Source organism: Phenylobacterium sp. RIFCSPHIGHO2_01_FULL_69_31 (genome assembly GCF_001824475.1).
Lineage (GTDB): Bacteria > Pseudomonadota > Alphaproteobacteria > Caulobacterales > Caulobacteraceae > Phenylobacterium.
The window spans coordinates 1-44936 of the sequence record NZ_MHXN01000046.1 but is presented as its reverse complement, the minus strand read 5'-3'; the positions used below and the strand labels follow the sequence as shown (position 1 = coordinate 44936).

The 44936-nt window shown below is 70.0% G+C and carries 42 protein-coding genes; 22 read left to right on the top strand and 20 right to left on the bottom strand.

Annotated features, from left to right (window positions below; translation table 11 throughout):
• Positions 1-84 precede the first annotated feature (84 nt).
• Positions 85-792 (bottom strand): response regulator transcription factor, encoded by a 708-nt coding sequence (locus A2790_RS23420; RefSeq protein WP_293397237.1) that lies wholly within the window; start codon positions 790-792, stop codon positions 85-87.
• Entirely contained in the window at positions 789-1280 is a 492-nt protein-coding gene (locus A2790_RS23415) for a MarR family transcriptional regulator (RefSeq protein ID WP_293397234.1), read from the bottom strand. Before A2790_RS23415 ends, A2790_RS23420 begins: the two co-directional genes overlap by 4 nt.
• Positions 1281-1372: 92 nt before the next feature.
• Here A2790_RS23415 and A2790_RS23410 point away from each other — a divergent pair, with 92 nt between their 5' ends.
• Positions 1373-2260, top strand: a complete 888-nt coding sequence (locus A2790_RS23410) for a branched-chain amino acid aminotransferase (RefSeq protein ID WP_293397231.1) — start codon at positions 1373-1375, stop codon at positions 2258-2260.
• A 46-nt stretch (positions 2261-2306) separates the two neighbouring features.
• Here A2790_RS23410 and A2790_RS23405 read toward each other — a convergent pair whose 3' ends face one another.
• Positions 2307-4520 (bottom strand): TonB-dependent receptor, encoded by a 2214-nt coding sequence (locus A2790_RS23405; protein ID WP_293397228.1) that lies wholly within the window; start codon positions 4518-4520, stop codon positions 2307-2309.
• 255 nt (positions 4521-4775) lie between these two features.
• Here A2790_RS23405 and A2790_RS23400 point away from each other — a divergent pair, with 255 nt between their 5' ends.
• A complete protein-coding gene (locus A2790_RS23400) occupies positions 4776-6326 on the top strand; it encodes a N,N-dimethylformamidase beta subunit family domain-containing protein (RefSeq protein ID WP_293397225.1) in 1551 nt (516 codons plus the stop codon).
• A 16-nt stretch (positions 6327-6342) separates the two neighbouring features.
• Here the strand turns inward: A2790_RS23400 and A2790_RS23395 are convergent, their stop codons facing one another.
• Positions 6343-7620 (bottom strand): aminotransferase class III-fold pyridoxal phosphate-dependent enzyme, encoded by a 1278-nt coding sequence (locus A2790_RS23395; protein WP_293397222.1) that lies wholly within the window; start codon positions 7618-7620, stop codon positions 6343-6345.
• 77 nt (positions 7621-7697) lie between these two features.
• Here A2790_RS23395 and A2790_RS23390 point away from each other — a divergent pair, with 77 nt between their 5' ends.
• From A2790_RS23390 to A2790_RS23380, 3 genes are read left to right on the top strand one after another with little or no spacing between them, the layout of a single operon-like run.
• The gene (locus tag A2790_RS23390) at positions 7698-8642 is read left to right on the top strand and encodes a PfkB family carbohydrate kinase (protein ID WP_293397219.1); all 945 of its coding nucleotides are present in this window, start codon (positions 7698-7700) and stop codon (positions 8640-8642) included.
• Positions 8642-9292, top strand: a complete 651-nt coding sequence (locus A2790_RS23385; RefSeq protein WP_293397216.1) for a class II aldolase/adducin family protein — start codon at positions 8642-8644, stop codon at positions 9290-9292. Before A2790_RS23390 ends, A2790_RS23385 begins: the two co-directional genes overlap by 1 nt.
• Positions 9289-10440 carry an MFS transporter gene (locus tag A2790_RS23380; protein WP_293397213.1) on the top strand — a complete coding sequence of 384 codons (1152 nt, stop codon included), beginning with the start codon at positions 9289-9291 and terminating at the stop codon, positions 10438-10440. Before A2790_RS23385 ends, A2790_RS23380 begins: the two co-directional genes overlap by 4 nt.
• On the opposite strand, the gene A2790_RS23375 is transcribed toward A2790_RS23380, so the two are convergent.
• Positions 10437-11120: a TetR/AcrR family transcriptional regulator gene (locus tag A2790_RS23375; protein WP_293397210.1), complete on the bottom strand. Its 684-nt coding sequence runs from the start codon at positions 11118-11120 to the stop codon at positions 10437-10439. The genes A2790_RS23380 and A2790_RS23375 overlap by 4 nt on opposite strands.
• Before the next feature lie 273 nt (positions 11121-11393).
• On the opposite strand from A2790_RS23375, the gene gltB reads away from it, so the two are divergent.
• The gene (gene gltB / locus A2790_RS23370) at positions 11394-16040 is read left to right on the top strand and encodes a glutamate synthase large subunit (RefSeq protein ID WP_293397207.1); all 4647 of its coding nucleotides are present in this window, start codon (positions 11394-11396) and stop codon (positions 16038-16040) included.
• A gap of 22 nt (positions 16041-16062) precedes the next feature.
• On the top strand, positions 16063-17514 hold the full coding sequence (locus A2790_RS23365) for a glutamate synthase subunit beta (RefSeq protein ID WP_293397204.1): 1452 nt from the start codon (positions 16063-16065) through the stop codon (positions 17512-17514).
• Here A2790_RS23365 and A2790_RS23360 read toward each other — a convergent pair.
• From A2790_RS23360 to hutI, 5 genes are read right to left on the bottom strand one after another with little or no spacing between them, the layout of a single operon-like run.
• A complete protein-coding gene (locus tag A2790_RS23360) occupies positions 17511-18077 on the bottom strand; it encodes a HutD family protein (protein WP_293397201.1) in 567 nt (188 codons plus the stop codon). The two genes, A2790_RS23365 and A2790_RS23360, sit on opposite strands and share 4 nt — an antisense overlap.
• Positions 18077-19744: a urocanate hydratase gene (hutU, locus tag A2790_RS23355; RefSeq protein ID WP_293397198.1), complete on the bottom strand. Its 1668-nt coding sequence runs from the start codon at positions 19742-19744 to the stop codon at positions 18077-18079. Before hutU ends, A2790_RS23360 begins: the two co-directional genes overlap by 1 nt.
• Positions 19741-20553, bottom strand: coding sequence for an N-formylglutamate deformylase (gene hutG / locus A2790_RS23350; RefSeq protein ID WP_293397195.1), 813 nt, complete (start codon positions 20551-20553; stop codon positions 19741-19743). Before hutG ends, hutU begins: the two co-directional genes overlap by 4 nt.
• On the bottom strand, positions 20550-22091 hold the full coding sequence (gene hutH, locus A2790_RS23345) for a histidine ammonia-lyase (protein WP_293397845.1): 1542 nt from the start codon (positions 22089-22091) through the stop codon (positions 20550-20552). Before hutH ends, hutG begins: the two co-directional genes overlap by 4 nt.
• Positions 22076-23281, bottom strand: coding sequence for an imidazolonepropionase (gene hutI / locus A2790_RS23340; protein WP_293397192.1), 1206 nt, complete (start codon positions 23279-23281; stop codon positions 22076-22078). Before hutI ends, hutH begins: the two co-directional genes overlap by 16 nt.
• 104 nt (positions 23282-23385) lie before the next feature.
• Between hutI and A2790_RS23335 the strand changes: the two genes are divergently transcribed.
• Together A2790_RS23335 and hutC are read left to right on the top strand one after the other, a co-directional pair.
• A complete protein-coding gene (locus tag A2790_RS23335) occupies positions 23386-24744 on the top strand; it encodes a formimidoylglutamate deiminase (RefSeq protein WP_293397189.1) in 1359 nt (452 codons plus the stop codon).
• Positions 24741-25460 carry a histidine utilization repressor gene (gene hutC / locus A2790_RS23330; protein WP_293397186.1) on the top strand — a complete coding sequence of 240 codons (720 nt, stop codon included), beginning with the start codon at positions 24741-24743 and terminating at the stop codon, positions 25458-25460. The genes A2790_RS23335 and hutC overlap by 4 nt, the downstream gene beginning before the upstream one ends.
• On the opposite strand, the gene A2790_RS23325 is transcribed toward hutC, so the two are convergent.
• The gene (locus tag A2790_RS23325) at positions 25457-26461 is read right to left on the bottom strand and encodes a LacI family DNA-binding transcriptional regulator (protein ID WP_293397183.1); all 1005 of its coding nucleotides are present in this window, start codon (positions 26459-26461) and stop codon (positions 25457-25459) included. The genes hutC and A2790_RS23325 overlap by 4 nt on opposite strands.
• A gap of 175 nt (positions 26462-26636) precedes the next feature.
• Here A2790_RS23325 and A2790_RS23320 point away from each other — a divergent pair, with 175 nt between their 5' ends.
• From A2790_RS23320 to A2790_RS23305, 4 genes are read left to right on the top strand one after another with little or no spacing between them, the layout of a single operon-like run.
• Complete coding sequence (locus tag A2790_RS23320; RefSeq protein ID WP_293397180.1) at positions 26637-27854, top strand: MFS transporter; 1218 nt, start codon at positions 26637-26639, stop codon at positions 27852-27854.
• 25 nt (positions 27855-27879) lie between these two features.
• Positions 27880-28809: a sugar phosphate isomerase/epimerase gene (locus A2790_RS23315; protein WP_293397178.1), complete on the top strand. Its 930-nt coding sequence runs from the start codon at positions 27880-27882 to the stop codon at positions 28807-28809.
• Positions 28810-28835: 26 nt separating this feature from the next.
• Positions 28836-29948: a Gfo/Idh/MocA family oxidoreductase gene (locus A2790_RS23310; protein ID WP_293397842.1), complete on the top strand. Its 1113-nt coding sequence runs from the start codon at positions 28836-28838 to the stop codon at positions 29946-29948.
• A gap of 2 nt (positions 29949-29950) precedes the next feature.
• Complete coding sequence (locus A2790_RS23305; protein WP_293397175.1) at positions 29951-31006, top strand: sugar phosphate isomerase/epimerase; 1056 nt, start codon at positions 29951-29953, stop codon at positions 31004-31006.
• Here A2790_RS23305 and A2790_RS23300 read toward each other — a convergent pair whose 3' ends face one another.
• On the bottom strand, positions 31007-31822 hold the full coding sequence (locus tag A2790_RS23300) for a DUF1080 domain-containing protein (RefSeq protein WP_293397172.1): 816 nt from the start codon (positions 31820-31822) through the stop codon (positions 31007-31009).
• Between the two features lie 120 nt (positions 31823-31942).
• On the opposite strand from A2790_RS23300, the gene A2790_RS23295 reads away from it, so the two are divergent.
• Both A2790_RS23295 and A2790_RS23290 read left to right on the top strand, forming a co-directional pair.
• Positions 31943-33667, top strand: coding sequence for a GMC family oxidoreductase (locus A2790_RS23295; protein ID WP_293397169.1), 1725 nt, complete (start codon positions 31943-31945; stop codon positions 33665-33667).
• Between the two features lies 1 nt (position 33668).
• Entirely contained in the window at positions 33669-34199 is a 531-nt protein-coding gene (locus A2790_RS23290; RefSeq protein ID WP_293397166.1) for a gluconate 2-dehydrogenase subunit 3 family protein, read from the top strand.
• On the opposite strand, the gene A2790_RS23285 is transcribed toward A2790_RS23290, so the two are convergent.
• From A2790_RS23285 to A2790_RS23270, 4 genes are all read right to left on the bottom strand, one after another.
• Positions 34196-34873: a DUF1080 domain-containing protein gene (locus A2790_RS23285; protein WP_293397163.1), complete on the bottom strand. Its 678-nt coding sequence runs from the start codon at positions 34871-34873 to the stop codon at positions 34196-34198. The genes A2790_RS23290 and A2790_RS23285 overlap by 4 nt on opposite strands.
• Positions 34870-35490 carry a gluconate 2-dehydrogenase subunit 3 family protein gene (locus A2790_RS23280; RefSeq protein ID WP_293397160.1) on the bottom strand — a complete coding sequence of 207 codons (621 nt, stop codon included), beginning with the start codon at positions 35488-35490 and terminating at the stop codon, positions 34870-34872. Before A2790_RS23280 ends, A2790_RS23285 begins: the two co-directional genes overlap by 4 nt.
• Positions 35487-37190: a GMC family oxidoreductase gene (locus tag A2790_RS23275; RefSeq protein WP_293397157.1), complete on the bottom strand. Its 1704-nt coding sequence runs from the start codon at positions 37188-37190 to the stop codon at positions 35487-35489. Before A2790_RS23275 ends, A2790_RS23280 begins: the two co-directional genes overlap by 4 nt.
• 141 nt (positions 37191-37331) lie before the next feature.
• Positions 37332-38114, bottom strand: coding sequence for a cyclase family protein (locus A2790_RS23270; RefSeq protein ID WP_293397154.1), 783 nt, complete (start codon positions 38112-38114; stop codon positions 37332-37334).
• Between the two features lie 178 nt (positions 38115-38292).
• Here A2790_RS23270 and A2790_RS23265 point away from each other — a divergent pair, with 178 nt between their 5' ends.
• Positions 38293-38952 carry a sugar transferase gene (locus A2790_RS23265; protein WP_293397151.1) on the top strand — a complete coding sequence of 220 codons (660 nt, stop codon included), beginning with the start codon at positions 38293-38295 and terminating at the stop codon, positions 38950-38952.
• On the opposite strand, the gene A2790_RS23260 is transcribed toward A2790_RS23265, so the two are convergent.
• On the bottom strand, positions 38949-39368 hold the full coding sequence (locus A2790_RS23260) for an MAPEG family protein (protein ID WP_293397148.1): 420 nt from the start codon (positions 39366-39368) through the stop codon (positions 38949-38951). The two genes, A2790_RS23265 and A2790_RS23260, sit on opposite strands and share 4 nt — an antisense overlap.
• Before the next feature lie 118 nt (positions 39369-39486).
• On the opposite strand from A2790_RS23260, the gene A2790_RS23255 reads away from it, so the two are divergent.
• The gene (locus tag A2790_RS23255; RefSeq protein WP_293397145.1) at positions 39487-40383 is read left to right on the top strand and encodes a DMT family transporter; all 897 of its coding nucleotides are present in this window, start codon (positions 39487-39489) and stop codon (positions 40381-40383) included.
• On the opposite strand, the gene A2790_RS23250 is transcribed toward A2790_RS23255, so the two are convergent.
• Positions 40380-40889 (bottom strand): TetR family transcriptional regulator, encoded by a 510-nt coding sequence (locus A2790_RS23250; protein WP_293397839.1) that lies wholly within the window; start codon positions 40887-40889, stop codon positions 40380-40382. The genes A2790_RS23255 and A2790_RS23250 overlap by 4 nt on opposite strands.
• Before the next feature lie 129 nt (positions 40890-41018).
• On the opposite strand from A2790_RS23250, the gene A2790_RS23245 reads away from it, so the two are divergent.
• From A2790_RS23245 to A2790_RS23230, 4 genes are read left to right on the top strand one after another with little or no spacing between them, the layout of a single operon-like run.
• A complete protein-coding gene (locus A2790_RS23245) occupies positions 41019-41426 on the top strand; it encodes a YciI family protein (protein WP_293397142.1) in 408 nt (135 codons plus the stop codon).
• A gap of 58 nt (positions 41427-41484) precedes the next feature.
• Positions 41485-42048, top strand: a complete 564-nt coding sequence (locus A2790_RS23240; RefSeq protein ID WP_293397139.1) for a tetratricopeptide repeat protein — start codon at positions 41485-41487, stop codon at positions 42046-42048.
• A 33-nt stretch (positions 42049-42081) separates the two neighbouring features.
• Positions 42082-42429, top strand: a complete 348-nt coding sequence (locus A2790_RS23235; RefSeq protein ID WP_293397136.1) for a hypothetical protein — start codon at positions 42082-42084, stop codon at positions 42427-42429.
• Positions 42429-43268 (top strand): neutral zinc metallopeptidase, encoded by an 840-nt coding sequence (locus tag A2790_RS23230; RefSeq protein WP_293397133.1) that lies wholly within the window; start codon positions 42429-42431, stop codon positions 43266-43268. The genes A2790_RS23235 and A2790_RS23230 overlap by 1 nt, the downstream gene beginning before the upstream one ends.
• Before the next feature lie 82 nt (positions 43269-43350).
• Here A2790_RS23230 and A2790_RS23225 read toward each other — a convergent pair whose 3' ends face one another.
• Together A2790_RS23225 and A2790_RS23220 are read right to left on the bottom strand one after the other, a co-directional pair.
• On the bottom strand, positions 43351-43482 hold the full coding sequence (locus A2790_RS23225) for a hypothetical protein (RefSeq protein ID WP_293397130.1): 132 nt from the start codon (positions 43480-43482) through the stop codon (positions 43351-43353).
• A gap of 102 nt (positions 43483-43584) precedes the next feature.
• Positions 43585-44241, bottom strand: a complete 657-nt coding sequence (locus A2790_RS23220) for a TetR/AcrR family transcriptional regulator (RefSeq protein WP_363081595.1) — start codon at positions 44239-44241, stop codon at positions 43585-43587.
• 123 nt (positions 44242-44364) lie between these two features.
• Here A2790_RS23220 and A2790_RS23215 point away from each other — a divergent pair.
• Positions 44365-44936 (top strand): efflux RND transporter periplasmic adaptor subunit (locus A2790_RS23215; RefSeq protein ID WP_293397127.1); only part of this gene is annotated, 572 nt, incomplete at its 3' end.

Sequence of the window (44936 nt, the reverse complement as noted above, 5' to 3'; positions counted from 1 at the left end):
CGTCTCGCCGCTGTGCGACGAGCCACCTCCCCCCTCCTCTTCGGGACGGGGGAGGAGCGGGAGATGCGGGCGCGAGCTTCCCCATCAGTCGGGCGCCAGGCGATAGCCGACGCCGCGGACGGTCTGGAGGTAGCGGGGCGCCTTCGGGTCGTCCTCGATCTTGCGGCGCAGGCGGGTGACCTGCACGTCCACAGCCCGCCCGGATGGATCCACGGATCCGCGTGCGAGCTCCAGCCGGTCTACCGGCTCATGCGGGGTGCGGGCGAGCTGGCGCAGCAGGGAGACCTCGGCCTCGGTCAGGCGCACGGGCTCGCCGGCGCAGGAGAGCTCGCCGCGATCGGCGTCGAACTGGCAGCGGCCCAGCGACAGCGCGCCGCCCGCGGGCTGGCGGTCGTTGGCGCGGCGCAGGATGGCCTCGATCCGCAGCAACAGCTCTTCGGGTTCGAACGGTTTTCCCAGATAGTCGTCGGCGCCCAGCTTCAGGCCCTCGATCCGGTCGCCCGACTCGGTCTTGGCGGTCAGCATCAGCACCGGCGTGCGCCCCGGCGTGCCCCGCTGCTCGCGCAGCCAGCGGGTCAGGGAAAAGCCGTCCTCGCCGGGCATCATCACGTCGAACACGGCCAGGTCGAAGTCGAGGGTGGCCAGGAGCCGGCGGGCCGGCGCGCCGCCGGCGGCAGCGGTCACGCGGAAGCCGGCGCGGGTCAGGTATTCCTTCAGCAGGTCGCGGATGCGGTCGTCGTCGTCGACGACCAGCAGGTGCCGGGCGCGGGGCGGGGCGTCCGAAAAGCTCATGGGCGTCCTCCGCCGGCGCCGGGGTTGCGCATCCTGCCGCCGGCCATGGCCGCGAGTATGGCGCGCGCGCCGGCCACGCCGTCCAGCCCGCCGATGCGGTAGGCGCGGGTGAGCTGGCTGCGCAGGCGTTCGCTGATGGCGCTCTCGAAGGCTTCCCCGCGGGGCGTCAGGGCGGCGGAGCGGCGGCGGCCGTCCACGTCGCCGGCCTGCTTCTCCACCAGGCCCTTGGCGGCGAGATCGACAAGGATGCGGCTGGCCGCCTGTTTCGACAGGCTGGTGAGGTGGGCCAGTTCCTGCACGCCGACGCCCGGCCGGCGGCGCAGCAGGAAGGCGGCGCGCCAGTGCGACCGGCCCAGGCCCAGGGCCTCGGCCTCCAGCCCCTGGTCAACCGCGGCCCAGAGCGAGGCCTCGGCCAGCAGCAGCAGCTCGAGCCCGGCGTCCAGCTCGTCCTCCCGCAGGATCAGGCGCGGATCGGCCGGCGCGCTCATGCCGCCGTCCCGGCGCACAGGCGGTCCAATTTGTTTGACGCGGGGCGGCCGGAGCGTTTCAAGAGGCGCACTGAAAAGGACGATGTTTCCCCATGGCTCTTGTTCCCTTCGACGACCGCGACGGCTGGATCTGGATGGACGGCGAATTCGTGCAGTGGCGCGACGCGAAGGTGCACGTCCTGACGCACGGCCTGCACTATGCATCGGCCGTGTTCGAGGGTGAGCGGATGTACGGGGGCGAGATCTTCGAGCTGACGGCGCATACGGAGCGGCTGTTCGAGTCCGCGAGGATTCTGGACTTCGAAATCCCGTTCACGGTGGCCCAGATCGACCAGGCCTGCAAGGACACCTGCGCCAAGAACGGCCTGACCGACGCCTATGTGCGGCCGATCGCCTGGCGCGGCTCCGAGATGATCGGCGTCTCGGCCCAGAACACCAAGATCCACGTGGCCATCGCCGTCTGGGAGTGGCCCAGCTACTTCTCGCCGGAGGAGAAGGCCAAGGGCATCCGCATGTGCTGGGCCAAGTACAAGCGCCCGAGCCCGGAGACCGAGCCGGTCCATGCGAAGGCGACCGGGCTCTACATGATCTGCACTATCTCCAAGCACGCCGCGGAGAAGGACGGCTTCACCGACGCCATGATGCTCGACTATCGCGGCTATGTGGCCGAGAGCACGGGCTCGAATGTCTTCTTCATCAAGGACGGCGCGATTCACACGCCCAAGCCCGACTGCTTCCTGAACGGCATCACCCGCCAGACGGTGATCAAGCTGGCCCGGGAGAAGGGCTTCGAGGTCATCGAACGCCACATCAAGCCGGAGGAGCTGTCGGGCTTTACCGAGTGCTTCGTGGTCGGCACGGCCGCGGAAGTGACGCCGGTCTCGCAGATCGGCGAGTACAGCTTCACGCCCGGCAACCTGTCGCTGAGCCTGATGGACGACTACGCCAAGCTGGTCCGCCGCGAGCTGGTCGCCGCCTAACCCTCGCCGCCCCCGACGCCGGTGCGCCGGGGGCGGGTGGGCCGGCTTAGTAACGGTAGCGCAGGAAGACGCCGAGGCTGCGCGGACGGTTCAACGTCAGCAGGTCGACGCCCAGGCTGTCGATGTTCGAGATCGACACCTTGTAGGTCTCGTCGAACAGGTTGCGCGCGAAGACCCCGGCCTCGATCGTCCCGTCGGGCGAGATCCAGGAGCCTTGCGCCCCGGCCACCCACACCGCGTCCTGCGACAGGCGCTCGGCGTTGGAATTGTCGAAGTAGATCTTCGAGGAGTAGGCCGCATCCACCGTCCCGCTCAGGCGGGCGCCCGAGGGCAGGGGGTGGCTGTAGGTGGCCGCCACGTTGAACGTGACCTTCGGCGACTGCGGCAGGCGATTGCCGGTGAAGTCCTGGCCTTCCGAGCTGTACTCGCCATAAGTCGCCTTCAGCAGCGACAGGCCGGCGTCGATCCGGAAGTTCTGGGTGACGCGGGCCGAGGCCTCGATCTCGGCGCCGTATACTTCCGAGCTCGCGGCGTTATCGAGCACCAGCACGGTCAGGCCGTTGCGCAGCGCCTGGGCGAAGACCTGCTGGTCCTGGTAGTCGTAGTAGAAGGCCGACATGTTCAGGCGCAGCCGGCGATCCAGCAGCTCGGACTTCAGGCCGACCTCGAAAGAGTCCAGCTTTTCGTTGTCGTATGGCTCGAGCTCTTCCGGCGTGGTCGCCAGGCCCCCGAAGAAGCCGCCGCTCTTGTAGCCGCGGTTGTAGGTCGCATACACGCTGGCGTCCTCGCTCAGCTCGTAGCGCAGGCCCAGGCGACCCGACCAGGCGGAGAAGGTCTTCTTCTGTTTGGAGGTCAGCAGCACGATCAGGCCGCCCTCGGCCTGGCTCTGGTAGTCGAAGCTCTTCTCGTCGGCGGAATAGCGCAGGCCGACGGTGGCGGTGAGCCGGTCGGTGAAGCTGTAGTCGGCCTGTCCGAACAGGGCGTAGCCCTTGGTCTTCTGGGTATAGGGATAGCTGAACGCCGCGACGCTGTCGGCCAGGCTGAAGCCGTCCGGGAACAGCGGGCGCAGGTCGCGGAGGACGTCCTGGGTGGAGGCGTCCTTGACCGTCTCATCCAAGTAGTAGGCGCCGACCACCCACTTCAGCGGCGAGTTGGCGGCATCGTTCGACTGGATCCGCAGTTCCTGGGTGAACTGGCGCTGGCGGGCCAGGTAGTTGATCTCCAGCATCTGGAAGGGGCTGGAGTCTGTGTTCTCGAAGGCGTTGCGGTGGGCCCAAGACCAGGCGGTCACCGAGACCAGCGAGACCGACCCCAGGTTCCAGGTCATGTTGGCCGAGGCGCCGAACAGGTCGATCTTGTCCTTGCCCTCCTGGTTGGCGTCGAGGGCGCGGTTGTCGCCATCGGTATCGACGTAGCCGAAGAGGTCGCCGCACTGGGCCGTGCCGTAGTAGGCGGGGGCGCAGAAGCCGCCCGGGCCGACCGCCGCGGCCGTCGCCGGGAACAGGGCGCGGTGCTGCGGCTGGGTCGCATCGCCCCGGTTCACGAAGCGGTTCACCTGGAACAGCGCCTCGAAGTCGGACGTAGGTGTATAGAGGGCCGACAGGCGCACCGCCCAGTAGTCGGTGTCGTTCACGTCGTGGCCGGTGACGCGGTTGTAGGTGTAGCCGTCGTCCTTCACGTACTGGGCTGCGGCGCGGACCGCGAGCTTCTCGGCGATGACCGGGCCGCCGACGGCGCCGTTCAGGTTGATGGCGTTGTAGGTCGCGTATTCGGCCGAGGCTTCGGCGGCGAACGACTGCGTCGGGCGCTTGGTGGTGATGTTCACCGCCCCGCCGTTGGTGTTGCGGCCGTACAGGGTCCCCTGCGGCCCGCGCAGCACCTCGATCTGGCCGATGTCGTAGAAGCCGGCCATCTGGGCGAGGGGCGAACCCACATAGACGCCGTCCACATAGACGCCGACGCCGCTGGACGAGTTGGGGTTGAAGTCGCTGAGCCCCACGCCGCGGATGAAGATCTTCGGATTGGCGGCCGCGTCTCCGCTGCTGACGCGCAGGCCGGGCGCGAGGTTGTTCAGGCCGATGACGTTGGTCACGCCGCGTTCCTGCAGCGCCTGCCCCGACAGGGCGGTCACCGAGACCGGAACGTCCTGCAGGTTCTCCGAGCGCTTCTGGGCGGTGACGACGACTTCCTCGATCGTGCCGTCGCCGGAGTCCTGCGCCATCGCGCCGCCGGCCGAGAGGGCGAACGCAGCGCAGCTCACAAACAAAATCGATCTCATATTCATCCCCTCACGTGTCGATCGCGCGACCATTCTTATACGGTAGTAAAAACTATATAACGCAAGATGGCGCGGCTGCGCTGTGGCCTGCCCGCCTCACTTGCCCAAAATCGCGGCGCGTCGCGCGGACGAGGGGCGCCGGACGCCGCACGCGCCATAACCTCGCCCGGCGCTCGACCTTCGCCGGCCGGGACGATAATAAAAGCTACCTTTCCAGATCCGCCGCGAGGACGTCCCATGCTGGCCTGTTACACCGATCGCCTGAGTGTCCGTCCCGGAGAGCGGTTCGCGTTGCACGCCAGCGCCACGAGCAGCCCCTGCCGGCTGCGGATCGCGCGGGTGGGCGCCGAGCGGCGCGAGGTGTTCTCGCGGGATGGCCTGGCTATCGCGGAACAGCCGGTTCCGCCCCACGTGGACCGGGACGGCTGCGGCTGGCCCGCCACCCTGGAGGTGGAGGTCGGCGCCGACTGGAGATCCGGCTACTACGACATCGTCCTGACCGACGCATCCGGCGCCGAGGCGCATCACTTCGTCTGCGTGAAGGCGCCGGCAGGACAGGCCCGCTCCACGGCAGTGCTGGTCCTGGCCACCAACACCTACCATTCCTACAACTGGTGGGGCGGGGCGAACGCCTACTCGAACGTCACCGGCTTGATGAGCGGCACGGTCCCCTTCGCCCAGGCGATGGACGAGGCGATCGGGGTGCTGTCGACCCAGCGGCCCTTCGCACCCCTGATCGTGGCCCCGCCGGAGGGCGCGCCTCGCCTCGTGAACATGCGCAAGCGCGGGTTCGAGGAAAAGCCCTGGGCCAGCGACCACGCCTGGATGGTCGAGCACCGCGCCTCGCCGTACGACGGCTCGGCCGGCTTCCTGCACAAGTGGGAGCACGCGTTCGTCGCCTGGGCCGAGGCCGAGGGCTACGCGCTGGACTACGCGACCGACTACGACCTGGAGGTCGAGCCGGACCTGCTGGCCGGTTACCAGTCGGCCTTCTTCGTCGGGCACAGCGAGTACTGGTCGGGTGGCGAGCGCGACCAGGTGGAGCGGTTCGTCGACGCGGGCGGCCGCATCGCCATCCTGTCCGGCAACACCTGCTTCTGGAAGGTCCGCTGGGAGAACGACGGCAAGACCTACGTCTGCCACAAGTGGAAGGGCTTCGAGGCGGAGGACGTGCCCCCGGAGCAGGCGACGCACCTGTGGTCGCACCGCGCCTTCGCGCGACCCGAGGCCGAACTGACCGGCCTCAGCTTCGTCTTCGCCGGCTATCACCGGCTGGGCATGTGCGTGGCGCGGGGGCAGGGCGGCTTCACGGTCTATGACGACCGGCACTGGGCCCTGGAGGGCTCGGACCTCTTCTATGGCGACGTGATCGGGGGCGACCTGCCGCTGATCGGCTACGAGAGCGACGGCTGCCGCTTCACCTTCGACGACGGCGGCCTGCCCCGCGCCGTGCCCATGCTGGGCGTGCCGGAGAACCTGGAGATCATCGGCTTCGCCCCCTGCGCCTTCGGGGAAGAGGCGGGCCGGGGCTACAACCCGATCATCCCGCCCGAGAAGCTGGACGTCATCGCCGACGTGATCTTCGGCGAGAGCAGCGCCGAGGCCCAAGCCAAGGTGCTGCGGGGCCATGCGGTCCTGGCCAGCTTCAAGCGCGGCGAGGGCGAGGTCTTCAACACCGGCACCACCGAATGGGCGCATGGCCTGGCCGCGCGAGACCCGTTCGTGCAGGTGATCACCCACAACGTCATGCGCCGCTTCGGCGTCAGCCGGCCGGGCGCGCCCGCCTGAGCGGGCGCCTCCGCGCTCAGGCCTCCAGCATCTGGTGCATGAAGGCCAGCTTCGTCGGCGCCTCCAGCGGGCCGGCGGCCTTCAGCAGTTTGAAGGCGTCGTCGGCGGCCTCCAGGCTGAAGTCGATGTTGGCCTCGGTCATGGCGGCGCAGATGAACATGTTGTGCCAGGGGTGGAAGTAGACGCCGCGCTTGATCAGCGCCTGGTTCCAGAAATAGCCCTTCGCCAGGGTCGGGTCGTCGTCGACCATGATCAGCGGCATCTCGGCCGGCCCGGTCTGGCGCAGGGCGAAACCGTGGCGGCCGGCGACCTCGTCCAGGCCCCAACGCAGGCGCTGGCCCAGCGCCTGGGTGCGCTCCAGGTAGTCGGTCTCGCGGATCAGCTTCAGCGTCGCGAGCGAAGCGGCCATGGGCGCCGTGGAGAACCAGTACGAGCCGGTGACGTAGATCGTCCCTGCCGCCATGCGGCAGACGTCGGCGCCCAAGAGGGCCGAGATCGGATGGCCGTTGGCGATCGCCTTGCCCCAGCTGGACAGGTCGGGCTTCACCCCCACCAGCGACCAGCTGCAGTCGCGAGCCAGGCGGAAGCCGGCCCGGACGTCGTCGACGATCAGCAGGGCGCCGCGCTCGTCGCAGAGCTCGCGCGCCCGGCGGGCGTATTCGACGGTCGGCGATTCCTGATCCACGAAGGTGTCGTGCTTGATCGGCGAGGCGAAGATCGCCGCCAGGTCGTCCCCGGCCTCGCGGACGGCGGCCTCCAGGCTCTCGACGTCGTTGTAATCGTAGAAGATCTGATTGGCGCGATCCGAGGGCGTCACGCCCTTCTTCAACGGCGTGCACCAAGGCGCCGCGCCGTGATAGGCGCCGCGCGCCAGGACGATGGTCTTCCGCCCCGTGTGGTTGCGGGCCACCATCATGGCCATGGTCGTGGCGTCCGTCCCGTTCTTGCAGAACATGGCCCAGTCGGCGTGGCTAACCTGAGCGACCATAGCCTCGGCCAGCTCGACCATCGCCTCGCCGGGGCCGGTCATGGTGTCGCCGGCGCGCATCCGCTCAGAGTAGGCGGCGTCGATGACGTCGTTACCGTAGCCGAACAGGTTCGGACCGTACCCGCACATGAAGTCCACGTACCGGTTGCCGTCCACGTCCCAGAGGTAGGCGCCCTCGGCGCGCTGGAAGAACTGGGGATAATCGTCGGGCAGCAGCATCACCGACTGGTGGCCGTACATCCCCATCGGGATGACGGCCTGGGCGCGTTCGGAAAGGACTTTATTCCGGCTGTTCGACCAGGTCATGCTTGCGGCCCCAAAAAGATAGTTTTGACTACCTTATCGTCTCGCAGCTAATAATCAACTCAAGTCGGGAGGACGCCATGGGCACAGGACTGGTCTGCATCGGGCTGACGACCCTGGACGTCGTCGCAAGGCCCATCGACGCCCTGCCGCAGGGCGAGGGCACGACCCTGATCCAGGGGATCGGCATCGCGCCCGCCGGCACCGCGGCCGGCGCCGCCATGGTGGCCGCACGCCTGGGCCTTCCGACCCGGCTCGCGGGTTCGGTGGGCGGCGACCTGACGGGCCGCTTCGTGCGCATGGCGCTGGAAGAAGAGGGCGTCGGCACGGACCTGCTGGAGACGATCCCCGGGATGCCGACCTCCACCACCGTGCTTGCGGTGGATTCGAAGGGGCGGCGGCCAAACTTCCACGCTCTGGGCGCCGGGATGTTCGCGCCGACGGGCGAGGCGGTTCGGGCGGCCGCGGCAAGCGCCGCCTTCCTGCACTACGGCGGGATCGGCGGGCCGAAGCTGGACGGCGGGCCCGGCGCCGCGGTGGTCGAAGCCGCCAAGGCCGGGGGCGCGGTGGTGACCTGCGACCTGATCTCGCCCCAGCCGACCGCCTTGGCGGAGCTGGAGCGCCTCCTGCCCAATGTGGACTACTTCATGCCCAGCGTGGCCGAAGCCTTTGCCCTCTCGGGGGCGACGGACATGGCCGCGGCGGCCGACTTCTTCCTCGCCCGCGGCGCCGGGGCGGTGCTGATGAAGAACGGCGGGAACGGCTCGTACGTCGCGCTAGGGGCCGAGCGGACGCGCCTGGGCGCCTACGACATCACGCCCGTGGACACCACCAGCTGCGGCGACTCGTACTGCGCGGGCTTCATCGTGGGCCTCAGCCGGGGCCTGCCGCCGCTGGAGGCCGCCCGGTTCGCCACCGCGGTCGCCGCGCTGGTGGCGCAAGGGCTGGCCACGCTGGGCCGACTCGAAAGCTATGATGGCGTGCTGAAGGCCATGGGCGAGATGACGCTGAAGGAGCCCGCGTGATGGCGGCCGACGACGAGACCCGCCTGCGGGGCCGGATGGTCGAGGTGATGCGAGCGATGGAGGCGCGCGGCCTCAACCGCGGCACCTCCGGCAACGTGTCCGCGCGACTGGGCGACGGAATGCTGGTCAGCCCCAGCGGTGTGCCGCCCGAGCGGCTGACGCCCGACGCGATGGTTTTTATCGGTGCGGACGACAGCGTGGCGCCGGGACAGCTCAAGCCCTCCAGCGAGTGGCGGATGCACATGCAGATCCTGCGGCGGCGGCCGGACGTAGGCGGGGTGGTCCACTGCCACTCGCGCCATGCGACCATCCTGGCCTGCGCGGGGCGGGAGATCCCGGCGGTCCACTACATGGTCGGGGTCAGCGGCGGGGCCACCGTGCCGGTGGCGCCCTACGCCACCTTCGGTTCGGCCGAGCTGGCCGACGCCGTGGTGGACGCGCTGCAGGGCCGCTACGCCGCGCTGATGGCCAACCACGGCCAGATCACGGTGGCGCCCAGCCTGACCGCGGCGCTGCTGATCGCCGAGGAGATCGAGGAACAGGCGGCGGTCTATTGGGGCTGCCTGGCCATCGGCGGGCCCAACCTGCTGTCGGACGGGCAGATGGACGAGATCCTGACCCGCTTCAAATCCTACGGCCAGACCCGGTGAACGCCCTGCCGACGCGGGCCGGCGTGGCGCTGCAGTACATCGGCGTCGTCGCTCTGCTGATCGCGGGATTGCAGCCGGTGATCCTGGGCGGCCTGGCCGGAGCTGGGCGGCTCACCGTCCCGCAGATCGGGGTGGCCGCGACGGCGGAACTGCTGGCGCTCGGCCTGGCCTGCGGGATCGCCGCGGCGCTCCTGAAGCCGTCGGCGATGCGGATCAAGCTGGCCGCCGCCTGCGTGGGGCACGCCCTGTGCAACCTCGGCAGCCTCTGGGTCTCGGGCGGCGAACTGATCGCGCTGCGCAGCCTGACGGGCGTCTTCGCCGGGATCATGCTGTGGGCCACCATCGGGATGATCGCCCGTTCCACCCACCCGGAGCGGCAGGCCGGCATCTTCGTCACCGTGCAGACGCTGGCCCAGCTCCTGCTGGCCGCGGTCCTGCCGCGGACGGTGATGGTCGAGGGCGGCGTCAACGCTGCGCTGGCCTGCCTGGCCGCCATCTCGCTGACGGCGGCCGTCGCGGCCGTCTGGGCGCCGCCGGCCTTGAGGCCGTTGCCGAAGGCCGAGACCGCGGGCGCCGGTTCGCTGACGCCCCTGGCCTGGGCGGGCCTGGCGGCCGTCTTCCTCTACATGGCCTTCATCGTGGCGATCTGGGTCTATCTGGAGCCCCTGGCGCTGCGGGTCGGGCTGACCGCGGCTGAGGCGCAGGGCGCCGTGGCGGCGGCCCTGGCGATGCAGGTGCTGGGCGGGGCCGCCGCCACCTTCCTGGGCGGACGGCCGTCGCCCCCTGCGGTGCTGATCGGGGCTGGGCTGATCAACCTCGGCCTGCTGGCGGGGCTGGCCGCCTCGCCGACGGCCACGGCCTTCATGGGACTGGTGGCTGCGTTCGGTTTCCTGTGGCTGTTCGTCCTGCCGTTCCACACCGCGCTGCTGATCCGGATCGATCCCACGCGCCATGCGGCCATGCAGCTCGGCGCCGCGCAGCTCCTGGGCAGCAGCGCCGGCCCGCTGGCGGCCTCGCTGCTCGTGGGCGACAGCGACGTGGCCGGCGCCATGCGCCTGGCGGGCATTTGTCTTGTCCTGGCGCTGGGCCTGATCGTGGTCGTCGCGGCCAGGCTTCGCCGTATCGGCAAGGCGCTGCCGGCGGCCTAACGCGCGGCGGCGTGCCGCTCGGCCAGCCGGTTGTAGTAGAGGGCCACCATCCAGCAGACCTCTTCGTTGACCCGGGCCTCGTCCTGCTCCGGCTCCTCCAGCACCATCTCGGTGGCGGCGTACATCAGTTCCGTGGAGAGCCGCGCCGCCCGGAACAGCTCATCCTGCGGGACCGTAGGAAAGCGCTGCCGGAGGTTCTCGCTGATCTGCAGGGCCACCCGGTCCCGGGAGGCGATCCGGATGTCGCGCAGCAGGGGAATCGCCCGCAGTGCGCGCATGATCCAGATTCCGCCGGGCATCTGCCGGGTGATCTCGTTCACCTGCTCCTGCATCCGGCGGTTCTTCTCCACCGCTTCGGCGAGGGAATCGGCCTCCAGGCCGCCGGCTTCCATCCAGGCCAGCACCGCCTCGTCCTGAGCCTCCATGAGCCGCCGGGCCAGCTCGCTGAGGATCGCGTACTTGTTGGGGAAATAGCGATAAAGCGCCGGCGGCGTCAGGCCGGCCCGCTCGCAGACGAGGTTCGTCGTCAGGCGCTCGAACCCGACTTCGGCCAGCAGCTCGCCCGCCGTGGACAGCACCGTCTCGAAGGTGTTCCGCGCCCGGCTCTGCGACGGCTTCAGCTTCGTGCCCAGGGGCACGGCGGCCGGGCCGTCGTCGTCTTTCCGCGCCTGCCTGCCCATGCCGTCCGGACCGTCCCCATTTCGCTGAAGCACACGCTAGCACAGGAACGCGGGTGGTTCGGCGGCCATGTGGGACGCGTAGCCTGCGCCGTGCGGCCTTTCGGCGCGTCTGCTGCAAGCCAAGCCGAGGGAACTGAAAGCACTACGAAAAATTCTGCCCCTTCAAGCGAGGCCTGCCCATCGACAAGGGTTATTCTTGCCGCTTAAAAGCCACGCGGCGCGCGCCCGGCCAGTCGGCGGGGCGGGCGTCGCCATGTGCCTGGGATACTGACGATGACGATGCGCCCGCCGGAGCGGCAAGGACTGTATGACCCACGCAACGAGCACGACGCCTGCGGCGTCGGCTTCGTGGCCAACATCAAGGGCCGCAAGTCGCACGAGGTGGTCCAGGCGGGGCTGCAGATCCTGGTCAACATCGACCATCGCGGCGCCGTGGGCGCCGATCCGCTGGTGGGCGACGGCGCGGGCTGCCTGATCCAGATTCCTGACCGTCTCTACCGGGACTGGGCCAAGGACGCAGGCGTCGACCTGCCGCCGGCCGGTGAATACGCCGTGGCCATGTGCTTCCTGCCCCAGGACGCCCTGGCGCGCTCGGCGGCCATGGAGCAGTTCGAGCACTTCCTGAAAGTCGAGAAGCAGCCCCTCTTGGGCTGGCGCGACGTGCCGGTGGACACCGCGGGCCTGGGCGAGGCGGTGCTGGCCTCCATGCCGATGATCCGCCAGGCCTTCGTCGGACGCGGGCCGAACGTGAAGGACCAGGACGGCCACGAGCGGAAGCTGCTGGCGGTCCGCAAGCAGTTCCAGAACCCGCTGGCCGAACTGGCCGCCAAGCGCGGCATCCCGGCCCTGACCCAGGTTTATCTGCCGTCGTTTTCCACGCGCACGGTGGTCTACAAGGGCCTGCTCCTGGCCCACCAGGTGGGCAGCTTCTACAAGGACCTGCAGGACGAGCGCTGCGAAACCGCGCTGTCGATGGTCCACCAGCGCTTCTCGACCAACACCTTCCCGTCGTGGAAGCTCGCGCACCCCTATCGGTTCATCGCCCACAACGGCGAGATCAACACCGTCCGCGGCAACGTGAACTGGATGAACGCGCGCCGGCGCACGCTGGAGAGCGACCTGCTGGGGCCCGACCTCAACAAGATGTGGCCGCTGATCCCGCACGGTCAGTCGGACACGGCCTGCCTGGACAACGCCCTGGAGTTGCTGGTCGCCGGCGGCATCCCGCTGGTCCAGGCCATGATGATGCTTATCCCGGAGGCCTGGGCCGGCAATCCGCTGATGGATGCCGAGCGGAAGGCCTTCTACGAGTACCACGCCGCGCTGATGGAGCCGTGGGACGGCCCGGCCGCGGTGGCCTTCACCGACGGCCGCCAGATCGGCGCCACTCTGGACCGCAACGGCCTGCGCCCCGCCCGTTTCGTCATCACCGACCAGGACCATGTGATCATGGCGTCTGAGGTCGGTGTCCTGGACGTGCCGGAGGAGCGGATCGTCCGCAAATGGCGCCTCCAGCCTGGCAAGATGCTGCTCATCGACATGGAAGAAGGGCGCATCATCGAGGACGCGGAGATCAAGAAGACGCTCGCCGCCGCCGCGCCCTACCAGGCCTGGCTGGCCGAGACCCAGTTCAAGCTGGAAGAACTGTCGCTGGACGCCGTCGCCGCCGAGCCCGCGCCCAACGATCCCGAGACCCTGCTCGATCGCCAGCAGGCCTTTGGCTACACCCAGGAGGACGTGCAGTTCTTCCTGGAGCCCATGGCCCGGGACGGGGACGATCCCATCGGCTCCATGGGCCACGACACGCCCATCGCCGTGCTCTCGTCGCGCTCGAAGCTGCTCTACGAGTACTTCAAGCAGAACTTCGCCCAGGTCACCAACCCGCCGATCGACCCGATCCGCGAGGAGCTGGTGATGAGCCTGGTCTCGATGATCGGGCCCAGGCCAAACCTGCTGGGCCGGCAGGCCGGCACGCACAAGCGCCTGGAGGTCGCCCAGCCGATCCTCACCGACGAGGACCTGGCCAAGATCCGCGCGGTCAACGAGCTGCTGGACGGCGCCTTCCGCACCGCGACCATCGACATCACCTGGCCGGCCGAAGAAGGCGCGGCGGGGCTGGAGGCGGCGCTGGACCGCGTCTGCCGCGAGGCGACCGAGAACGTGCTCGCCGACATGAACATCCTAATCCTGTCCGATCGGGCAGTGTCGGCCGACCGCATCCCGATCCCGGCGGCCCTGGCTACCGCGGCGGTGCACCACCACCTGATCCGCCAGGGGCTGCGCATGCAGACCGGTCTCGTCATCGAGACCGGCGAAGCGCGCGAGGTTCACCATTTCTGCGTGCTGGCGGGCTATGGCGCCGAGGCAGTGAACCCCTACCTGGCGTTCCAGACCCTTGAACAGATCCGCGTCCGCTCCGAGCTGTCGCTGTCCGCCTACGACGTGCGGAAGAACTACATCAAGGCGGTGGGCAAGGGCATCATGAAGGTGATGTCCAAGATGGGCATCTCCACCTACCAGTCCTACTGCGGCGCCCAGATCTTCGACGCCGTGGGCCTGTCGTCGGCGCTGGTCGACCGCTACTTTACCGGCACCGCCACCACCATCGAGGGCGTGGGCCTGGCCGAGGTGGCCGAAGAAACGGTCCGCCGCCACCGCGACGCCTTCGGCGACAGCCCGATCTACAAGTCGATGCTCGACGTGGGCGGTCAGTACGCTTGGCGCGTGCGCGGCGAGGCGCACGCCTGGACCCCGGAGTCGGTCTCAAAGCTGCAGCACGCCGTGCGCGGCAACCTGCCCGACGAGTACCGGGCCTTCGCCCGCTCGATCAACGAGCAGAGCGAGCGTCTGCTGACCCTCCGCGGCCTGATGCGGTTCAAGCCGGCCGAGACGGCGATCCCGCTGGACGACGTGGAGCCGGCGGCCGAGATCGTGAAGCGCTTCTCCACCGGCGCCATGAGCTTCGGCTCGATCAGCCGCGAGGCGCACACGACCCTGGCCATCGCCATGAACCGCATCGGTGGCCGCTCGAACACGGGCGAGGGCGGCGAGGAGCCGGACCGCTTCGTGCGCCTGCCCAACGGCGATTCCATGCGCTCGGCCATCAAGCAGGTGGCCTCGGGCCGCTTCGGCGTGACGACCGAGTACCTGGTCAACGCCGACGACATCCAGATCAAGATGGCCCAGGGCGCCAAGCCCGGCGAGGGCGGCCAGCTGCCCGGCCACAAGGTGGACCGCAACATCGCCCGGGTCCGGCACTCGACCCCCGGCGTGGGCCTGATCAGCCCGCCGCCGCACCACGATATCTATTCGATCGAGGACCTGGCCCAGCTCATCCACGACCTGAAGAACGTCAACGCCAAGGCCCGCCTCTCGGTGAAGCTGGTCTCGGAAGTGGGCGTCGGCACGGTGGCAGCGGGCGTGGCCAAGGCGCGCGCGGACCACGTGACCATCTCGGGCTTCGAGGGCGGCACGGGCGCCAGCCCCCTGACCTCGCTGACCCACGCCGGGTCGCCCTGGGAGATCGGCCTGGCCGAGACCCAGCAGACCCTGCTGCTGAACGGCCTGCGCACCCGGATCGCGGTGCAGGTGGACGGCGGCCTGCGGACCGGGCGCGACGTGGCCATCGGCGCCCTCCTGGGGGCGGACGAGTTCGGCTTCGCCACAGCGCCGCTGATCGCCGCCGGCTGCATCATGATGCGCAAGTGCCACCTGAACACCTGCCCGGTGGGCGTGGCGACCCAGGACCCGGTGCTGCGCGCGCGCTTCACCGGCCAGCCCGAGCATGTGATCAACTACTTCTTCTTCGTGGCCGAAGAGCTGCGGGAGATCATGGCCGAGATGGGCTTCCGGACGCTCAACGAGATGATCGGCCGGGTGGACCGCCTGGACATGCGTCCGGCCGTCGACAACTGGAAGGCCCAGGGCGTGGACCTCTCGCGTCTGCTGTACGCGGCGCCCGCCGAAGCCGCGAAGGGCCTCTGGAACACCGAGCGCCAGGACCACGGCCTGGACAAGGCTCTGGACCACCGGTTCATCGCCGACAGCCAGGCGGCGCTGGAGCGGGGCGAGCCGGTCCGCGGCGAGTACGCCGTGCGCAATGTGAACCGCACCGTGGGCGCCATGCTTTCGGGCGAGGTTGCCAAGCGCTACGGACACGCGGGCCTGCCGGAAGACACCATCGCCCTGACCCTGCGCGGGACGGCCGGCCAGAGCTTCGGCGCCTTCCTGGCCCGCGGCGTCAGCCTGACCCTGATCGGCGACGCCAACGACTACGTCGGCAAGGGCCTGTCCGGCGGCCGGGTGGTGGTGCGCCAGCCGGCGGAATCGCGCCGCGATCCCACCCGCAACATCGTGGTCGGCAATACCGTGCTCTACGGCGCCATCGCCGGTGAGGCCTATTTCGAGGGCGTTGCCGGCGAGCGGTTCGCCGTGCGCAACTCGGGCGCGGTGGCGGTGGTCGAAGGCGTGGGCGACCACGGCTGCGAATACATGACCGGCGGGGTCGTCGTCGTGCTGGGCGACACCGGCCGCAACTTCGCCGCTGGGATGAGTGGCGGCGTGGCCTATGTGTACGACCCGCTCCGCCGCTTCGATCCGCTCTGCAACAAGGCCATGGTCGACCTCGACGCGGTCGAGCTGGCCCGGGTGGAGGGGGACGACGTCCTGCGGCCGAGCCAGCGGGCGGTGTCGGTGGAGAACGCCGGCATGGGCGACCTGCTGCGCTTCGACGCCGAACGCCTGCGCATCCTGATCGAGCGCCATCACCTGCACACGGGCAGCCGGCGGGCGGCCGAGATCCTGGAGAACTGGGACCGGGCCCTGCCGTCGTTCGTGAAGGTGATGCCGAAGGACTTCCGCCGGGCGCTCACCGACATGGCCAAGGAACGCGACGCGGCCGCCGCCGTCGCCGCCGAATAATCCAGACTGCTAGGGAACGAAGATGGGCAAGCCGACCGGCTTTCTGGAAATCGACCGCCACGACCGCGGCTATGCGCCGGTCGCCGAACGCCTGAAGCACTGGAAGGAGTTCGTGGAACCCCTGCCGCAGGACGAGCTGCGCCAGCAGGCCTCGCGCTGCATGAGCTGCGGGATTCCGTTCTGTCACCAGGGCTGCCCGGTGAACAACCAGATCCCCGACTTCAACGAGCTGGTCTATCGCGACCAGTGGCGGGCGGCGCTGGACAACCTTTTGTCCACCAACAACTTCCCGGAGTTCACCGGCCGGATCTGCCCCGCTCCCTGCGAGGCCTCCTGCACCCTGAACATCCAGGACACCCCGGTCACGATCAAGTCGATCGAGTGCCAGATCATCGACCGCGGCTGGGAGGAGGGCTGGATCCGGCCTGAACCCTCGCCCCGCGGCACGGGCAAGCGGGTCGGCGTCGTGGGCTCCGGCCCCGCGGGCCTGGCCTGCGCCCAGCAGTTGGCCCGCGCCGGCCACGCCACGACGGTGTTCGAGAAGTCGGACCGGGTGGGCGGCCTGCTGCGCTACGGCATCCCCGACTTCAAGATGGAGAAGCACCTCATCGACCGCCGCGTCCGGCAGATGGAGGCCGAGGGGGTCATCTTCCGCACCAGCTTCGACGTGGGCGGCATGGTCTCGGTCCAGCGCCTGCTGGACGACTACGACGTCCTGGTGATGGCGTGCGGCGCCGAGGCGCCGCGCGACCTGCCCGTGCCGGGTCGCGATCTGGCGGGCGTCCATTTCGCCATGGAGTTCCTGGCCCAGCAGAACAAGCGCAACGCGGGCGATCCAGAGTCCATCGCCGCGCCCGACGGCACGATCGACGCCCGGGGCAAGCACGTGATCGTGATCGGCGGCGGCGATACCGGCTCGGACTGCATCGGCACCTCCAACCGCCAGGGCGCCGCCTCGGTGGTCCAGCTCGAGATCATGCCGATGCCGCCGGAGCGCGAGAACAAGACGCTCACCTGGCCGGATTGGCCGCTGAAGCTGCGGACCTCGTCCTCGCACCAGGAAGGCGCCGAGCGCGAGTTCGCCGTGGCCACGCGCCGCTTCATCGGCCAGGACGGCCAGGTCACCGCCATCGAGTGCGTGCGGCTGGAGTGGGTCGCCGGCGCCGACGGGCGGATGCAGATGCGCGAGGTCGCCGGCTCGGAATTCCAGTTGAAGGCGGACCTGGTGTTTCTGGCCATGGGCTTCGTCGGCCCGACGCAGGCCGGCGTCGTGGAGCAGAGCGGCGTCGACCTGGATCCCCGCGGCAATGTGCTGGCCGACACCAACGACTACCGGACCTCGCAGCCGAACATCTTCGCCTGCGGCGACGCCCGGCGCGGCCAGTCCCTGGTGGTCTGGGCGATCCGCGAGGGCCGCCAGTGCGCGCGTGCGGTGGACCAGCACCTGATGGGCGCCTCGGCGCTGCCGCGCTAGCGGAAGACGGCCAGGTAGGCGGTCGCCGGGCGGGCCGCCTCCAGCGTGGCCGTCTCGCCTGGCTCCAGCAGGAGGGCGTCGAAGCGCGCGAGGCTGATAGGCGGGCCGCCGGACACGGCCAGCAGGGGACCGCTGGCGGCGACCACCACCCGCTCCCCCGCGAAGGGGCGGAGCACGAGCGGTTGGTGGATCTCCAGCCGTTCGAGGGCGCCGGTCACATCGCCGCGTCGCGTCATCACGTTCAGATCCAGAACCGGCCCCTCAAGGAGGCGCCCCGTGGCCGCCGCATCGCCGGGAAAGGCGGCCGGCGGGCTGGCGGGCGAGAGGTCGAACGCGCCGCCGCCCGCGACCGAGAGCGCCAGCCGCCCCTCGATCACCGCGAGGATCCGGTCAACCTCGGGAAACAGCGAGAACGGCCCGTCGCTGCGGACCTCGGCCATGCTGACCCGCCAGCGGAAGTCGTCGAAGCCGGCGCCGGGCGGCGAGGCGGCGATCTCGCGCGTCACCCCGCCGCCGTTCTTCCAGGGCGCGGCGACGCGGAGGGCGGCGCGCAGGACCTGCATCAGCCCAGGATCCCGGGCAGGTCGAGATGCTTCTCGCGGGCGACCTTCAGGGCGATGTCGTAGCCGGCGTCCGCGTGGCGCATCACGCCGGTGGCCGGATCGTTCCACAGCACCCGGGCGATCCGCCTGGCCGCCGCCTCGGTGCCGTCGCAGACGATGACCATGCCGGCGTGCTGGGAAAAGCCCATCCCAACGCCCCCGCCGTGGTGCAGCGAGACCCAGGTGGCGCCGGAGGCGGTGTTGAGCAAGGCGTTCAGCAGCGGCCAGTCCGACACCGCGTCGGTGCCGTCGCGCATGGCCTCGGTTTCGCGGTTGGGCGAGGCGACCGAACCGCTGTCCAGGTGGTCGCGGCCGATGACCACCGGCGCCTTCAGCTCGCCCTTCGCCACCATCTCGTTGAAGGCCAGGCCCAGCCGGTCGCGGTCGCCCAGGCCCACCCAGCAGATCCGCGCCGGCAGGCCCTGGAAGCGGATCTTCTTGGCCGCCATGTCCAGCCAGTTGTGTAGGTGGGGATTGTCCGGGATCAGCTCCTTCACCTTGGCGTCGGTCTTCGCGATGTCCTCCGGATCGCCGGACAGGGCCGCCCAGCGGAACGGTCCGATCCCGCGGCAGAAGAGGGGGCGGATGTAGGCCGGCACGAAGCCCGGGAAGTCGAAGGCGTTGGCGACGCCCGCCTCCTTGGCCATCTGGCGAATGTTGTTGCCGTAGTCGACGGTGGGCACGCCCGCCGCCTGAAAGTCGAGCATGGCCTGGACGTGCTCGGCCATAGAGGCCTTGGCGGCCTCCTCGACCTGCTTGGGGTCCTGGGCGCGCATGGCCGCCCAGCGCTCCAGGCTCCACCCCTTGGGCAGGTAGCCATTGATGGGATCGTGGGCGCTGGTCTGGTCGGTGAGCAGGTCGGGCCGGACGCCCCGGGCGAACAGTTCGGGCAGCAGCTCGGCGGCGTTGCCCAGCAGGCCGACGGAGATCGGTGCCTTGTCGCGGCAGGACCGCTCGATGAGCGCCAGGGCCTCGTCGACGTCCTTGGCCTGGCGGTCGAGGTAGCCCGTGCGCAGGCGCATATCGATGCTGGACTGCTGGCACTCGATGGCCAGGCACGAGGCGCCGGCCATCACCGCCGCCAGCGGCTGGGCGCCGCCCATGCCGCCGAGGCCCGCGGTGAGCAGCCAGCGGCCCGAGAGATCGCCGCCGTAGTGCTGGCGGCCCATCTCCACGAAGGTCTCGTAGGTGCCCTGAACGATGCCCTGGGCGCCGATGTAGATCCACGAGCCGGCGGTCATCTGGCCGTACATGGCCAGGCCCTTGCGATCGAGCTCGTTGAAGTGGTCCCAGGTGGCCCAGCGGGGCACCAGGTTCGAATTGGCGATCAGAACCCGCGGCGCATCGGGGTGGGTGCGGAACACGCCCACCGGCTTGCCCGACTGGACCAGCAGGGTCTCGTCGTCCTCCAGCCGGCGCAGGGTCTCGACGATGGCGTCGAAGCTCTCCCAGTCGCGCGCGGCCCGGCCGATGCCGCCATAGACCACCAGCTCCTCCGGCCGCTCGGCCACGTCGGGGTGCAGGTTGTTCATCAGCATGCGCAGCGGCGCCTCGGTGAGCCAGCTCTTGCACGAGCGCTCCGGGCCGGTGGCGGGGCGGATCACGCGGGTCTTGTCGAGGCGGGTCATGCTTTGGCGAAGTCCAGGCAGGCTTGAAGGACGCGGGTGAGGGCGGCGCGCATCGGGGCTGCGCGCTCGGCAGCATATGGCGTGGGCCAGATGGCCGAGGTCAGGAGGCCGGGCGGCTCGTCCATGTAGCCGCGGCAGGCGAGCTCCATCTGGATCGCATGGACGCCTTCGGCGGGCCGGCCGTAGTGGCGGGTCGTCCACCCGCCCTTGAACCGGCCGTCCGTGACGCGGCTGAATTCGCTGGCGTCGCAGGCGGCTTCGACCGCCGTCACCAATGCGGCGTCGCAGCTCGCGCCCGAGTTCGTGCCGATGTTGAAGTTGGGCAGGAGGCCGTCGAACAGCCTGGGGATGGCCGAGCGTATCGAGTGGGCCTCGTACAGCACCACCTTGTCGTGGATCCCACGCAGCCGGTCGAGCTCGGCCTGCAAGGCGGCGTGGTAGGGTTCGAAGTACTCCGCCCTCCGCCGCTCGATCTCGGCCTCGTCCGGACCGTCGCGCCTATACAGCGGCTCTCCGTCGAAGGTCGTGGTGGGGCAGAGGCCGGTCGTGGCCTGGCCCGGGTACAGCGAGGCGCCGGACGGGTCGCGGTTCACGTCGATGACCGTGCGGCTCATTGCTGTGCGGATGGTCGTGGCGCCCATGCCGGGCGCGAAATCGTAGAGCCGGTCGATCCACCAGTCGGCGTCCTTGCGGGCCAGCCACGGCGAGATCAGGCGGGCCGCGACGTTGGTCGGCAGCTCGGTCCCGGTATGCGGGAAGCTGATCACCAGCGGCGCGTCGCCGCGATGGATCTGCAGCCAGTCGGTCATGCCACCTCCGGCAGGGCCAGCCCCGCGGCGGCCGTCACCGCGCCTGAGCGGACCAGGGCGTTGGCGGCTTCCATGTCCGGGTGGAAGTGACGGTCGTCCGTAAGATGGGGCACCTGCGCGCGCAGCAGGGCCCGGACCGCTTCCAGCGCCGGGCTGGAGGCCAGCGGCGCATGGAAGTCGCAGCCCTGGGCGGCCGCCAGTAGCTCGATCCCCACCACGGCGGTGGCGTTGCTGGTCATCGGCAGCAGCCGTGCGGCGCCATGGGCAGCCATGGAAACGTGGTCCTCCTGGTTCGCCGAGGTCGGAATGGAATCCACGCTGGCGGGATAGGCGCGCTGCTTGTTCTCCGAGACCAGGGCCGCGGCGGTCACCTGCGGGATCATGAAGCCCGAGTTCAGGCCGGGCCTGGGTGTGAGGAACGCCGGCAAGCCGCTGAGTGCGGGATCCACCAGCATGGCGATCCGCCGCTCGGCCAGGGAGCCGATCTCGCAGACGGCCAGGGCGATCATGTCGGCGGCGAAGGCCACCGGCTCGGCGTGGAAGTTGCCGCCCGACAGCGCCTCGTCGGTGTCGGCGAAGATCAGCGGGTTGTCCGAGACGCCGTTGGCTTCGTAGCCGAGGGTCGTGGCCGCCTGGCGCAGGACGTCGAGCGCCGCGCCCATCACCTGCGGCTGGCAGCGCAGGCAGTACGGGTCCTGCACCCGCTCGTCGTCCTTCAGGTGCGAGGCGCGGATCGCCGAACCGGACATCAGCGCGCGCAAGGCGTCCCCGGCCTCGATCTGCCCCGGCTGGCGGCGCAGGGCGTGGATGCGGTGGTCGAAGGGCGTGTCCGAGCCCTTGGCCGCCTCGGTCGACAGCGCCCCGGTCACCAGCGCGGTCTGCAGCAGGCGCTCGGCCTCGAACAGGCCGGCCAGGGCGTTGGCCGTCGAGAACTGGGTGCCGTTGAGCAGGGCCAGGCCCTCTTTGGGGCCGAGCGCCAGTGGCGCGAGGCCCGAGGCGCGCAAGGCCATGTCCGCCGGCTGGCGCGCGCCGCCCACCTCGATCTCGCCCACGCCGATCATGGCCGCCGCCATATGCGCCAGCGGCGCGAGGTCGCCGGATGCGCCGACCGATCCTTGCGCGGGGACCACCGGCGTCAGGCCCGCGACGATCATCTTTTCGAGGAGGGCGATGGTGGCCGGCCGCACGCCCGAGGCGCCCTGGGCCAGGCTGGCCAGCTTCAGCGCCATCATCAGCCGCACGATGGCCGTGGGCGACGGCTCGCCCGTGCCGGCGGCGTGGGAGAGGACGATGTTGCGCTGGAGGGTGGCGAGGTCGGCCGCGTCGATCCGCACGCTGGCCAGCTTCCCGAAGCCGGTGTTGATCCCATAGACCGGTTCGCCCTTGGCCAGGATGCGCTGCACCGCCGCCGAGCTCTCGGCGATCGGGCCTGCCGCGGAGGCGGGCAGGCGCACGGACGCGCCGCGATAGATCTCGCGCCAGTCGGCGAGCGGGGTGTCGCCGGGAACCAGCAGGACGTCGTTCAAAGGCCTCTCCAGACGCGAGTATGCAGGGGGTTGAAGCCCATCCGGTAGACGAGCTCGGCAGGGCGCTCGATGTCCCAGATGGCGAGGTCGCAGGCCTTGCCGGCCTCGAGCGTGCCGGTGTCGCGCAGGCGGCCCAGGGCGCGGGCGGCCTCGCGGGTGACGCCGGCCAGGCACTCGTCCACCGTCAGCCGGAACAGGGTCGCGCCCATGTTCATCGTCAGCAGCAGCGAGGTGAGCGGCGAGGTGCCGGGGTTGCAGTCAGTGGCCAGGGCCAACGGCACGCCGGCGGCGCGCAGGGACGCGATGGGCGGCGGCCGGGTCTCGCGGACGAAGTAGTAGGCGCCGGGCAGCAGCGTCGCCACGGTCCCGGCCCGGGCCATGGCCTCGATTCCGGCCTCGTCCAGGTGTTCGAGATGGTCGGCCGACAGCGCGCCGAACTCGGCCGCCAGGGCCGCACCGTGCAGGTTCGAAAGCTGTTCGGCGTGGAGCTTCACCGGCAGGCCGTGCGCCGTGGCGGCGTCGAAGACGCGGCGGGTCTGGGCGGGCGTGAAGCCGATCCCCTCGCAGAAGGCGTCGATGGCGTCCGCAAGGCCCTCCGCGGCGACGGCGGGGATCATCTCCCGGCAGACCAGGTCGATGTAGCCGTCCGGATCGCCCTTGAACTCAGGGGGCAGAGCGTGGGCGCCCAGGAACGTGGCGGTGACCGTGACCGGCCGGACCTCGCCCAGGCGCCGGGCGGCCCGCAGGGACTTCCCCTCGTCGGCCAGCGACAGGCCATAGCCCGACTTGACCTCGACGGTCGTGACGCCCTCGGCGAGCAGGGCGTCCAGGCGGGGCAGGGCCTGGGCGATGAGCTCGTCTTCGGTGGCGGCGCGGGTAGCCGCCATGGTCGAGACGATGCCCCCACCGGCGCGGGCGATCTCTTCGTAGGAGGCGCCGGCCAGGCGCAGCTCGAACTCGTGGGCGCGGTCGCCGCCGAACACCAGATGCGTGTGCGGATCGATCAGGCCAGGCGTGATCCAGCGGCCTTCACAGTCGAGGGTCTGGCGCGCCTCGAACGCGGGCGCGTCGGCCTCCGGCCCGACCCAGGCGATGCGGCCCTCCAGGCTCGCCACCGCCCCGCGCTCGACGACGCCCAGGCCCGGCATAGCCGGGGCGAGGGTGGCGAGGCGGGCGTTCCGCCAGAGCCGGTCGCAGCGCAACGAAGCCTCCCGTCAGATCCGGGCGGCAACCTAGCCTCAGGCCTCATTATTGTATAGACATAATTGGCGCTTGCGAGCGCCCGCGACGCGGCTGAGGAAACGTCATGGCCGACCCTGCGCTCTGGTTCGAACACGCCCTCCTGCCCGACGGCTGGGCCGAACGCGTGCGGATTGAGACCGCCAGCGGCGCGATCTCGGCGATCGCTGCGGGGGCCGACCCGCAGGCCGGCGACGCGCGCGGCGGGATCGCTGCGCCCGGCCTTCCGAATCTGCACAGCCACGCATTCCAGCGCGCCATGGCCGGCCTGACCGAGCTCCGGGGACCGGAGGGCGACAGCTTCTGGACCTGGCGCGAGCTGATGTACCGCTTCGTGGCCGACCTCACGCCGGACGACGTGGAAGCCATCGCCGCCCAGGCCTTCGTCGAGATGCTGGAGAGCGGCTTCACACGGGTAGGCGAGTTCCACTACCTGCACCACGGCCCCGACGGGCGGCCCTATGCCGATATCGGCGAGATGGCCGTCCGGATCGCCGCCGCCGCCGAAACGACCGGTATCGGCCTGACCCTGCTGCCGGTCTTCTACGCCCACTCAGGGTTCGGCGGCGCGCCGCCCGCGCCGGGGCAGAGGCGGTTCGTCAACAGCTTGGAGGGCTACGCGCGCCTGCACGAGGCGTCGCAAGCCGCGGTCGCCGGGCTGCCGGACGCGGTGGTCGGCGTCGCGCCGCACAGCCTGCGCGCGGTCACGGAGCACGAGCTGCGCGCGGTCGCCGCCATCGCCGGCCCCGTCCACATCCACATCGCCGAACAGGTGAAGGAGGTCGACGACTGCCGGGCCTGGAGCGGCGCGCGGCCGGTGGAATGGCTGCAGGACCGGTTCGCGGTCGACGATCGCTGGTGCCTGGTCCATGCCACCCACGTCACCGAGGGAGAGCGCTGCAGGATGGCGAGCCGGGGCGCCGTGGCCGGCCTGTGCCCGATCACCGAAGCCAACCTGGGCGATGGCGTCTTCCCGGCGGCCCGCTACCTGGCGGAGGGCGGGGCCTTCGGCGTCGGCTCCGATTCCAACGTCCGGATAGACGCGGCCGAGGAACTGCGTCTCCTGGAATACGGCCAGCGCCTGACCCGGAGGGCGCGTAACGTCCTGGCCGGCCGGGAGGGGGAGTCCACCGGCGGACGGCTCTACCGCGGCGCGCTCGTCGGCGGCGGACAGGCGGTGGGGGTTCCGCAGGCGCCGGGCCTGGCGGTGGGTGCCACCTCCGACATCGTGAGCTTCCCGACGGGCCACGAAGCCTTCGCTGCGCGATCGGGCGATGCGTGGCTCGACAGCCGGATCTTCGCGGGCGGCCCCGTCGAGCACGTCTGGCGGCGCGGCGTGCGGGTTGTCGAGGATGGCCGCCACGTCGCCCGCGAACCCGTCGCCGCGCGCTACCGGGCGGCGCTGGCCGGGCTGCTGGGCCGATGAGCGAGGCCAGCCTGCACCGGCGCATCCGCGCCGAGATCTCCGAGCGCATCCTGTCCGGCGCCTGGCCGCCGGGCCACCGGGTGCCGGCCGAGCATGAGCTGATGGCCGAATACGGCTGCTCGCGGATGACCGTGAACAAGGCCCTGGCGCCCCTGGCGGAACAGGGGCTGATCGTGCGCCGCCGCAAGGCCGGCTCGTTCGTCGCCCGGCCGCGGATCCATTCGGTCGTCCTCGACATCCCCGATATCGCCGCCGAGGTCAGCACCCGGGGCGAGCCCTATGGCTATGAGCTGCTGTCGCGGACCGTGCGGATCGCCACCGCTCAGGAGGCGGCCGAGCTCGGCCTGGACGGCCCAGCCCAGGTGCTCGCGCTGCGCTGCCTGCACCGGGCCAGCGGCCGGCCTTTCGCGTTGGAGGAGCGCCTGATCAACCTGGACGCCGCGCCCGAGGCGGCCGACGCAGACTTCGCCGCGACCCCGCCGGGCGGCTGGCTGCTGGGCCACGTTCCCTGGACCGAGGCCGAGCACCGGATCAGCGCCGCCAACGTCCAGAAGCCGGTGGCCGCGACCCTCGGCATCGCCCCCACTGCAGCCTGCCTGGTGCTGGAGCGCCGGACCTGGCGCGGCGACGACCGCATCACCCATGTGCGGCTGACCTTCCCGGGCGAGGCCTATGATCTCGTCGCCCGCTTCGCCCCGCGGGGCGAGGCGGCCTAGGGCGCGCGCGCCGTGCTGTCGCGGACCACCAGGCGGTGGTGGAGAGTGACCTGCTGGAAGTCCTGGCTGCGGCCCGCGAAGATGTCCAGCAGCAGGCGCACTGCCTCCTGGCCCAGCTGTTCCATCGGCTGGGCGACCGTGGTCAGCGCGGGGTTCAGGTGCTTGGCGAAGCGGATGTCGTCGAAACCCACCAGCGAGACGTCCTGCGGGCACCGCAGCCCCTTCTGCCGCAGGGCGTCCAGCGCGCCCATGGCCATCTCGTCCGAGAAACAGAACAGGGCAGTTAGCGACGGGTCCCCGTCCAGCAGAGCCAGGGTCTCGCGCACGCCGGACTCGATGGAGAAGTCGCCGGTGGCGATGCGCAAGCCTGCGTCCTGGCCCCGCGCGCCGGCGGCGGTGTGCACCCCGGCGAGGCGGTCGCGGCTGATGGGGCTGGCCAGCGGGCCTGTAATCACGCCGATGCGGCTGTGGCCGAGGCCATAGAGATGCTCCATGGCCTCGGCGGCGGCGCGCTCGTTGTCGATGTGGGCGCTGGAGACGGCGAGGTCGGGGCTGAATTCGCAGCCGTTGACGATCGGGGCGCGCGGGCCCTGGGCCTGCATCATGTCGGTGAGCGAGTCCGGTAGGCGGTGGCCGAGGAAGATCAGGCCGTCCGCCTCCTTGCGCCGCAGCATCTCGCCGTAGCGTTCCTCGCGTTCCGGCTCATGGCGAGTGTCGCCCAGCAGCACCGAATAACCGGCGTCCTGGGCGGCCTGCTCCACGCCCCGGATCACCTGGGAGAAGAAGGGGTTCGAGATGTCGGGCACCGTCACCAGGATCTTCTCGGTCCGGAGCGTCCGCAGCATCTTGGCGGCCATGTTCGGCGCATAGCCCAGGGCGGTGACCGCGGTCATGACCCGCAGCCGCGTGGGCTCGGCCACCAGCTCGGGCGTGCTCAGCACCCGCGAGACCGTCGCGGTGGAGACCCCGGCGCTCCGGGCGACGTCCTGAATCGTGGCCATGCCGGACACTGGCGACCCGCGACGACCAACACAAGACGCAGGCTGCCCATCGCGTGCACCGCGCGCCGGTTGCCTGCGTCGAAGGGCTTTGCTATCCCTGAAATCGATTACATCGAGCGGACGCAGGCCCACGTAAGAGCGCCTCGCCGCGGGCCTGTCGGGAGGGGCCAGGGGCATGACGCAGCAGGCGCGGCTTTTCCTGATGATGGTGCTCCAGCTCGCCGTCTGGGGCGCCTGGGCGCCGAAGCTGTTCCCCTACATGGGCATGCTGGGGTTCGCCCCCTGGCAGCAGTCGCTGGTGGGCAGTTCCTGGGGTTTCGCGGCCCTGGCGGGAATCTTCTTTTCGAACCAGTTCGCGGACCGCAACTTCGCCGCGGAGCGGTTCATGGCGGCCAGCCACCTGATCGGCGGCCTGGCCCTGATCGGCTGCGCCTTCGCGACGGACTTCTGGCCCTTCTTCGCCTGCTACCTGGTCTTCAGCTTCGTCTATGTGCCGACGCTGTCGGTCTCCAACTCCATCGCCTTCGCCAACCTGGCGGACCCGGCCAAGGACTTCGGCGCGGTCCGGATGGGGGGCACCATCGGCTGGATGCTGGTCTCCTGGCCGTTCGTTTTCCTGCTGGGCGCCCAGGCCGGGCCCGAGCAGGTGCGGTGGATCTTCCTGGTCGCCGCCATCGTATCGTTCGCGCTCGCCGCCTACAGCCTGACCCTGCCGCACACGCCGCCGAAGAAGGACGCCGCCGGGGCCGACCCTCTCGCCTGGCGTGAGGCGATCCGGCTGCTGCGCGTGCCGTTCGTGGCCGTGCTGTTCCTGGTCACCTTCATCGATAGCGTCATCCACAACGGCTACTTCGTGATGGCCGACGCCTTCCTGACCGACCGCGTCGGCATCGCCGGAAACCTCAGCATGGTGGTGCTCAGCCTCGGCCAGCTGGCCGAGATCGTGACCATGTTCGTCCTGGGCGGCGTGCTGATCCGGGTGGGCTGGAAGATCACGATGATCATCGGGATCCTGGGCCACGCCGCCCGGTTCGCCGTCTTCGCCTTCGCCGCCGACAGCGTGCCGACCATCGTCGCCGTCCAGCTGCTGCACGGCGTCTGCTACGCGTTCTTCTTCGCCACCGTGTACATCTTCGTGGACGCCGCCTTCCCCAAGGACGTCCGCTCCAGCGCCCAGGGCCTTTTCAACCTGCTGATCCTGGGCGTCGGCAATGTGGTGGCGAGCTTCCTCTTCCCCACCCTGATGGGCCGGCTGAAGGACCCCGCCACCGGCGCGGTCGACTACCAGAGCCTGTTCCTGGTCCCGACCGGGATGGCGTTGGTCGCCGTCCTGTTGCTGGCCCTTTTCTTCCGCCCGCCGACCCGGGCGCCCGAATCCGCGGCCGTCGCATGAGCCCGGTAACCGAAGGAGACGTCCCTTGCGCCCCATCTCGCCCGAACTTCACAGGCGCGCCTTCCTCGCGGCCGGCCTGGCGACCATGACGGCAGGCGGCGCCTCGGCGGCGGCCCAGCCGTTCTTCAAGCGTCACGGCCTGCTCATCGGGATCCAGCTGTACACCCTGGCCCCCGACGCGGCGAAGGACCTGGAGGGCACGCTGAAGGCGGTGGCCGGCGTCGGCTACCGGTCGATCGAGCTGCAGGGCCTCCTGGGTCGGTCTGGCGTTCAGATGCGGGCTGCCCTGGACGCCGCGGGGGTCACCTGCGCCAGCATTCACGTGCAGGGGCGCGGCCAGCTCGACGGCGACCTTGCCAAGCTCGCGGACGACCTCAGCGCCATCGGCGTGAAGTACGCCGTCATGCCGAGCCCGTTGGTCTCGAACCAGCAGATCCAGGCGGCCGGAGGCGACTGGCGCAAGGCCCTGACCCTGCTCACGGCCGACGACTGGAAAGCCAACGCAGACTTCCTCAACGAGAAGGCCGTCGTGCTGGCGAAGTCGGGGATCAAGCTCGGCTACCACAACCACAACTTCGAATTCGCGCCGCTGGGCTCGACCAACGGCATGGAGATCCTGTTTGAGAAGACCGACCCTGCGCTGGTGACCTTCGAGATCGACGTCGGCTGGGTGGCTGCAGCGGGCCTCGACCCCGCGACCCTGCTCCAGCGGTACAAGGGCCGGGTCAGCCTGATGCATGTGAAAGACATCAAGTCGGAAACGCAGCCCAACTTCGCGCTGAAGATGGACCCGACCGAGGTGGGTTCGGGCAAGCTGCCCTGGACCACCCTGCTGCCCGCGGCCTACGCCGCCGGCGTGCGCGGCTTCTATGTGGAGCAGGAGCCGCCGTTCGCCCGCCCGCGCATCGAGGCGGCCAGGATCAGCCACGACTTCCTGGCCGGTCTCAAGGCGTGACGGCGCGAGGTCCCATCCGGCTGGCGATGGTCGGCGGCGGCCCGGGCTCGTTCATCGGGCCGGTCCACCGCATGGCCGCCGAGCTCGACGGCCGCATCCGCCTGGTGGCCGGCGCCTTCAGCCGCGATGCGGGCAAGAGCGCCGAGGCCGCCCGCGCCTGGGGCGTGGCCGAGGCGCGGACCTATGGCGACTACCGCGCCATGATCGCCGCCGAGGCCGCCCGCGCGGACGGCGCCGAGCTGGTGGCGGTGGTGACCCCGAACCACCTGCACTACGAAGTGTCCGCCGCAGCGCTGAACGCCGGCCTGCACGTGATGAGCGACAAGCCGGCGACCCTCGACCTGGCTCAGGCCAAGGCCCTGGCCGAGATCGTCGCCGCCTCGGGCAAGCTCTACGGCCTGACCCACACCTACACCGGCTATCCGATGGTGCGGCAGGCGCGGGAGATCGTGCGCCGGGGCGACCTGGGCGCGGTCCGCAAGATCGTCGTGGAGTATTCGCAAGGCTGGCTCTCGCGGCCGCTGGAGCGCGGCGGCGACAAGCAGGCCGGCTGGCGCGCGGACCCCGCCCAGTCGGGCGTCGGCGGATGCATCGGCGACATCGGAGTCCATGCCTTCAATCTGGCCGAGTTCATCGCCGGCGTTCGGGTCGAGCGCCTGTGCGCCGATGTCTCCACGGTCGTGGAGGGCCGGGCGCTGGACGACGACTGCAACGTCCTGCTGCGGTTCGCGGGCGGGGCGCGGGGCGTGCTCGTGGCCTCGCAGATTTCGGCCGGCGCACGAAACGGCCTCAAGATCTCCGTCTATGGCGAACTGGGCGGCCTCTCCTGGAGCCACGAGTGGCACACCGAGCTGACCATCGACTGGCTGGACGGCCCCAGCCAGACCCTGCACGCCGCCTCGCCCTATCTGGCCGACATCGCGCGGGCCGGATCGCGCATTCCCACCGGACACCCGGAAGGCTTCATCGAGGCCTTCGCCAACCTCTACCGCGACATGGCCGACGCCATCGCCGAGGGCCGCAGCGAGGCCGGCCTGGTGCCGGATATCGGCGAGGGCGTGCGCGGCATGGCCTTCGTCGAGACTGCGGTGGCCGCCAGCCGGTCCGGCGACGGCTGGGTCGAACTGCAAGGAGCCTGACGTTGAAGACCCTCAAAGGCCCCGGCATCTTCCTGGCGCAGTTCCTGAGCAGCGAGCCACCGTTCGACCGCCTGGACACGATCGCGAGATGGGCGGCCGACCTCGGCTACGTCGGCGTGCAGATGCCGACCGGCGGCGCGGACTCGATCTTCGACCTGGAGCGGGCGGCGGAGAGCCAGGCTTATTGCGACGACATCGCCGGGGTGCTGGCGGGCCACGGCCTGCAGATCACCGAGCTGTCGACCCACCTGCAGGGCCAGCTGGTGGCCGTGCATCCGGCCTATGACGAGCTGTTCGACGGCTTTGCCCCGCCGGCGCTGCGCGGAAATCCCAAGGCGCGGCAGGAATGGGCGGTCGGCCAGTTGAAGGCGGCGGCCCGCGCCAGCCAGCGCCTGGGCCTGACCGCGCACGCCACCTTCTCCGGGGCGCTGGCCTGGCCGTATTTCTACCCCTGGCCGCAGCGGCCGGCGGGCCTGGTGGACGAGGCGTTCGCCGAGCTAGGGCGGCGGTGGAAGCCGATCCTGGATGTGTTCGGCGCCTGCGGCGTGGACGCCTGCTACGAGATCCACCCCGGCGAGGATCTGCATGACGGCGCCACGTTCGAACGGTTCCTGGACGCGGTGGAGGGTCATCCGCGCGCAAACATCCTCTACGACCCCAGCCACTTCGTGCTGCAGCAGCTGGACTACCTGGACTTTATCGACCGCTACCACTCTCGTATCCGGGCGTTCCATGTGAAGGACGCCGAGTTCCGGCCAAACGGCCGCTCGGGCGTCTACGGCGGCTACCAGGGCTGGGTCGACCGGCCGGGGCGCTTCCGCTCGCCGGGCGACGGCCAGGTGGATTTCGGCGCCATCTTCTCCAAGCTCGCCGCCTACGACTATCCCGGTTGGGCGGTCCTGGAATGGGAGTGCGCGCTCAAGCACCCGGAGGACGGCGCCCGCGAAGGCGCCCCCTTCATCCGCGACCACATCATCCGGGTGACCGAGCGCGCCTTCGACGACTTCGCCAGCTCGGGCGTGGACGCCGCCGCGAACCGCAGGCTGCTGGGCCTCTAGCTACTTCAGCACCTGCACTTCGATGTCCTTGAAGGCGATGGGGTGGCCCTCGCTCTGCAGGGCGATGTAGCCCTCCTTCACCGCCAGCACGCCGCCGCGTTCGGCAATCAGGCGCTTGGCGTCGGCGGCGGCCATCGGGTCGGCGGGATCGAGCGCGATGTCGGCGTAGCGGTGGACGACCTGGCCGTCGATCTTCTCGGTCACCTGGCCGCCCGGCAGGACCTCCAGCTCCAGCTTCGTCCAGGTCCCGTTCGGGATGGTGGGGCCGGTCGAGGCGGTGCAGTGCTCGGCCTGGCGCGTGCCGGCGCCGGACGCATCGAGAAGGGTGATGCTGACGCCGGGCGTGCAGACGGCGCCCGTGGGGCGGGGCTTGTCGCCGTCCTTGCCCAGGATCTGGAACTCGACCGAGACCGGGAACGGCTGGTTCAGGCCCATGCTCTCCGGGCTCTGGCTGTGGAACATCACGCCGCTGTTGCTGCGCGCCCAGGCGGGCGTGTCGGGCAGAGGCGGCTCCAGCACCTTGTACATCAGGCGTAGGCGATAGGCCTTGAACGGCGTCTTGTAGAACAGGTGGCCGAACTGCAGCGCGAACGTCTCGTAGCCGGCGTAGGAGACCTGGATCGCCCCGTCCTTGACGATGAAGGTGTCGCGCCAGTTTTCGCCCACCGGGTGGCGCGAGATCTTCGCGGTCCAGCCGTCCAGGGTCTTGCCGTCGAAGATCGGCCGCCAGGGGCCCGCCTTCTGCGCCGAGGCCTGCCCCGGCAGCGTTACGCACGCGACAACGAGCGCTGCAGCGCCCCATCTCTTCCAGCTCATTTTCGCCGCCTCCCAACGGTCTTTGCCAGCTTGCAGTGTAATCGATTTCATGGAACCTAGAAGGCAATCAATGACGGTCCGCGGGATGGTTCTTCCGCCGGGCCGCGTAAGGGGCGGAACATGGCGAACCTCAACACCCGGGCGCGGGCGGAGAACACCTACGACGCCATCGTCGTCGGTAGCGGCATCTCCGGCGGCTGGGCCGCCAAGGAGCTGACCGAGAAGGGCCTGAAGACCCTGGTCCTCGAGCGCGGCCCCATGGTCCGCCATATCGAGGACTATCCCACCGCCCAGACCAATCCGTGGGAGACGGCCTATCCGAAGGGCAAGCTGCCCCAGGCCGAACTGGACGCGCACTACAAGGTGCAGCAGCGCACCGGCTACGCGGTCACCGAATATTCCAAGCACTTCTTCGTCCGCGACGACGAAAACCCCTACACCGAGGACAAGCGGTTCGACTGGATCCGCGGTCATCACCTGGGCGGCCGCTCGCTGACCTGGGGTCGGCAGACCTATCGCCATTGTCCCATCGACTTCGAGGCCAACGCCCGTGAAGGCGTCGCGGTGGACTGGCCCATCCGGTACGCCGACCTCGCCCCCTGGTACGACCGCGTCGAGCGGTTCATCGGCGTCAGCGGCCAGGCGGAGGGCCTCGCCCAACTCCCCGACGGCCAGTTCCAGCCGCCGATGGAGATGAACTGCGTCGAGAAGGTCTTCAAGGCCAGCGTCGAGGAGCGCCTGGGCCGTCGCATCACCATCGGCCGCGCCGCGCACCTGACCGCCCCCACCGAGGAGCAGATCGCCCTCGGCCGCGGCAAGTGCCAGCATCGGAACCTCTGCGTCCGCGGCTGCCCATTTGGGGCCTATTTCAGCTCGAACTCCGCGACCCTGGTCGCCGCCGAGCGCACGGGCAACCTCAAGATCCGCACGGGCTCGATCGTCACCTCGCTGATCCTCGATCCCAAGAGCAAGCGGGCCGACGGCGTGCGGGTGCTGGACGAGGCCAGCGGCCAGGAGATCGAGTTCTACGCCGGCGTCGTCTTCCTCTGCGCCTCGGCGCTGAGCACGGCGTGGATCATGCTGAACTCCACCAGCTCGCGCTTCCCCAACGGCTTCGGCAACGACAGCGACCAGGTCGGCCGCAACATCATGGATCACCACCTGGGCGTGGGCGCCGTGGCCGAGGTCCCGGGCTATCTCGACAGCTACTATTCCGGCCGCCGGCCCAACGGCATCTACGTCCCGCGCTTCCGCAACCTCGGTGACAAGGCCTCGGCCCGGTCCGATTTCCTGCGCGGCTACGGCTACCAGGGCGGCGCGGGCCGCCAGGGCTGGGACCGCCCCGTCTCGGGCGTGGGCGCCGAGCGCAAGGCCGCGCTCAGCCAGCCGGGCCCGTGGATGTTCCGCCTGGGCGGCTTCGGCGAGATCCTGCCCTACGCCGATAACCGCGTGACCCTCAACAAGGCCAAGACCGACAAGTACGGCCTGCCCACCCTGACCTTCGACGTCTCCATCCGCGAGAACGAGAAGGCGATGCGCAAGGACATGGCCTCGGCGGCGGCCGAGATGCTGGAGGCGGCGGGCTTCAAGAAGATCCTCGCGGGCGACCAGGGCTATGCCCCGGGCCTCGGCATCCACGAAATGGGTACGGCGCGAATGGGCCGCGATCCCAAGACCTCGGTGCTGAACGCCCACAACCAGGTCCACGCCTGCAAGAACGTCTACGTCACCGACGGGGCGGCGATGACGTCGGCCTCGTGTGTGAACCCGTCGCTGACCTACATGGCGCTGACCGCGCGGGCCTGTGCGCACGCGGTCGAGGCCAAGAAGCGGGGGGAGATCTAGGATGCTGAACCGACGCGAAACGGCGCTCTCCTTCGGCGCCCTGTGGACTGCCCTGGTCCTGCCCCCCGCCGCGCTGGCGCAGGGGACGCCGACGCTGGCTTGGACGCCCAAGGCCCTGTCGCCGGCCCAGGCCGTCGTCCTGGACGCCCTGGCCGAGACGATCATCCCGGCGACGGACACACCCGGCGCCCGCGCCGCCGGCGTGCCTCAGTTCGTGGACCGGGCCCTGGCGACCTACTCGGCGCCCGACGACGCGGCCGCCATCAAGGCAGGCCTGGACCAGATCGACCGTGACGCCCAGACCGCCCACGGCGCGCCCTTCGCCCGCCTGAGCGGACCCCAGCAGCAGGACCTGCTCAACGGCTACGACCGATCGGGCAAGGCCTTCTTCCGCGGCCTGAAGGAACTGGTCACCGTCGGCTATTTCACCTCCGAGCCGGGCGCCACCATCGCCCTGCGCTACGATCCCGTCCCGGGTGACTACCGCGGCTGCGTCCCTCTCTCCGAGATCGGCCGCGGCTGGGCGACCTAAGGCAGGCGCCGGATCTTCAGGTTGCGGAAGGCCACCGGGTCGCCGTGGTTCTGCAGGGCGATGTGCCCGGACGGCGAGGCGGCGAAGGTGGACCACCGGGCGAACTTGCTCGCCGCAACCCGCGCCTTGAAGTCGGCGGCGTTCATGTCGTAAGCCGCCACCTTCACGCCGTTCAGCCAGTGCTCGACCTTGCCGTGGTCCACCAGGATGCGGCCGGTGTTGTACTCGCCCACCGGCCTGGTGACGGCCCCCTCCGGGGCGTAGAGGGCGAACAGGCCGCCGGCCTGCTCCAGCGGCGGCTCGCCGCGGCTGTTGTCCAGCACCTGGTACTCGGGCCCGCTCTCATAGGTCTGGCCGCCGGCCTCGGTGACGTGGAACATCACCCCGGAATTGCCCTTCGGCCCGATCTTCCACTCGAAGGTCAGGTCGAAGTTCTCGAAGCTGTCCCGGGTCATCAGGTCCTTGGAGGTCTTCGGGTCGGGGCTGAGCTCGCCCTTCGCGGTCCAGCCCGGATCGGGTTCGGGCGTCTTGAAGCCGCGCCAGCCCTTGGTGCTGGTCCCATCGAACAGCAGCATCCAGCCCGCCGCGCGCTCGGCGGCGGTCAGGGTGTTCTCGGCCGCCTGCGCGGTCCCGGCGACCAGCGCCAGGGCTATTCCGACCGCGATCGTCTTCATGCCGAAACTCCCTTGAGGCCCAACTTCGCCAGCCGCACGTCCAGCGCCGCCTTCACCTCGGCCGAGGGGCCCTCGTCGGCCTCGCGGGCGATGTTGCCGATGTAGCCGATGTCCTTGAAGCCTTCCTCGGTCGTGTAATAGGCCCCGATGGTCAGCGCCCGGAACCGCTTGAAAAAGGCATCGCCGCCCGCCTGCAGTGCGGCCATGGCCTTCGGGCGCTCGGCGGGGCTCTTCCTCGCCAGCGCCTTCAGCCCGTCGCGGATCACCGGCCGGTCCTTGAGCTGGTCGGGGTAGGGCGCGCTGATCCATTCGTCGATGAAGTCCGGAACGCCCAGGGCGCTCGCCGCTGGAGCCGCGCCGCTGGCCGGCAGGATGAAGTCGGCGAGCACCGCGGCCGCCTGCAACTCGTCGTCGCTCAGCAGCCGCGGCCATGGGGCTTTCTCGGGCGCCACCAGCTTGGGATCGGTGCCGTAGCCCTTGGCCTCGGCCTCGCCGCCGACCCTGGGGCCGTAGACCACGACGCCGGCGCCGACCGCCGTGGCCGCGCCGACCACGCCGATCCAGGCCAGCGCCGTGCGCCGGTCGATCTTGCGAACGTAAGGGGTGGGCTCGCTCATAGGGCCCCCTGCTTGGCGAGCGTGGCCAGGTGGTCGCTGGACCGCCAGGCCAGCGCCAGGATCGAGAGCGTCGGGTTCTTGTCGGGGCTGGAAACCAGCACCGCGCCGTCCGTGACGAACAGGTTGGGCACGGCCCAGGCCTGGCCGTACTGGTTCACCACCGAATCCGCGTCCGAGGCGCCCATGCGCACCGTGCCCACCTCGTGGATCATCTCGCCGCCCTTGGAGATGGCCCTGCGACCGTCGCGCTCGACCTTGCCGATGGGCTTGCCGCCCAGGCGGTCGATGACCTCGAGGAACGTGGTCACCATGTGCGCCGCCTGCCGGGTCTCGTGCTCGCCCCACTTCCAGTGGAAGCGCAGCACCGGGATGCCCCACTTGTCCTTCACCTTTGGGTCCAGCTCGCAGTAACAGTCGTCGTTGGGGATCATCTCGCCCCGGCCGTCGAAGCCGATGACGCTGCCGAACCGCTGGCGCAGCCTGGCGCGCAGGTCGTCGCCGACGCTGGTCTCGTCGTCGGGCAGCAGGCCGGCCAGACCCATCGACGGCATCCGGCGGCCGCCGTTGATCTCGATGTGATAGCCGCGCGGGAAGCCCAGTTCCTTGTGTTGGTCGTAGCCCCACCAGGGGACATAGGTGTGCTGGGTCCCCTGGCCGTCGTCGTTGGTGGGCGGAAGGCCTTCCAGCGCGGGGAACTGCCCAGCGACGCCCAGCCCCACGCTGTCCATCAGGTAGCGGCCGACCATGCCGTGGGTGTTGCACAGCCCGTCGGGGAATTTCGGGCTCTTCGAGTTCAGCAGGATCCGCGCCGTCTCCCCGGACCCCGCCGCCAGCACGACCGCCTTGCCCGTCACTGTGTGGTGTTCGCCCGTGACCCGGTCGACGTAGGTCACGCCTTTGGCCTTGCCCGCCTTGTCCAGGTCGACCTGGTAGACCAGGGCGTTCGTCGTGACGGTCAGGTTCCTCGTCGCCAGGGCCGGCGGGATCAGCACCGTCGTCGACTGGAAGTTCGCCCCGATCGAGCATCCCCGGCCGCAGGGCGTGGCGAAGATGCAGGTGTTCCGTCCCTCCATCTTCTGGGTGACCACCGCCCCGTGCATCGGCACGACCGGGATGCCCATGGCCTCAAAGGCGGCGGCGTAGAACAGCTCGAACGCCCGCGGCGGCGCCGATTCCATCAGGCAACCGGGCGGAGAGTCTGGGGTGTTGGTCAGGCCCCGCGGCGGCGCCGCGCCGCTGACGCCGATGAGCTTCTCGGTCCGGTCGTACCAGGGCGCCAAGTCGTCGTAGGTGATGGGCCAGTCGTAACCCAGGCCGTCGCGGCTGCGCGGCTTGAAGTCCAGCGGCCCGAAGCGCAGCGAGATGCGGCCCCAGTGGTTGGTCCGCCCGCCCAGCATCCGTGGCCGCCACCACGTGAACGGCTCGGACCCCTCGGCCACGGTGTATGGCTCGTTCGGCACTTCCCAGCCGCCGTCGACGGTGGCGTCGTAGAAGCCGAACGGCTTGTCCGGCGTGCCCACCCCGCGCAGGGGCGCTTCGGCCGGGATGTTGAACATCGGGGTCTCGGTGACGGGGTCGTAGTTGCGGCCCGCCTCCAGCATCAGCACCTTCAGGCCCGAGCGGGTCAGATGGTAGGCGCTCATACCGCCGCCGGCGCCCGAGCCGACGACGATCACGTCATAGGGTTCAGCTCCAGCCATGGCGGCCTCGCAAACTGGGCGCGTCCATGCGTCCTGCCTCCCCGATGTAATCGTTTACGCTCGCGGCAAACTGGCGCCGACTCGGCCCCACGCCAAGACAAGGATCGCCGCCGTCGGCCGCAACTTTTGTGACGATGGGCCTCAGTCCAGGATCGCCACAGCGCGGATCCAGCCCGCCGAGGCGCCCGCGATCTTCACCGGGAAGCACGACAGGATAAAGCCGCTGGGGGGCAGGGCCTCCAGGTTGGTGAGCTTCTCGATCTGGTAGTACTCGCGCAGGCGACCCGCCTTGTGTCCTTCCCAGATGATCTTCGGATCATGGTTCTCCGCCCACTTTCGGGCCGTGTGGGAGAAGGGCGCGTCCCACGACCAGGCGTCGGTGCCCACCACCTTCACGCCGCGTTCGGTGAGGTAGAGCGTGGCTTCCTCGCCCATGCCGCAGCCCTTGTGGATGTAGTCGGGACCGCCGTAGGCGGCGCCGGCGGCCGTGTTCACCAGCACGATGTCCAGCGGCTGCAGCCGGTGGCCGATGCGGCGGAGCTCGGCTTCCACGTCGGCGGCCGTCGCGACATAGCCGTCTTCGAAGTGGCGAAAGTCCAGCTTCACCCCGGGCTGCAGAAAGTACTCCAGCGGCCCCTCGTCGATGGTCGGCGCGGGCCGCACCTGCTCGGCCGCGTCGGTGGTGGAATGGAAATGCCAGGGCGCGTCCATGTGGGTGCCGTTGTGGGTCGACAGCCGGACCTGCTCCACCGCCCAGCCCTCGCCGTCGGGCAGGTCCTCGGCCTTCAGCCCCGGGAAGAACGAGGCGATCTGGCCCACGGTCTCCTTGTGCTTGGAGTAGGTCACCTGCGGCCGCATCACGTCGGGGTCCGAGACGATGTCGTTGGTGATGGGGATCGACAGGTCGACGAGCCTGCGCGCCATGGGCGTCCTCCGTGCCTCTTGTGGATCGGAGCTTAGGCTGGCGAACGCAGAGGGGAAGGCCTCAGGGTTATTGTGCACTGCAGCACTTTTTCGTTAATGTCGGCGTCCCGGCCGGAACCGCAAACGCCGGTCAGCGGTTTAGCGAATGTTCGGGGGGTGCACGGAGCTGGGCTGGGAAATGACCGTCATCGCGCCGCGCGTGCAAGCGCCGCCCGCTGCCATTGCGGCTGACCAGCCTGCAAGGGTCGCGTCGAGCCGTCGTAAGCGCGCCTTCGACATCCTGGCGGCGAGCCTGGCTCTGCTGGCCTTCCTGCCGCTCCTAATGGTGATCGGCGTCGCGATCTGGATGGAAAGCGAGGGGCCGATCCTCTTCCGCCAGCAGCGCACCGGCCTGCACGGCCGACCCTTCCGCATCTATAAGTTCCGCACGATGCGAGTGACCGAGGACGGGGCCGAGATCCGCCAGGCCACCCGCGGCGACTCCCGGGTCACGCCTCTCGGCGCCCTGCTGCGCAAGCTCAGCCTGGACGAGCTGCCCCAGCTCCTGAACGTGCTGAAGGGCGAGATGTCCATCGTCGGGCCGCGGCCCCACGCCATTGCCCACGACCTGGTCTGGAGCCGCCGGGTCCCCAACTACGCCGGCCGGTTCCGCACCCGCCCGGGCCTAACCGGCGCGGCCCAGGTCAACGGCTATCGCGGCGAGGTCGCCAACGACGAGGGCCTGTTCGCCCGCATCGACGCCGACAACGCCTATGTCGACGGCTGGCGTTTCCGCGACGATCTGCGCCTCGTGGCCCGGACCGTCCCGCTGCTCTTCGGGGACGCCCGGGCGTTCTAGAAGACGACGGCCGCCGCCTGGGCCGCGAGGCCCAGCAGGACCAGCGAGGCCAGCATGAACAGGGCCCAGCGCAGCATGATGACGTTCACCGTGGCCTGGACCAGACTGTGGACCACCCGCAGGCCGACGTAGCCCCAGGCGAGGGCCGCGTTAAGCCCCTCACCCTGTCCCGCGACCGCGAGGGTCAGGGCGATGGCGTAGAACAGGGTCGGCTGCTCCATCAGGTGGTTGTAGTTGTCGGCCTTCCAGCGGACCTGCGGCGGCAGGCGCGCGGCCAGGTCCGCCGACGTCAGCGCGGGATCCAGCGCGATTTTGGCCTTCTGCATCGCCGGGATCCGGGTGGCGTAGAGCCAGGCCCACATCACCATGGACCACAGAACCAGGGCGACGACGGGCTGAAGGATTGGGCTGGGCATGCTGGAATCTCCCCCGAGTTGTTGTGCGGCCATGGAGACCCGCGGGCGGGCCGCCGTAAAGGCCTCGCCATCTCAAGCGGCCATTGACGAACCCGGCCCGCGTCCCGCTTAAGGGCCCGTGTCCCCGCCGCCCGCGCACCCTTCGGCCCAGAACGTGGCCTTCGGCATCGCCTTCCGCGTGGCGGCCATGGCCTGCATGGCGTGCCTGTCGGCGATCGTGAAATGGACCGGCTCGCGCGGGATCCCGGTCTTCGAGATCATCCTGTTCCGCAACCTGTTCGCCTTCGTGCCGCTCGGCCTCTACATCGCCCGCACCACGGGCTGGGAGGTGCTCAAGACGCAGCGCCCCTTCGGCCACCTGGCGCGGGCCACGGTCGGTCTGACCGGAATGGTCTGCGGCTTCTCGGCCGTGCAATACCTGCCCCTGACGGAGGCGACGGCGCTGCAGTTCACCTCGCCTCTGTTCATGACCGCGCTCTCGGCCCTGTTGCTGTCGGAAAAGGTTGGGCGCCACCGCTGGGGGGCGGTGGTGGTGGGCTTCCTGGGCGTCCTGATCATGGCCCGCCCCTTGCCGGGGCAACTCAACCTGCCGGGGGTGACACTCGGCATCCTCAGCGCCCTGGGCGCGGCCGGCGCCATGGTGGCCATCCGCCAGATCGCCGACACCGAGCGCGGGCCCACGATCGTCTTCTACTTCACCCTGGGCGGCGTGGTGCTGGGTGCTGTCGGCTCGGCCTTCCACTGGGTGACGCCCGATCCCGCGACCATGGGCATGCTCGTCGTGGCCGGCCTGATTGGCGGCGTGGGCCAGCTCTTCCTCACCGAAGCGCTGCGCCAGGCGCCCATCGGCGTGATCGCGCCGTTCGACTACACCCAGCTGGTCTGGGCCGCCCTGCTCGGCCTGGTGATCTGGGGTGAGCTGCCGCATCCCCTGACCCTGGTGGGCGCGGTCATCGTCGCGGCCAGCGGCGTCTACATCCTGCACCGGGAGATGCGGCGCTTCCGGCGGGGCTAGCTGCCAGCCGACGCCTCCAGCCACGCCGTCAGCCGCCGCGCCGGCCCGGCCGAGAAACCCGCAACGTCGCTGGGCGTCCTGAGCTGGGCGGCCAGCTGAAGCGAGTGGAAGACACGCGCCACGTCCGCCGCTTCGGAAGCGGCAAGGTTGTAGGCGCGGGCCAGCAAGCCGGCGATGATGCCCTCGCGCGCCGTGTCGGCGTCGCGCACCAGCGCCGCGATACCCGGCCGCCGGGCCGCGAGTTCCCGCACGCCGATCTCGAGACTGTGATCCATGCGCTCGGATCGCCTGGCCAAGGCTCGCAGGCCTTTGCGCGGATCGGCTTGGGAGGTTGCCAGGGCGCCGATCTCGTCGGTCTCGGTTCGCCGCCACCGCCGCGCCAGTTCGACCAGCAGCGCGTCGATGGTCTCAAAGTGGTGATAGAACGATCCCTTCGTGCGGCCGGCCGCCACGCAGAGGCCATCGACGGTGAGAGCCGGCGCGCCATCGGCCTTCAACAGCGTCACCGCCAACTCCACCCAATCCTGCCGCGACCAGCGCCCGCCGGCCGCGACCCTCGCCTCGCTCATGAGCAACACCCCAAGACTTGCGGTGAACATACCAAACCGTATGGTATGTTTAAACTGGAGACTCCGATGGCGCTGAAGCCCGCCGTACTGGCCCTCGCAATGGGGGCGTTGATGACCTCCGCCGCCCACGCCGCGCCCGATCAGCCTCTGTTCGCCGTTATCTATCGGCCTGGGCCCGCCTGGAAAGCGGGGTTGCCCATGGCGCAGCAGGACTTGGGCGCGCACGCCGGTTATATCGCGCGGCTCGCGGTCGAAGGTCGCGTGGTGGCCGGAGGCGGCTGGGTCGGGCTGGATGGCGGCATGGCGCTCCTGCGGTGCGCCGACGCCGAGGAGGCCGCACGACTGCTGGCCGCCGATCCCGCGATCACCACCGGCGTCTTCCAGGCGGACGTGCGGCGCTGGTCGCCGCGTTTCGGCGTCGATGCCGACCTCGTCCCGAAGCCCGCAACCCCATCTCCCAGGCCCCAACCGTGAATTGACACAACGGCGTTACAGGCGGACGCTCCCAGGGTTCAGGTTGCGGAGCGACCCCATGCTGAAAACCCACCACATTCTCGGACTGGCCGCAGGCCTGTCCCTGTTGGCCTTTGGGGGCGCCGCGCAGGGGGCGGTGACCGTGCTGGGCGGCGGCATGGCGCGCGGCTGCTCCGAGGCGGCGCTCTCGGGCGAATCCGACGTGAAGTACGAGAACCTTTGCACAATGGCCCTCGAGAGCGAGCTTCTCGACCTCCGGGACCGCGCCGGCACCTATGTGAACCGCGGCGTGCTGAAGCTGCGGCGCAAGGAGTTCGGCCAGGCGCAGTTCGACTTCAACCGCGCCATCGAGACCAAGCCGGACCTGGGCGAGGCCTATGTGAACCGCGGCGCCGCCGCGGTCGGCGCCCGCCGTTTCGCCGAGGGCCTGGCCGACATCAACAAGGCGCTGGAGCTGGGCGTGGAAGAGCCGGAGAAGGCCTACTACAACCGCGCCCTGGCCTATGAAGGCCTCGACAATCTCAAGGCCGCCTATTTCGACTACCAGAAGGCGGTCGAGCTGAAGCCGGAGTGGGACGCGCCCAAGAACGAATTGGCCCGCTTCACGGTGGAACGCCGCTAGGACCTGGGCCGTTGGACGCGCATATGGTGATCCATGCGCGCGCTCCTCGCCTTTAGCGTCCTCGCTCTCGCCGCACCGGCTGCGGCCCAACCGATCCAGCTCCAGCTGGACGATCTGCGCGCCCAGCAGCAGGCGGCCGAGCGCCGCGCCATCGACCAAGCCAACCAGATGCAGGCGCTGGAGGCTCGGCTGCGCGCCGACCAGGCCAGCGCCGACCTTGCCGCCCAGCGGGCGGGCGCGCGCCTGCCCCAGCTACCCTATGGAGACCCCTCGATGACCACCCGACCGGCGGCCGCGACGGCGGCTTATCCGTCCGTGCCGGACGCGGTGCTGGCCGACTCCAACCGGCGCGTCCAGGACGCCGCCCGGAACCGCCGCTGATGCGCTGGCAGGGCGGGCAGGGCGGCGGCAACGTCGAGGACCGGCGGGGCATGGGCGCGGTCGGCGTCGGCGGCATGGGCGTCGGCGGTGTGGTCCTGGCGCTGGTGGGCTACTTCTTCTTCGGCATCGATCCGTCCACCACCATGGGCGTCGTCAATGGCGTCAGCCCCGAGGCCCAGCAGCAAGAAGGGGTGCGTGGCACGCCCGCCGACGAGGCGGGACGCTTCGTCGACGTCGTCGGCCACAACGTCGACCAGGTCTGGCAGGCGCAGATGCGCGGCTATCGGCCCCCCGACGCTATCGTGATCTACGACCAGGCCACCGGCACCGGCTGCGGCATGGGTCAGTCGGCCATGGGGCCGTTCTATTGCCCGGCCGACCGCAAGATCTACCTGGACCTGTCGTTCTGGCAGGAGCTGGAGACGAAGTTCGGGGCCGGGGGCGAGGCCGCTCGCGCCTATGTCATCGCCCACGAGATCGGACACCATGTCCAGAACCTGACCGGCGCCTCCGACGAGGCGCGCCGGATGGGGGCGAAGGGCGCGGAAAGCGGCTCGGTGCGGCTGGAACTCCAGGCCGATTGCTACGCCGGCGTCTGGGCCGCGCATGCGGCGGCGGTCTCGGGCGGCCAGGTCTCGCTGGATCCGCGCGACATCGAGGACGGCCTGCGCGCCGCCGCGGCGGTGGGCGACGACACGCTGCAGCGGAAGTCGCAGGGCCGGGTCATGCCCGACGCCTTCACCCACGGCAGCTCCGAGCAGCGGATGCGCTGGTTCCGCAAGGGCGCGCAGACAGCCGATCCCGAGGCCTGCGATACGTTCGGCGCGTCGCGGCTCTAAGGTCTTCAGTCCAGGGTCTGGTTGACGCGATCAGGCTTGGGCCGTCCGGCGCAGGCGTCCAGGAAGGCCGTACGTCGCAAGCCTAGAAAAGCAGCCCCATCGCCCACTGGAGCACGAACGCAGCGCCAGCCAAGGCGGCGAGCGTGCAGCCGAAACAGACCGCGCTCTCGGCGAGCGTTTTGGGCGCATGGTGGACGGTGTCGCGAAAAGCCATCTGCCGCTTCCTCCTCTGCGTCGGTCCGCTCTCGAGGGCAGGCCGTCCGCTGGGCAGAGCATGCGCCAGGGCCGCAGCCTTGGCCAGAGGCCTTGGGCGAGGTCAGGTCTTTGGGTCGTCCAGCGGCCCCGCGAGCAGTTGCCGCATGACCGGGCGCAGGACGCGCGCGATCGCCTGGCGATCGGCGCCTGGATTGTTCACTCCGCGGACGACCATGCCGTCGAACAGCATGCTGATCACCTCGCTCCGCGCCAGCCGTTCACCGGGATCGCACCCCGCGGGCAGGGTTCGGTCGATAAGTTCGAGCTTCATGCGCCGTTCCTCGTCGTCGGCAGCCTGAACGATGGCGGCGACGGCGGGATTGCGCGCAGCCTCCGCGACGACCTCGAGCATCAAGGCGGACCGATCGCGGTCGTAGGCGTCGTCCACGGCGGTCGCACACTTTTCCAGCACCACGTCCAGGATGGCTTCGCCTGCGTCCTGCATTTCGGTGAAGATGTCGCGCATCTCCGCGGTGTTGCGCGCGACGATCGCGGCGATGATCGCCTCCTTGTTCTCGAAGTAGCGGTAGATCTGCCCCACGCTCAGGCCGGCGGTCTGCGCGATCTCGGCCATGCTGGCGCCATGGAAACCCGAGCGCCGGGCGCATGCCGAGGCGGCGTCGACGATCTGCTGGCGCCGCGCCTCCGCATCGGTCCGCTTCATTCCGGGTTCGGTCATACGATTCCTGTTTTGCACTGCAACAAAATCAAGCGCCACCGGTTGACTTGGCGGAACCCCCCGTCTAGTCACCAGATTGAGAATGAACGTTCATTCTCATGGTTTCTCCCCGGTGAATTGTCAAGGTCTCCGCCTCGATATTCCCCGCCGCCAGGTGCGTGAATGCCCAGATCGATCCTCTCCGGCGCGGCGATTGCGCTGGCGCTCCTCTTGTCCGCATGCGGCGCGAAGGCCCCGGCCGGCCCGGACCCGAACGCCCCCGCGGCCGTCGGTGTGGTCGTCGTCCGCACCGAGCCTGTGAACCTGACGATGGAGCTGAGCGGGCGGACGTCCGCTTCGCTGGTCTCCGAGGTGCGCCCGCAGGTGAACGGCGTGATCAAGGCCCGGCTGTTCCAGGAGGGCTCCACCGTCCGCGCGGGGCAGCCGCTGTACCAGATCGACCCCGCAATTTACCGGGCCAGCCTCGACAGCGCCAACGCCGCGCTAGCCCAGGCCCAGGCGACCGCCACCTCGGCGAAGCTCAAGGCCGACCGTTACCGGGAGCTGGTCGCCATCAACGCGGTGAGCAAGCAGGACAACGACGACGCCCAGTCCGCGGCCCAATCCGCCGCCGCGAACGTACAGGCCCAGCGCGCCGCAGTGCAGCAGGCGCGCATCAATCTCGACTACACCCAGGTCCGCGCGCCGATCTCCGGCCGGATCGGCAAGTCTTCCGTGACGCCGGGCGCCCTGGT

Coding starts and splice junctions, on each gene's coding strand:
- A2790_RS23420 (WP_293397237.1), bottom strand. CDS start 792: ATGAGCTTTTCGGACGCCCCGCCCCGCGCCCGGCACCTGCTGGTCGTC.
- A2790_RS23415 (WP_293397234.1), bottom strand. CDS start 1,280: ATGAGCGCGCCGGCCGATCCGCGCCTGATCCTGCGGGAGGACGAGCTG.
- A2790_RS23410 (WP_293397231.1), top strand. CDS start 1,373: ATGGCTCTTGTTCCCTTCGACGACCGCGACGGCTGGATCTGGATGGAC.
- A2790_RS23400 (WP_293397225.1), top strand. CDS start 4,776: ATGCTGGCCTGTTACACCGATCGCCTGAGTGTCCGTCCCGGAGAGCGG.
- A2790_RS23395 (WP_293397222.1), bottom strand. CDS start 7,620: ATGACCTGGTCGAACAGCCGGAATAAAGTCCTTTCCGAACGCGCCCAG.
- A2790_RS23390 (WP_293397219.1), top strand. CDS start 7,698: ATGGGCACAGGACTGGTCTGCATCGGGCTGACGACCCTGGACGTCGTC.
- A2790_RS23385 (WP_293397216.1), top strand. CDS start 8,642: ATGGCGGCCGACGACGAGACCCGCCTGCGGGGCCGGATGGTCGAGGTG.
- A2790_RS23375 (WP_293397210.1), bottom strand. CDS start 11,120: ATGGGCAGGCAGGCGCGGAAAGACGACGACGGCCCGGCCGCCGTGCCC.
- gltB (WP_293397207.1), top strand. CDS start 11,394: ATGACGATGCGCCCGCCGGAGCGGCAAGGACTGTATGACCCACGCAAC.
- A2790_RS23365 (WP_293397204.1), top strand. CDS start 16,063: ATGGGCAAGCCGACCGGCTTTCTGGAAATCGACCGCCACGACCGCGGC.
- A2790_RS23360 (WP_293397201.1), bottom strand. CDS start 18,077: ATGCAGGTCCTGCGCGCCGCCCTCCGCGTCGCCGCGCCCTGGAAGAAC.
- hutU (WP_293397198.1), bottom strand. CDS start 19,744: ATGACCCGCCTCGACAAGACCCGCGTGATCCGCCCCGCCACCGGCCCG.
- hutG (WP_293397195.1), bottom strand. CDS start 20,553: ATGACCGACTGGCTGCAGATCCATCGCGGCGACGCGCCGCTGGTGATC.
- A2790_RS23335 (WP_293397189.1), top strand. CDS start 23,386: ATGGCCGACCCTGCGCTCTGGTTCGAACACGCCCTCCTGCCCGACGGC.
- hutC (WP_293397186.1), top strand. CDS start 24,741: ATGAGCGAGGCCAGCCTGCACCGGCGCATCCGCGCCGAGATCTCCGAG.
- A2790_RS23325 (WP_293397183.1), bottom strand. CDS start 26,461: ATGGCCACGATTCAGGACGTCGCCCGGAGCGCCGGGGTCTCCACCGCG.
- A2790_RS23320 (WP_293397180.1), top strand. CDS start 26,637: ATGACGCAGCAGGCGCGGCTTTTCCTGATGATGGTGCTCCAGCTCGCC.
- A2790_RS23310 (WP_293397842.1), top strand. CDS start 28,836: ATGGTCGGCGGCGGCCCGGGCTCGTTCATCGGGCCGGTCCACCGCATG.
- A2790_RS23300 (WP_293397172.1), bottom strand. CDS start 31,822: ATGAGCTGGAAGAGATGGGGCGCTGCAGCGCTCGTTGTCGCGTGCGTA.
- A2790_RS23295 (WP_293397169.1), top strand. CDS start 31,943: ATGGCGAACCTCAACACCCGGGCGCGGGCGGAGAACACCTACGACGCC.
- A2790_RS23290 (WP_293397166.1), top strand. CDS start 33,669: ATGCTGAACCGACGCGAAACGGCGCTCTCCTTCGGCGCCCTGTGGACT.
- A2790_RS23285 (WP_293397163.1), bottom strand. CDS start 34,873: ATGAAGACGATCGCGGTCGGAATAGCCCTGGCGCTGGTCGCCGGGACC.
- A2790_RS23280 (WP_293397160.1), bottom strand. CDS start 35,490: ATGAGCGAGCCCACCCCTTACGTTCGCAAGATCGACCGGCGCACGGCG.
- A2790_RS23275 (WP_293397157.1), bottom strand. CDS start 37,190: ATGGCTGGAGCTGAACCCTATGACGTGATCGTCGTCGGCTCGGGCGCC.
- A2790_RS23270 (WP_293397154.1), bottom strand. CDS start 38,114: ATGGCGCGCAGGCTCGTCGACCTGTCGATCCCCATCACCAACGACATC.
- A2790_RS23265 (WP_293397151.1), top strand. CDS start 38,293: ATGACCGTCATCGCGCCGCGCGTGCAAGCGCCGCCCGCTGCCATTGCG.
- A2790_RS23260 (WP_293397148.1), bottom strand. CDS start 39,368: ATGCCCAGCCCAATCCTTCAGCCCGTCGTCGCCCTGGTTCTGTGGTCC.
- A2790_RS23245 (WP_293397142.1), top strand. CDS start 41,019: ATGGCGCTGAAGCCCGCCGTACTGGCCCTCGCAATGGGGGCGTTGATG.
- A2790_RS23240 (WP_293397139.1), top strand. CDS start 41,485: ATGCTGAAAACCCACCACATTCTCGGACTGGCCGCAGGCCTGTCCCTG.
- A2790_RS23235 (WP_293397136.1), top strand. CDS start 42,082: ATGCGCGCGCTCCTCGCCTTTAGCGTCCTCGCTCTCGCCGCACCGGCT.
- A2790_RS23230 (WP_293397133.1), top strand. CDS start 42,429: ATGCGCTGGCAGGGCGGGCAGGGCGGCGGCAACGTCGAGGACCGGCGG.
- A2790_RS23225 (WP_293397130.1), bottom strand. CDS start 43,482: ATGGCTTTTCGCGACACCGTCCACCATGCGCCCAAAACGCTCGCCGAG.